The organism is Micromonospora sp. NPDC049275, assembly GCF_043197115.1.
Lineage (GTDB): Bacteria > Actinomycetota > Actinomycetes > Mycobacteriales > Micromonosporaceae > Micromonospora.
On sequence record NZ_JBICSN010000013.1, the window covers coordinates 1 to 56,526 of the forward strand.

Consider the following 56,526-nt stretch of genomic DNA (forward strand, 5'->3'; position numbering starts at 1 on the left):
CAACGACCGCCCCCGTATGACCCTGGGCTGGGCCACCCCAGGTGAGAAGATGACCCAGCTCCTGAGTGTTGCAACCACCAGTTGAGCCCGCCCCGCTAACGGAAACTGTCCAAGATTGCCAGGGTCTGGCCTCCATGGAGGCGGGGTTTGCGCCGTACAGCGGGCGGCGGCCGGGCCGGGGCCGGGGCCGGGGTCGGGGTCGGGGGTCGGGTTGGGGGTCGGGGCCGGAGCCGGGGTTGAGGGTTGAGGGTTGAGGGTTGGGGGTCGGCGGGTCCGGGGGGGGGGGCGGGGGAAGCTGCCTCATTCGCGGGGCAGCTCGACAGGCTGTATGGACCGCTCGACAGGCTGCGCGGCCTGCATGGCAGGGGCAGTGCGTTCAGGTCGGGGGCGGTCCCTCGGCGAGATTGGGCTGGCGCCCCAATCGGGGCACGCGGGCACGGAGGTGCAGCTCAAGGGTGCTCACATGGCGCTTGTCCACTCTGGCAGGCGCACACCGCCGAACGCCTGTGCCGAAATATTTCGGTCGGGGATTTTCCCACGAGCAAGGAATTTATTATCCTGGATACATTCGTGCCTCACCATTGAAGACATCTATCCCCTTCGATGGAGGTCTCCATGAACGTCTCTCGGCTCGGCGGGCCGACCCTGTCCCTGTTCCGCATCGTGACCGGCCTGCTGTTCATGCTCCACGGCCTGTCCTCGGTCTTCGGGTTGTTCGGCGGCAACCCGATGACCGGCGCGGCCATACCCTTCGGCTCCTGGCCGGGCTGGTGGGCCGCGCTGATCCAACTGGTCTGCGGCGCGCTGGTGCTGGCCGGGCTCTTCACCCGGCCCGCCGCGCTCCTTGCCTCCGGCTCGATGGCGTACGCCTATTTCGTGGTCCACCAGCCCGAAGACCTGCTTCCGCTGCACAACGGCGGTGAGCTGTCGGCGCTCTTCTGCTGGTCGTTCCTGCTGGTCGCGGCACTCGGCTCGGGCCCCTGGGCGCTCGACGCGCTGTTCGCCCGGCGTCGCGCCGACGCTCCGCCGGCGGCGGTGGCCGACCCCAGTCCCGCCTCTGCCTGACCGCCCCGTACCGCGCGCCGCCGGAGCCTCGACGAGGCGGCTTCGGCGGCGTGGCGGCGTCAGGCTGGAGGGCGCGGGGTGAGGACGGCGTCCAGGAGGCCCGGATACCGCTTGTCGACCTCGTCGCGGCGGAGTCGGACCAGTCTGCTGGTGCCGGCGGCCCGGGTTCGGGTCAGGCCCGCCTCGCGCAGCACCTTCAGGTGGTGACTGCGGGTCGCCTTGGAGACGCCGAAGTCGAAGCTGCCGCAGGCGGCCTCGCCGCCCTCGGCGAGCGCCCGCACGATCTGCAGCCGCACGTCGTCGGCGAGTGCGGCCAGCACGGCGGTGACTGGTACGGCGGTCAGGTCGGGTTCGTGCGGCTCCATGTGACCAGCCTAACCCTTGTTCGACAACTATCAAACAACACCCTATGGTCGGTGTCGTTGGTTCGAAGATACTCGAACAAGGAGCTGACGATGCGATCTCGCGCCGCCGCCTATCCGCTGCTCGCCGTGCTCGCCTGGGGCGCGATGTTTCCGATCCTGGCCAGCGCGCTGAGCCGGGTCGACCCCCTCAACCTGACCACCGCCCGCTACCTGCTGGCCGCCGTCATCCTGGTCGCCATCCTGCTGCTCCGCGAGGGCTCGGCCGCGCTGCGGCTCGGCGGACGGGGCGTCGAGGTGGTGGTGCTCGGCGTCGTCGGCTTCGCCGGCTTCAACCTGCTCACCAACCTGGCGCTCGAACACGCCGCCCCGCAGCAGATCTCCCTCTTCGTGGCCACCACGCCGGTCATCACCCAGCTCGTCCGCTGGGCCCGGGACGGCGTACGACCGAAGCCGCTCCTGCTGGCCCTCTCGCTGGTGGCGCTCCTCGGAGTCGGCCTGGTGATCACCCGCGGGAGCCTGGCCGGGCTCGGTCAGTTCGGTCTCGGCGGGCTCATGATGATCGGCGCGGTGCTCGGCTGGGGCATCTACACCCACGGCGCCAGCCGGTTCGGCGCCTGGTCGCCGCTGCGCTTCACCACGCTCACCGCGCTCGCCGGCACGGCCGCCATGCTGGCCGCGAGCATCGGCGCCGACGCCGTCGGGTGGCAGCACGCGCCGGCCGCCGCCGACCTCGTGGCGGTCACCCCGCAGTTGGCGTACGCCGTGATCGTCGCCGCCGTCGTCGCGGTGCTGGCCTGGAACACGGGTGTGCAGCGGCTGGGCGCTGCCAACGCCGCCCTGTTCATGAACCTGGTCCCGGTCACCACGTTCGTCGTGCAGATCGCCCGCGGCTACCGGCCGGAGACGATCGAGTTGGTCGGCGCCGCGATCACCATCGCCGCCCTGGTCGCCGCGAACCTCGCCACCAGGGCGCGGACCCGGTCGTCGTCCCTGCCGCAGTCCAGCGCGGTCACCGACCCGGCCGCGGTGGTCGACCCGGTGGCGGTGGCCGCCCGCTGACCCACTCCCTGGGATACCAGGTGGAGGCCACCGGCAACGTTGCCTAGACTCGACGACACAACTGCATACCTCATCCAGAGGGGCTGAGGGATACGGCCCGACGACGCCCCGGCAACCACCCCGCGGCTCACCGCTGAGCGACAGGCGGGGCAGGTGCCAATTCCGTCCCCGCCGCACAGTGCGATGCGGGGAAAGATGAGAGGACTCGACATGACGTCGACGCTCGCCGCCTCCGGTATCGACACCTCCGCCAGCCCCGCCCGCGCCCTGGTCTGCCGCGCCTGTTCGGCCCGCTACCCGCTCGCCGCGCAGCACGCCTGTTACGAGTGTTTCGGCCCCCTCGAGGTGGACTACGACACCGCCGCCCTGGCCACGGTCACCCGGGAGCAGATCGAGGCCGGCCCGAACAACATCTGGCGGTACGCCGCGCTGCTGCCCGCCGGTCAGGACCCGGCCACCCGGGTCACCCTCGACCCAGGGCTGACCCCGCTGGTGGCGGCCCCGCACCTCGCCGCCGAGCTGGGTATCACCGCGCCGCTGTGGGTCAAGGACGACAGCGCCAACCCGACCCACTCGTTCAAGGACCGGGTCGTCTCGGTGGCGCTGACCGCCGCGAAGGCGCTCGGCTTCACCCGGTTCGCCTGTGCGTCCACCGGCAACCTGGCCAACTCGGTGGCCGCGCACGCCGCCCGCGCCGGCGTGCCCTCGGTCGTCTTCATTCCCAGCGACCTGGAGCAGGGCAAGGTCATCACCACCGCCGTCTACGGCGGCGAGCTGGTCGCCATCGACGGCTCGTACGACGACGTCAACCGGCTCTGCGGCGAGCTCGTGGAGACCGACGAATTCGAGGACACCGCGTTCGTCAACGTGAACGTCCGCCCGTACTACGCGGAGGGCTCCAAGACCCTCGGCTACGAGGTGGCCGAGCAACTCGGCTGGCGCATCCCGGCCCAGGTGGTCATCCCGATGGCAAGCGGCGAGCTGCTCACCAAGATTGACAAGGCCTTCTCCGAGCTGGTCGAGATCGGCCTGGTCGAGGCGCCGGCCGGCGGCTGGAAGGTCTTCGGCGCCCAGTCGGCCGGCTGCAACCCGATCGCCACCGCGCTGCACGCCGACACCGACACGATCATCCCGGTCAAGCCCACCGGCATCGCCAAGTCGCTCAACATCGGCGACCCGGCCGCCGGCCTCTACGCCCTGGAGGCGGTCCGTCGCACCGGCGGTTGGATGGAGTACGCCGACGACGACGAGATCCGCGCCGGCATCCGTCAGCTCGCCCGCACCACAGGCGTCTTCGCCGAGACGGCGGGCGGGGTGACCGCGGCGGTGCTGCGCAAGCTCGTCGAGTCGGGTCGGCTCGATCCCACTGCGGAGACGGTCGTCTTCAACACCGGCGAGGGTCTGAAGACCATCGACGCGGTGGCCGGTCAGGTCGGCCCGACCCACCACATCAAGCCCAGCCTGCGCGCCGCGCGGGATGCCGGCCTCCTCGGCTGACCCCCGAGTCGTCCGGTAACTGGGTTTTCGCTGTGAGTGTGGAAAACCCGCCGGTCTGGACTTGACGGCAGGAACCGGACGGCGCAAGATGCTCCGTGCGGGAGGGCATTTCGCCGGAGACTTTTGAAGTTCTTGCGACCCAACGCCGGAGGCGTTGTGCGAGTGTCCCTCCCGACCACGTTCGATCGGGCCAGCGATTTAATCGCTGGCCCGATCGCTTTCCCGGCTGTCAGGCTCCCCGTCATGAGCATCACGATCGCGTCGTTCGACGGCACCGACCGGGTCGCGGTCGACGAGGCGTACCGGGTCGGGGTGGCGGCCACCGAGGTCGATCTTCCGGACTTCCCACCCTTCTGCCGGCGGCGCTTCGACGCGCAGTTCCACACGCCGGCCCCCGGCACCCGAACGCTCTGGGCGCTGGCCCGGCTGGACGGGGTGCCGGCCGGCTACCTCCAGCTCGACCTGCCGCAGCTCGACAACCCCGAGAACGCCACCGCCGAGCTGACGGTGCGTCCCGCCCTGCGGCGGCGGGGCGTCGGCCGGGCACTGCACGAGTACGGGGCGCGCCTGCTGCGTGAGCACGGCCGCAAGCGGGTGATCGGGATGGCCGTCTCCGCGCTGCCCGCTGGGCCGGCCCGATCGGGCGCTGGCGGAGCGTTCGCCGCCTCGATCGGCGCCCAGCCCGCACTCGCCGAGGTGCGACGTCGGCTGGAGATCGCCGACATCGACCGGGTGGCGCTGCGGGCGGCCCTGGCCGAGGCCCAGCCGCGGGCCGAGGGCTACCGGTCGGTCTGCTGGCAGGGGAACACCCCGCAGGAGTACGTGGCGGACGTCGCCTACCTGGACGGCCGGCTGATGATGGACGCGCCCATGGGTGACGTGCAGTGGGAGCCGGAGCAGGTGGACGCCGAACGCATCCGGGGCAACGAGCGCGCGTTGGACGCGAAGGGCCGGCGGCGCTACCACCTCGGGATGCGGCACGAGGCGTCCGGCCGGTTGGTGGCCTGGACGCTGCTCGACGTGGGCGCCTCCGCCGACTGGCACGCCTTCCAGCAGATCACCCTCGTCGACCCGGCCCACCGTGGGCACCGCCTCGGCCTGATCGTCAAGGCGGAGAACCTGCACCACCTGCTCACCCACGAGCCGGCGGTACGCGTCATCGACACCTGGAACGCGGCCAGCAACAGTTACATGGTGGCGATCAACGAGCAGCTCGGATTCCGGCCGGTGGACGCCTGGACCGACTGGCAGCTCACCCTCTGACAGTGGGCGGCCCGGCCTCCGGCTTTTCCAGCCGCCGAGCCAGCTCCCGAACCGCGGCGTGGAAGTCCTCGTCCGGGATGAAGCGGTGTCCCCGGACCGGGGGCGGCACGGTGTCGGTCGGCGGCACCAGCAGGGTCTTCGGGTCGCGTACCCAGCGGTCGACCTGGCTCGCCGGGTCGTCGGGCGCCTCCGTCTCGTCGGGGCGGAAGATCCGCCCGCCGATCGGATCGGTGTACCGCCACAGGTTGACCCACCGCCAGGACAGCCGGTCACCCAACTCCCGCAGCACACGCTCGTTGACGTACGCGGGGAAGTACCTGGTGTACCTGTTGCCGAGCGGCGCGGCGTAGGTGAGCAGCGCGACCCGCCGGCGGGAGTCGTCGGGAAGTTGGAGCACCGTCGCCGCGGCCAGCACGCTGCCGTGGCTCTGGCCGGAGAGCACCACCCCGCCCCCGTCGGCGGTGAGTTGCCCGATCCGGCGGGTCAGCTCGGGAACCGCCCGCTCGGCGTAGCAGGGCGGGGCGAGGGGATGGGCGGCGCGTGGCCAGAAGGTGGCGAGGTCCCAGAGCACCCCGACCAGCCGGATCGGGCCGGACCGGTAGGCGACGAGTCCCGCCCCGGCCAGGAATACGGCGAACAGGCCGATCAGCAGGGCGCCCAGATCGGTCACGAAGACCACCGGGCGGGCCAGCGACAGGCCGCCCAGCCGCAGCGCGAGCGCACCCGGCCCCTGCCCTCGTACCGACAACCCCGCCGCCGTCAGGGTGAGCACCGCCAGCACCGCGTACGCCGTCGGGAGCAGCGGCCAGAGCCGGTCCGTGCGGGCGGCACGGACGACGGCGTCCCGGACGGCCCGCACCCGCTCCGGCGGCACCTGGGGCGCCTCGGGGAAGTCCCGCCGGACGAGCTCCTCGGCTGCCCGGAGCTGCCGCGCCCGGCCGATCCGGCTGCCCAGCACCGCCACCAGGACGACCACCAGGACCGCCAGGGAGAAGCCGAGGGTGGCCCAGCGGTACGCGGTCGGGGGCGAGAGCGGTGGCGCGCCGGGCGGCAGCGGCCGGACCGGTGTGGGGCTGGAGCCCCGGTCCAGGTATTCGGCGAGGGTGTAGGTCAGCCCGGACGAGTACGACACGGCGAGCCCGATCGCTATCGAACTCATCAGCGGGGCACCCAGCCGGCTGATCAGGGGGCGCGGGCGCGGCAGGTGGTGGCGCTGGGCCAGGACCACCAGTCCCAGCACCGCGAGCAGGACGACCTGCGCGGCGAAGAGCAGGGAGACGAGGCGACCGTACCCGGGCAGTGTGCCGGTGGCCGACCACGGCGGCCGGGGCCACAACGCGTAGCCCAGGGTCAGCGCCGTGAGCGCGACAGCCGTCCACCGCAACCCCCGGGCGGTGAGCAGGCGCTGCTCGCCGTGCCCGTCCATGGCCGACCGGCAGAGCGCGACGAGCGCGACGACGAGCAGCAGCCCGTCCGCGACCAGTAGCACGTAGCCGGGCGGGGCACCGTCGTGCGGGGCCAGGACCACCAGTAGCGTGGCGTCGAGCGTGCCCAGCGCCACGGCCACGTGCACCGAGCGCAGCCGGCGCAGCAGCACCCGGTTGTCCCAGAAGGCGGGGGTGTCGAGCCGATCCGCGCCCACCCCGGGCATGTGCACGCCGTCCTCGGGTAGCTGCGAGGTGCGAGCGCCGGCCCGCCAGATGAGGGCGACCGCGATGATCGGCAGCACGGCCAGCAGGGCGAGGCGCTGACCCGGCGGCACGCCGCCCAGCCAGGAGATCTCCCGTCGCCCCTCCAGGCACCGCGGGTACGCCGCGCACTGCCAGGCGATCAGGTCCAGGGTGGCACCGACCGCGGAGAGCACGTACATCGCGGTCATCGACGCGGCCAGCAGACGGCAGAGCGCCCGAGCCACGCCGCCGGGCCGACCGGCCACCGGCAGCATCCAGACAGCGATGTTGCTGAGCATGAACGGCAGGAGCAGGACCAGCGAGAACGTCCGGGTCGCGGTGCCGCCGGTCAACCTGCTCCAGCGGTACGCCTCCAGCGCCGGCCCGCCCGGACCCTCCGGATCGCCGAAGCCCGGCCGGGGTCGGTAGAAGCCGGCCTCGTCGTCCCCCGCGACCCGCGACACCACAGGCCGGTCGAGGATCGTCTCCGGACCCTTGTCGGCGACCCCGTGCACCCGGATCTCCGTGATCCTCACCCGTTGTCCTCTCCTGGCCCGAGGACGGCGGGTACCCGTCGGCGTCACGACCAATCCCGGGCCGGGCCGCGCGCTGCCGCTCGGCCGTGCCTGCCGCGTCGGCATCCGCCCCTACTGCTCGTGGGCCCGGCTGTTGCATGATGGCGGGCATGACGGAGACCCCGCATCCCCTGTACGACAGGCACGCCGACACCCTCAACCGTGCGCTGACCGCGATCACGGAGCGGGGCTACTGGTCCGCGTACCCCGAATCCCCCAGCCCTCGCGTGTACGGCGAGACCGCCGCCGCCGACGGCAAGGCCGCCTTCGAGGCGTACCTGGGTGGTGACTTCCCCCTCGACCAGCCGGGTACCGGCGAGCGGATCGCCACCGAGACGAGCCCGTTCGGGGTCGAGCTGGCGGTGCGTTACCCGCACGCCGGCACCGACGAGCTGATCGCCGCCGCCTCCGCCGCGCTGCCGACCTGGCGCGACGCCGGCCCGCAGGCCCGGGTGGGTGTCTGCCTGGAGATCCTCGACCGGCTGCACAAGCACATCTTCGAGCTGGCCAACGCGGTGCAGTTCACCAGCGGGCAGGCGTTCGTGATGGCCTTCCAGGCCGGCGGCGCGCACGCGCTGGACCGGGCGCTGGAGGCGGTGGCGTACGCCTACGCCGAGATGACCCGGCACCCGGGCACGGCCGGCTGGGAGAAGGCCGCAGGCAAGGGCGACCCGCTGCGGATGACCAAGACGTTCCACGTGGTGCCGCGTGGGGTGGCGCTGGTGATCGGCTGCAACACCTTCCCGACCTGGAACTCGTACCCGGGGCTGTTCGCCTCGCTTGTCACCGGCAACCCGGTGATCGTGAAGCCGCACCCGCGCGCGGTGCTGCCGCTGGCCATCACCGTGAAGTACGCCCGGGAGGTGCTCGCCGAGGCCGGTTTCGACCCGAACCTGATCATGCTGGCGGCCGAGGCGCCCGGCGAGAAGCTCGCCAGCGACCTGGCCCTGCACCGCTCCGTCAAGATCGTCGACTTCACCGGCTCCACCGAGTACGGCGACTGGCTGGAGACGCACGCCCGGCAGGCGTCGGTCTACACCGAGAAGGCCGGGCTGAACACGGTAGTCATCGATTCCACCGACGACTTCGCCGGGCTGTGCCGCAACCTCGGCTTCACGCTGACCCTCTACAGCGGGCAGATGTGCACCACCTCGCAGAACATCCTCATCCCCGCCGGTGGCATCGAGACCGACCAGGGTCACAAGAGCTTCGACGAGGTGGCCGGTGGGATCGCCGCGGCGGTCGGCAAGCTCACCGCCGACCCGGCCCGGGGCGTCGAGCTGACCGGCGCCATCGTCAACGACGGGGTGCTGGAGCGGCTGGCCGAGGTCACCAAGGTGGGTGAGCCGGTGCTGGAGTCCCGGTCCGTGGCGCACCCGTCGTACGCCGACGCGGTGGTGCGTACCCCGACGATCGTGAAGCTGACCGCGGACGACGCGGAGACGTACGGCCGGGAGTGGTTCGGGCCGATCTCGTTCGCCATCGCCACCGACTCCACCGCGCACAGCCTGGAGCTGCTGCGCCGGACGGTGGGGGAGAAGGGCGCGCTCACGGCGGCGGTCTACTCCACCGACGAGGCGGTGCTGGACGCCACCGAGGCGGTGGCGGTCGAGGTCGGGGTGCACCTGTCCTGCAACCTCACCGGCGGTGTTTTCGTCAACCAGTCGGCGGCGTTCTCCGACTTCCACGGCAGCGGGGCGAACGCGGCGGCGAACTCGGCGTTGACGGACGGGGCTTACGTGGCTAACCGGTTCCGGATCGTGCAGTCTCGGCGTCACGTGTAGTGGTTGCGGTTTGGGGTTTCCGGGGCAGCCCGACCCGCTTCGGGCGGTCAGGCTTGATCCCTGCGCGGGTCGGGCTGCCCCGGAAACCCCTCCGTGAGCAGCGTTGTCGCTGACGCATCCAGCTTTTGGGGCATCTCAGTGGTTCTGCCCTGGGAGGGTTCTCTGGTTAGGCGGTTCGGCGCATTTGTAGTTCGTTCAGCTTGGGGATCGTGGGGTGGGGGACTCGTACGCCGGTGTCGGTGAAGCCCAGCCGCTGGTACGCCCGGTAGGCGCGGTCGTTGCCGACCACCACCTCCAGCAGCAGCTCCGGCCGGCCGCAGGCTCGCGACCAGGAGGCCACCCCGTCGATCAGCTCGCCGAGCAGCCCGCTGCCCCGCCAGGCCGGCGTGACGTACACGGCGTAGATGACAGTCACTCCCGGCTCGTTCGGAGCGACAGTGCCGCCGGCGTGGCCGACCAGCCGACCGCCCGGATCCGCGACGAACTGCGCGTTGTTCGGGCCGGCCGAGGTGTACGCGACCCGGGCGGCGTACTCGCGGTGCGGCCGGGCCGCCGCGTCCGCCAGGGTCTCCAGGAAGGCCAACGGCGCGTCGGCGAGCATCTCCAGACGTAGCGCCCGCATCCGGGCGGCGTCCTCGGGTCGAACCCGGTGGATCTCGGCCTGCCGAGCCGCGGCTGAGCCGATATCGGTGGTCATGTCTGCATGCCTACCACAGGGCGGGAGCGGCTTCGGGAGTGCCAGGGGCCACCGTCGCTCGGCCGGATGGGCCGGTGGGCCGGGCTGCCGCCGGCCGCTCGGTCGACGAGCCGGTGCCGCTCCGGACCGGTCGTCCACGACCCTTTCCGGCCCTGCCCTGGCCCTGGTCGGCCACCCAGGAATATGCCCGATTTGGGGTCGTGCGCGGCCGTCACTCCTCGTGTAGCGTGCGATTTCGGTCACCTCTTTCAGCGGCCGTCGTCGATCGCTGGGGCGGTGGTCGAGGGCGTCCGGCCGTGCCGCGCGCCCGGGCAGGCAACGCCGCGCAAGAGTGAGGGAAGTGCACCGTGGCACAGGGCACCGTGAAGTGGTTCAACGCCGAGAAGGGCTACGGCTTCATCGCCGTTGACGGCGGTCAGGACGTGTTCGTCCACTTCTCCGCGATCGAGATGGACGGTTACAAGGCGCTGGACGACGGCCAGCGGGTGGAGTTCGAGATCGCCCAGGGCCAGAAGGGCCCGCAGGCGGAACACGTACGCGTCATCGCCTGAGCGATCTCCTCAATCTCCTCGCTCGCGGATCGCCCCGATCGGCTGGCGGGTCGGTGCTGCGGTGTGGACACCCAACCGGGAAGATCGTGAACCGTTCCAGCCGATGCTGAGGAGGGTTCATGACCGACCAGTCGCCCCCACCCACCACGCCCTCCGGGCCGGGTGAACCGAGCCCGTCCGACCCCACCTCACCCGCCTCCGGCGTCCCGGCGGGTCCGCCGGATCCCACCGTTCAGGGCGGCTGGCAGCCGCCGGCCGGTCCGCCTCCCGGCTGGGACCCCGTGCCGGGTGCCTGGGCGCCACCCGCTGGTCCGCCTCCCGGCTGGGATCCCGGGCAGGGTGGCGGGGGCCCGCCGCCGCAGGGTTGGGCCTATCCGCCCGCCGGCGCCTATCCGCCCGGTACGGGTCCGTACGGTGGGCAGCCGTGGTATCCGGGGGCGCCGGTCGGCTGGTACCCGCCGGGTCACGGGCTCGACCCGCACGACGCCCTGGTCACTCCGCCCGGCGCCGGCATCGGGGCATGGTTCGAGCGGTGTGGGGGCGCGCTGCGCCGGGGCTGGCGGCAGTTGGTGCCGATCATGCTGCTCACGCAGGTGTTGCCGGCGGCGGTGCTCTCGGTCATCTCGCTCGGTCTGGACCCGTCGCCCGGCTGGGAGGCGCAGGCCGAGATGGATCCGGCCGCCGGACTGCCGGACAACTTCGTCGCCACCCTGGCAACCCTCGTCGCCGTGCTGGCCGGCGGCAGCCTGCTGATCGGTCTGGTGCAGGCGCTGGGGTGGGCCGCGGGCAGCTGGGTGATCACCCAGCAGGCGACCGGCCGGCCCGGCGACCTCGGCTCGGCACTGCGGTACGGCCTGCGCCGGGCGCTCGGTCTGTGGGGTTGGACGCTGCTGGTCAGCCTGCTCGTCGGCATCGGTATCTGCTTCTGCGTCCTGCCGGGCATCTATCTGGTGTTCGCGTTGAGCATGGCCGGCCCGATCTACCTCTTCGAACGGCAGAACCCGATCGGCCGGTCGTTCGAAATGTTCCACGCCCGGCTCGGGCTGATGCTCGGTCGGGTGGCACTGGTGGGCGCGGCCGTGGTCGTCGGCACCGCGGTTCCCGGTTTCCTGGAGTCGGCGGGCACCACCGCGATCGGTACGGATCCGTTCGCCTCCCCGGGCTCGGCGGCCGGGGTGGTGGCGGTGATCGGCGTCACGGCGGTGTTGGCGCTGCCTGCCCACCTCGCCCAGTTGATCGGTCTGCTGGTCACGTACGCCGAGCAACGCGCCCATGAGGCGCCGGTGAACGGGGCCGCACTGGCGGCGGAACTCGGCTGAGCGGGCCCATCGTGCTTGCACTCGACAGGTGAGAGTGCTAAACAAGTCATTGGCACTCGCATACCGTGAGTGCCAATGGTCGGGACGGTGGGGCCAGGTTGCCCAGGCGTGGAGACGCCGGGGCGGCACATGGCCGGTCGTCGCGGGCTATCCGGCCCGGCCGAAGGACGTCGTCGTCGCCAGGTGGCGACGTCCCAAGGTGCGTACACCAGGCGGCCCATCCGGGGCACACATCTCGGGTGGCCCGTGAGTGTCCAGGAGGACAACGCCGTATGGCCAAGATGATCGCGTTCGACGAAGAGGCGCGCCGCGGCCTCGAGCGGGGCATGAACCAGCTCGCCGACGCCGTAAAGGTGACCCTCGGCCCCAAGGGCCGCAACGTCGTGCTCGAGAAGAAGTGGGGTGCCCCCACCATCACCAACGATGGTGTGAGCATCGCCAAGGAGATCGAGCTCGAGGACCCGTACGAGAAGATCGGCGCCGAGCTGGTCAAGGAGGTCGCCAAGAAGACCGACGACGTCGCCGGTGACGGCACGACGACGGCGACCGTCCTGGCCCAGGCCCTGGTTCGCGAGGGCCTGCGCAACGTGGCCGCCGGCGCCAACCCGATGGCCCTGAAGCGGGGCATCGAGGCCGCTGTCGCGAGCGTCTCGGAGGAGCTGTCCAAGCTCGCCAAGGACGTCGAGACCAAGGAGCAGATCGCCTCCACCGCCTCCATCTCCGCTGGCGACAGCACCGTCGGCGAGATCATCGCCGAGGCGATGGACAAGGTCGGCAAGGAAGGCGTCATCACCGTCGAGGAGAGCAACACCTTCGGGCTGGAGCTGGAGCTCACCGAGGGTATGCGCTTCGACAAGGGCTACATCTCGGCCTACTTCATGACCGACCCGGAGCGTATGGAGGCCGTCTTCGACGACCCCTACATCCTGATCGTCAACAGCAAGATCTCGTCGGTCAAGGACCTGCTCCCGATCCTCGAGAAGGTCATGCAGGGCGGCAAGCCGCTGCTGATCATCGCCGAGGACATCGAGGGCGAGGCCCTGGCCACCCTGGTCGTCAACAAGGTCCGGGGCACCTTCAAGTCGGTCGCCGTCAAGGCGCCGGGCTTCGGTGACCGCCGCAAGGCCATGCTGGGCGACATCGCCATCCTCACCGGTGGTCAGGTCATCAGCGAGGAGGTCGGCCTCAAGCTGGACGCCGTCAGCGTCGACATGCTGGGCCGTGCCCGCAAGGTCGTGGTGACCAAGGACGAGACCACCATCGTCGACGGTGCCGGTGACGCCGAGCAGATCCAGGGCCGGGTCAACCAGATCCGGGCCGAGATCGACAAGAGCGACTCCGACTACGACCGCGAGAAGCTGCAGGAGCGGCTGGCCAAGCTGGCCGGCGGCGTTGCGGTCATCAAGGTCGGCGCGGCCACCGAGGTCGAGCTCAAGGAGCGCAAGCACCGCATCGAGGACGCCGTTCGCAACGCGAAGGCGGCCGTCGAGGAGGGCATCGTCCCGGGTGGTGGCGTCGCGCTGGTGCAGGCCGGCAAGACCGCGTTCGACAAGCTGGACCTGGTCGGCGACGAGGCGACCGGTGCCAACATCGTCAAGGTCGCGCTGGACGCCCCGCTGCGGCAGATCGCCGTCAACGCCGGCCTCGAGGGCGGCGTCGTGGTGGAGAAGGTCCGTAACCTCGAAGCGGGTCACGGCCTCAACGCCGCCAACGGCGAGTACGTCGACCTGCTGGCCGCGGGCATCATCGACCCGGCCAAGGTGACGCGCTCGGCGCTGCAGAACGCCGCCTCCATCGCGGCGCTCTTCCTCACCACCGAGGCCGTTGTCGCGGACAAGCCGGAGAAGACCCCGGCTGCCCCGGCTGGCCCGGGTGGCGGGGACATGGACTTCTGAGTCCAGTTCCGACACACCGAACGGGGCGGGCCGCTGACGCGGTCCGCCCCGTTCGTCGTCAGGTGGGCAGTGGGCGTTGGTTGCGGCGTTTCTGCGCCCGGTCGTACGGCGGCAGCAGTTGGATCGGCGCGTCCACCATCTCCTGCGGATCCTCGGCCAGCGGCTCGCCGTCGGTGGTCATCTCGGCCAGTTGCTCTGCGTCGCCGTAGTCGAGCCGGTCGAACGGCAGTTGGCCGGGCAGGTCGCCGACCGGTTTCCAGGTGATCGGCGGGCCGTCCTCGGTCTGGTCGTCATCCGTGGTCATGGCTGCCTCCTCTACCGAAACGGTAGGGGGCGTCGATGGGTCATGAGGGCAAATGGCTTCATGTCCCATTTGCCCTCTCACGTCACCGGTAGGGTCCGCCGGTACAGGAAGAAGACCCGCTCGATCCGGGCGCCAGCGCTGCCGGAGTAGAACGGCACCGGCCCCACCCAGCCGATCTGCGCCAGGTCCACCCCCGCCGCCCGCTGGTCGCGCAGGCAGCGTCGCAGCAGCACCCCGCCGATGCCGGAACCCTCGGCGGAGGGCGCGGTGCCCATCGGCCCGAACCAGCTCGGCCGGGACGATCCGTAGGCCGCGAAGCCCAGCACCTCGCCGGCCCGCTCCGCCAGGTGGCAGCCGGCCCCCGCGCGGCCCACCGATCCGGCCAGCTCACCGTCCCAGGTGCCGCCGAAGGTGGACCGGGCGAACGCCTCCAGCGCCGGCAGGTCGGCGGGCTCCGCCCGGCGTACCGTGACGCCCTGCCCGGCCAGTCGCCGCTCCGCGGCCTCCGTGGACCGCAGCGCCGGCGACTCGTCGTACGACAGGTCAGCGGTCATGTTCCACGCGGTCCGGTCCTGGTGGTAGCCGAGCGCCAGGGCGGCGCACACCGCTGGCGTGTAGCGCACGTCGATGCCCGGCCAGGCGTAGTACGGCGGGTTTCCGGCCAGCAGCACCTCGGTGACGCCGCGCTGGCCGAGTGCCTGCTCGGCCCGCGCCAACAACGTGCGGCCCACCCCCCGACGGCGCTGCCCGGGGAGCACCGCGACCAGGTCCACGTGCCCGATGCCCACCTCGGTCGGCGACACCGAGCCGAGCAGCACCCCGACCAGGTCGTTTCCCCGGTACGCGCCCAGTCCGACCACCTGACGATCTGCGGCCGCCCGGGTCCACAACACGTCCACGATGGCGGCCGCCTCGGCGGCGTCCTCGGGCAGGTCGAGCGCCTGCGCGCAGAACCGTGCCACGGCGGGCGCGAGGTCGGGGCTGAGCTCGGTGACGGTGATCTCGGCGTCCATGGTCGCCGACCCTAGATCACCTGCTGGCGGTGGCCGGCTCCGCCCTCGTTCATCCCCGGGCGGCGCGGACTGCGGCGTACGCGTCGACCTGGCCTGCCCCTGTGACGTTCGCCGGGCCGCCGCAGGCGTCGGTGGGTTTGTCGGAGCGGTACGTCGGCTCGGCCGGCGTGGCGGTGTCCCGAAGGATCTGCCGGGTCCGGGTCAGGTCGCCGACCAGCGCCGGGTTCGCCGACCACATGAGCGCGACCACGCCCGCCACCTGCGGGGTCGCCATCGACGTGCCGTCGAGCGCCGCGTACCCGCCGCCGGGCATGGCCGACACCACTCCCACCCCGGGCGCGAGGACGTCCGGTTTGCCCGTGCCGCCCGGCACCGGCCCGCGTGAGGAGAAGTCGGCCACCCGCCGCTGCGCGTCCACCGCGCCCACGGTCAGCACGTTCGGGTACGGAGCGGGCGGGTCGTCGATCGACGCGCACCACGGGCCGGTGTTGCCGGCCGCGGCGACCACGAAGATCCCGGCGGCGTCCAGCGCCGTCGTGGCCGGGAGCAGCGCCCCCGGGTCGCAGCCCTCGATCGCCGGGCACCCCCACGAGTTGGTAAGCACCTGCGGGGCGCGCTCCGGCCGGCCGTCGGTGAACGGGTCACCGCCGGCCGGGAAGGGCGCCAGCATGAACTGGAGGCAGTCCAGGTAGTGCCCCGGGCTGCCCAGGTTGCGGTCCAGGTTGACGCAGCCCACCCACTGCGCGTCCGGCGCCACCCCGATGCCGTTCCGCCCGACCGCGCTGCCCACCGTGTGGGTGCCGTGCCCGCCCTGGTCGTTCGGTGCCCGGGTGCCGTCCCACGGGTCGTACCAGGAGTCGTCCCCGCCACGGAAGCCGGCCCGCAGCGCCGGATGGCCGCCGTCCACGCCGGAGTCGGAGCTGCCGACCACGATGCCCCTGCCGGTCACCCCCAACTGGGACCAGACACGGTCCGCCCCGAGCTGACGGATGTTCCACTCCGGGCCGCTGGGCGCGGGCGCGGTGCCCCGGGACTGCCCCGCCGGGGCCGGCAGGGGCCGCAGTCGCTGGCTGACCAGCACCCGGGCCACCTCGGGTCGCCGCGCGAGCCAGGCCCGTACCACCGGGCCGCCATCCACCTCGACCGCGTTGACCAGGTAGTACGACACCGGGGCCAGCCGTAGCCGTTTCGCCGTGCGGCGCAGGTCGGTCTGGCTGCGCTCGGCGGTGGTCACCAGCCGTCGGTAGACCTCCGCCGCCCGGGCGTCCCGGCCGGCCTGCCCGGGGGCGCCGGCCGGGATGCCGGTCAGGTCGGCCTGCTCGCGCAGCACCACCAGCAGCCGCTCCCCGTACAGGCCGGGTTGGCCGGGCCCGACGTCGACGACACCCACGGTCACCAGCAGGACCGCCGCCGCCAGCGCCGCCGTCCGGCGACTCGGGGTACGCGCCGCCGGCCGGGCCAGCAGCACCGCGTACCCGATGGCGAGCACTACCGCGACGGCGAGACCGGCGCCGGCGGCGGCTGCCACCCAGAACGGGACGTCCCGGGTGCCGATCAGCAGGAGCGTGATCTCCTCCGGGTCGGTGAAGGCCAGCGGTCCCAGCGCGGCCAGGCCCACCAGCCAGCCGGTCGCCGTCCGGCCGGCCCGTGCGGCGTCGGCCGGGTCGGCGGTGGGCCGCCAGGCCGCGGCCCACAGCGCGGCGAGCGCGAAGCCCGTCGGTGGCAGGGTCAGCAGGGCGGGCAACTGCGCGCCCGACTGGCCGGTGCCGGCCGCGAGGAGCAGCAGTGCCACCCCGGCGACCAGGCCTCCGAGCAGGACCAGCCGGGCCGGTCGGGGCGGTCGGCCGACCGCGAACCGGGCCCAGAAGGTGGCGTCCAACAGCGTCGCGGCCAGCACCCCGAGCGCGGCCGCCGCGAGCAGCGCGAGAGTTGTCTCCAGGAGCCCGCCGAGCGCGCCCAGCCAGACCCACGGCAGCAGCAGCGCCAGACCGGCGGCGATCGCGAGCAGCGGCACCGGCCCGGGCCGGCGCGATCCACGCCGGCCCCCGACCGGCCCCGGGCTCCCGGCGGCCGACGACGCGGCGTCGTTGCCCGGCTCCGGACTCTCGGCGGCCTGGGCTACGTCGCGGTTCAGCGCCGCGTCGCCGGCCCGCGACGCGGTGGCGTCGGGGGCGGTGCCGACGTCCGAGCCGGACGACCTTCGCGTCGACCAGGCCACGGCGAGTGCGCTGAGCAACGCGGCGCCGGCCAGCCCGGCGAGGTACGCCTCGTGGTGTACCGGCGGCAGGGCCCGCAGCACTGTGAGCACCCCGAGGACGAGTGCCCCGCTCAGCCAGACCCGCCCGACGGCCCGAACCGTGGTCGACCGGGGCAGTACCGCCAGCAGCAGGGCGGGCGTGCCCACCAACACGACGACGGTCAGGCCGAGCACCGGCCAGAGCCAGCCGACCCGGTCCCGTCCGAAGCCCAGCAGCACCTGGTCGGTGACCCAGCCGCCGGTCTGGGTGGCCGCGGTGACCGCAACGGTCCAGCAGCCGGCCAGCACGGCGGCGACCACCGACCATGGCGAGGTGCGACCGGGTTGCGCAGGTTGACCGTGCATCCGAGCACCTTACGACCACGACGAAGGGTTCCGACCCGCCCGTCGCGGGACGGGACACCGAAGAATCGCGCAGATCTTGGACAGTTTCCGTCAACGGCTGACGGGAACTGTCCAAGATCTGCGTTCGCCGCTGGAGGGGCGGGGCGCGGCGCTGAATGTCGACTCGCTCGCCTGGCGGTTACGGTGGATGGGTGCGTGACCCCAACATCTCCCGATCCGTCGCCGGGCAGCTCTCGCCGGTCCGCCGTACGGCCGACCTGCGCCGACTCCGCGCCGAGCGCTTCGACGTACTGGTCATCGGGGGTGGGGTGACGGGTGCGGGCGCCGCCCTGGACGCGGCGTCGCGGGGCCTGAAGGTGGCCCTGGTCGAGGCGCGCGATCTCGCCTCGGGCACGTCGAGCCGCTCCAGCAAGCTCATCCACGGCGGGTTGCGCTACCTGGAGCAGTTGGAGTTCCACCTGGTCCACGAGGCGTTGACCGAGCGGGGCCTGCTGGCGACCCGGCTCGCGCCGCACCTGGTCCGCCCGGTGCCGTTCCTGGTGCCGTTGCCGGCCGGCCGGGGCCTGCGGGACCTGCCCGCCCGGATCTTCCGCCGCTCGTACTACGGGGCGGGCGTGGCCGCGTACGACGCCTTCGCCGGTCTCTTCGGCGGTGGCCGGGGCATGCCGCTGCACCGGCACCTGACCCGGGAGGGGGCGCGGCGGATCTTCCCAAGCCTGCGGGCCGATGCCCTGGCCGGGGCGATCCGCTACTACGACGGGCAGGTCGACGACGCCCGACTGGTCGTCACCCTGGCCCGCACCGCGGCCAGCCTCGGCGCCACTGTGGTGAGCAGTGCCCGCGCCGTCGGGCTGATCCGGCAGGCGCGGGAGGTGACGGGCGTCCGGGTGCGCGACCTGGAGGCGCCGGCCGGCTCCCCGGACGCCGAGTTCGAGGTGCACGCCCGCACCGTCATCGCGGCCACCGGCGTGTGGAGCGACGACATGTCCCGGATGCTCAACGACGTGGGCCTGCGGCCCGGCGTCCGGGTGCGCGCCTCGAAGGGGGTGCACCTGGTGGTGCCCCGCTCGGCGATCACCGGCGAGACGGGGCTCATCCTGCGGACGGCCAGCTCGGTGCTCTTCGTCATCCCGTGGGGCGGGCACTGGATCATCGGCACCACGGACACCGACTGGCGACTGGACCGGTCCCACCCGGCGGCCTCGGCCCGCGACATCGACTACCTGTTGCAGCAGGTGAACACCGTGCTGGACCGGCCGCTGACCATCGCCGACATCGAGGGTGTCTACGCCGGGTTGCGCCCGCTGCTGGCCGGCGAGGCCGACTCCACCTCGAAGCTCTCCCGTGAGCACGCGGTGTTCGAGCCGATGCTGGGGCTGCTGCTGGTCGCCGGCGGCAAGTACACGACGTACCGGGTGATGGCGTCCGACGTGGTCGACCGGGCCGTACGCCGGTTGGGTGGCGGCCGTGCGTCGCGTACCGCCGATCTGCCGCTGCTCGGCGCCGACGGCTACCCGGCGATGTGGCGGGACCGGGCCGACCTGGCCCGCCGACACGGGGTGCCGGTGGGTGTGGTGGAGCACCTGCTGGAGCGGTACGGCACCCTCGCGCTCGACCTGCTGGCGCTCATCGATGCCGATCCGTTGCTGGCGTCGCCGCTGGCCGGCGCTCCGGAGTACCTGGCGGCGGAGGTCACCTACGCCGCGCGGGCCGAGGGCGCGCTGCACCTGGAGGACGTGCTGACCCGTCGGACCCGGATCTCCTTCGAGACCAGCCACCGTGGCCTGGAGTCGGCCGAGCACACCGCCGAGCTGATGGGTGCGGTGCTCGGGTGGGACGCGGCGAGGAGCGCCCGCGAGGTCGAGCACTACCGCGCACGGGTGGAGGCGGAGCGGCAGTCCCAGCTGATGCCGGACGACGCCGGAGCGGACGCGGCCCGACTCGGCGCGCCGGACGTACGGGGTTACGCGGCGGACCGCGGCGACGACGACCAGGCTGAACTGCGTCCGACGGCGAGATGACCGGAAAGCGACGTTACCGAGTGGTAACTATCGATACCGGCCCGGATGGTGGTTTCTAACGCTACCTACGGTGGGGTAGGTTTCCGCGCGTGCTGTACCGCGCGCGCCCCCGTCTGGTCACACCCCTTCTTGCCGTGGTGCTCGCCGCCGCCCTGGCCGGGTGCTCGCTGTTCGGCCGCGATGACGCAGACACGCCTGTCGCCCCACCGCCGGCCGGCTCGGCAGCCGGCGGATCGACACCCGAGATCCCGACGACTGTCGCCAAGGGCCAGGTCAGCCTGATCCAACGGCTCGGCGCCGACGCCCCGCTGCGGACGTTGAGCGTCGAGCGCGACGGCTCCTGGCAGTGCCTCGACTGCGCCGGCGACGGAGTCACCTCCCGGGGCCGGCTGGCTCCCGAGCAGACCGAACGCCTCCAGGTGCTGCTCGCCGACCCCCGGCTCACCGAGGAGACCGACCAGGTCCGGCACTACCGGACCACCTGCATCGACGCGCTGACGTCCAGCCTGCTCACGTCGTCCGGGCTGATCACCTCGCAGGACTGCCCGGGTGAGGAACGCCCGACGGTGGCGGGGGAGATCCTTCTGCTGCTCACCCAGGCCACCCCGGCCGAGGTCAAGGGCTGACCCCGGTCAGAGCACCTTGCCGGGGTTGAGCAGGCCGGCCGGGTCCAGCGCCGCCTTGATGGCCTGGTGCACGCGTACGCCGACCGGGCCGATCTCCTGCGCCAGCCAGTCCCGCTTGAGCAGCCCCACCCCGTGCTCGCCGGTGCAGGTGCCGCCCAGGTCCAGGCCGAGACGCATGATCTCGTCGAACGCCCGCCGGCCCCGCTCCACGCTGGCCGGGTCGGCCCGGTCGACGACGATGTTCGGGTGCATGTTGCCGTCCCCGGCGTGGCCCACCACGCCGATCGGCACGTCGCAGTCCGCCGCGATCCGGGCCACCCCGTCCAGCAGCGCGGCGAGCGCGCCCCGCGGCACCGCCACGTCGTCGATCACCAGGCCGCCGCTGCCGTCCGGGTGGGTGTCGGCGGCGAACTTCTCCATCGCCGGATGGGCGAGCCGGCGTGCCTGCAACAACGCCGCCGCCTCCACCGCGTCGGTGGCCGCGTAGACCTCCTCGGCGCCCGCCGTCTCGCACACCTCGGCCAGGGCGGCCAGGTCGTCGCCGGCCCGGCTGCCGGTGTCCGCGGCGGCCAGCAACAGGGCCTGCGCGTCGGTCCGCAGCCCCATCGGCTGGTACGCCTCGATCGCCCGCAGGTGGGTCTGGTCCAGCAGTTCCAGCAGGCTGGGCGTGAGGCCCCGCGCGGCGATCTGGGCCACCGCCGCGCCGGCCGCCGCAGTGGAGCCGAAGACCGCCACCAGGGTCAGCGAGTCGGCCGGGGCGGGCCGCAGCGCCACCGTCACCTCGGTGATCACGCCGAGGGTGCCCTCCGAGCCGACGAAGAGTCGCGTCAGGTCGTAACCGGCCACCCCCTTGGCCGTCCGCCGCCCGGTGCGCAGCACCTCGCCGGAGGCGAGCACCACCTCCAGGCCGAGCACGTACTCGGTGGTCACGCCGTACTTCACGCAGCACATTCCGCCGGCGTTGGTGGCCACGTTGCCGCCGATCGTGGACGACTCCCAGGAGCCGGGGTCCGGCGGGTACCAGAGACCCTGTCTGGCGACCGCCGCGGCGAGCGCGGCGTTGACCACGCCGGGCTGGACCACCGCGATCCGGCTCACCGGGTCGATCTCCCGGATCTCGTCCATCGCGACGGTGCTGAGCACCACCGCGCCGTCCACCGCGTTCGCCGCGCCGGCCAGCCCGGTCCGCGCGCCCTGCGGCACCAGCGGTACGCCGTGCCGCGCCGCCGCCCGCACCACCGCCACCACCTCTTCCGTGGTGCGCGGGCGGGTCACCACGAGGGGTACGCCGGCGGCGCAGAGGTCGGCCTCGTCGCGCTGGTGCACGCGCAGCAGGTCCGGGTCGGTGAGCACGGCGTTCTCGCCCAGGGCGGCGCGCAGGTCGTCGAGGAGTCCGGTGGGGGCCATGCCGCCGAGGCTAGGTCGCCGACCACCGATCATCAACGCGGGCTAACTTGGGCACCATGCTCTACCTGGACCGGCCGGCCTGGCCGTGGCGCGGTCGACTCTGGTCGCACCTGATCAGCGACGTCTCCTACGCCGAGTTGCACGCCTTCGCCGAGGCGCTGGGCGCACCCCGGCGCGGCTTCGACCGGGACCACTACGACATCCCGGCCGACCGGTTCGCGGCGGCGGTGTGGCTCGGAGCCCGGGTGGTGCCGAGCCGGGAACTGGTCCGGTTGCTCCGGGACGCCGGACTGCGTCGACCGAAGCATCTGGTCAACCAGGGATCGTCGGCGGCCCGGTGAGTGCGGTCAGCTCACGGCGCAGGTTGTCCCGGGCCGGCTGCTCCCACCGGTCGGCCAGCGGCGGCAGCCGGAACAGCGCGGGCAACGCCAGCAGGCCGGTGAGCACGGCGGCCCGTCCGGTCCGGAAGGCCGGCTCGGGCACGTGCGCGTACTCCCGCCTGATGGCCGCCGCGTAGCGGTCGTAGGCGGCCGGCGGCCCGGCCAGCACGGCGAGGTCCGCGTCGCAGAGCAGGGCGCCGTCGGCGTCACCGGGCGCCACCGCGTGCCCGGCGGTGAGCAGGACGAGCCGGCGTACCTCGGCCACCGCGGTCGCCGGCACCTCGAGCCCGGTGAGCAGGCGTCCGGCCAGCGCGGCGCTGTCCCGTTCGTTGGTGTCGCCCGGGGCGCGGGGGTCGTAGATCGCGTCGTGGCACCAGGCGGCCAACCGGACCAGGTCCGGCCGGTCGGCCAGTGCGGCATGCCGGTCCACCACATCGAGGACGACGCTCAGGTGCGCCACCGTGTGGTATTGCCGGTGCGGCTCCCGCCACCGGGCGAGCAGTTCCTCCCCGGCCCGGGTGCAGCGCTCGTCGGGTTTCGCTCCGGCACCGCGGGCCGTCGCCCGCCACCGGTCCAGCAGATCGGCCACCGCCCGAGTCTGCCGCATGCCGGGCGCCACGCGGGCGGGAGGATTCAGCGCGCCCGCCACGGGTAGTCGCGCCCATGGCGGTGGCCCGGGACAGAAGACCTCCGGTGGTGCGTCGTGCCCCGTTGCGCGAAGGTTTGGTGGACGTCGACGGGGCGCGCATCGCGGAGGCCACCGAACAGCTGCGGCACCGTGGCCGTGCCACCCTGCACGACCGGCTGCACCGGGTACGGATGGCGGGTGGGCTGGCAGTCCAGGCCGGGTTGGCGGCCGGGCTGGCGTACCTCATCTCGCACAAGGTGCTGGGCAACCCGCAGCCGGTCTTCGCGCCGATCTCCGCGGTGGGCACGTTGGCCGCGTCGGTCGGGCAGCGGTTCCGCCGCACCATGGAGCTGATCATCGGCGTGGGCGTCGGGGTGGCCGTCGGCGACTTCCTGATCTACCTGCTCGGCACCGGCGCGTGGCAGCTCGGGCTGGTGGTCACGGTGGCGATCCTGCTCACCATCTTCGCCGGGGCGAGCGTCGCCATCGTCATCCAGGCGGCGGCCACGGCGGTGCTGATCGTGACGTTGAGCCCGTCCACCCAGAACCTGGAGATTCCCCGCTTCGTCGACGCCTTCCTCGGCGGTGGCGTCGCGTTGCTGGTGACGGCGGTGCTGCTGCCACTCAATCCGCTCCGGGTGATCAACCGGGCCGCCCGACCGGCGCTGGATCTGCTCGCCGCCCAGCTCGACGCCACCGCCGACGGGCTGCGCGGCCGGGACCGGGCCGCCATCCAACGGGCGCTGGAGCGGTTGCGCAACAACAAGGACGAGCTGGCCACCCTGGCCGAGGCGATCGAGGGCGCGAAGGAGACGGCCACCCTGTCGCCGGCCCGCTGGCACCGCCGGGGCGAGCTGATCCACTACGCGGAGGCGGCCGACCCGATCGACCGCGCGATGCGCAACAGCGGCACGCTGATCCGCCGGTCCGTCACCCTGATCGAGGACGACGAGCCGGTACCGGACACGATGCCCGACTCGATAGGTCACCTCGCCGAGTCGGTCCGCCTGCTCAAGCACGAGTTCGCGGCCGGCGAGGAGCCGCAGAAGGCGCGGGAACGGTCACTGCGGGCCGTCAGTGAGGCCGGCCGGGCGTACGGGGCCGGGGTCGGCTTCTCCGGGAGCGTGGTGATCGCCCAGATCCGGACCACGGCGAGTGACCTGCTGGTGGCCTCCGGCGTCGAGCAGGAGGAGGCGAACCGGTGTATCCGGACGTCCTTCGGGGAGCAGGAGCGGCCGGTCGGCGAACCGGCCGAGCCGGGCGAGGCGCCGAAGCCACCCACCGCCCCGCCCGTCGGCTGAGCGCGGACGGCCGACACGGCCGCCAGCCCAGCGCAGCTCAGCCCAGCTCGGCGAGCGCGGCGAGCAGCCTGTCGACCTGGGCGGCGGTGCTGCCCAGACCGATGCTGGCGCGCAACGCGGTCGGCGGAAGATCCCGCCGGCCGGTACGCCCGGCAGCCTCACCGAGCAGCCGCCGGGCCAGCGGGTGGGCGCAGAACAGCCCATCCCGTACGCCGATCCGGTGCTCCGTGGCCAGCCGGGCGGCCACCGCGGCGGAGTCCCGGCCGGCCACCACGAACGAGACGATGCCGACCCGGGGCGCGTCCGGGCCGAAGGTACGCAGCTCCACCACGTGCGGCAGCGCGGCGAGGCCGGCGCGCAGCCGGGCCAGCAACGCCTGCTCGCGGGCGGCCAGCGCGGCCCGGTCGGCGTCGGCCAGCGCCGCGCACACCGCCGCCAGCGCCACCGCGCCCAGCAGGTTCGGGGTGCCGCCCTCGTGTCGGGCCGGGCCGCTCGCCCAGGTCACGTCGTGGGTGGCCGGCCCGACGTGGCTGGTGGCGCCGCCACCGGCCAGGTACGGCGTGGCGGCGTCCAGCCAGTCCGCGCGGCCGATGAGCACACCCGCGCCGAACGGGGCGTACAGCTTGTGGCCGGAGACGGCCAGGTAGTCCACGTCGAGCGTGTGCATGTCGACGGGCGCGTGCGGGGCGAGTTGCGCGGCGTCGAGGGCGATCCGCGCGCCGTGCCGGTGGGCCACCCGGGCCAGCTCGGCGACCGGCCACAGCTCGCCTGTCACGTTGCTGGCCCCGGTCACCGCGACGAGCACCGGCAACGCGGGGTTGCTGTCGCGGCGCAGCTCGGTGAGGGCGGCGGCGAGAGCGCGTACCGCCCCGGCGGGGTCGGCGGGCACCGGCAGGCGCACCGAGCCGCGTGGCCAGGGCAGCAGGTTGGCGTGGTGCTCGCCGGCGAAGGTGACGACTGCCGTGCCGGCCGGCAGTGACCGGGCCAGCAGGTTGAGGGCGTCGGTGGTGTTCCGCGTGAAGATCACGTGGTCGTCGGCGCGGGCGCCGAAGAAGTCGCCGACCGTCTGCCGGGCCCGCTCGTAGGCGAGCGTGCAGCGCCGCGACAGCGCTCCCGCGCCACGGTGCACGCTGGCGTACCAGGGGAGCAGTTCGGTCACCGCGTCGGCCGCGGCCCGCGCGCACGGCGCGGTGGCCGCGTAGTCGAGGTTGATCTCGCCGGGTACGCCGAGCACGTCGAGCGCCCCCGACGGTGCGGGCGCGACGGTGGGCAGGGCGGGCAGCGAGGGTACGAGGGTGACGGACACGCCGGAACCTCCGGGGTCAGGGACCCCGGGTGTGGTGTCGGGACGGGGTCCGCGCTTGCCCAGCACGCCTATCGGGCTGGGCCCGGTCATCACCCGGGGCACCCCACCGCGAACTCGACGAGGGTTGCCGGCCAGCAAGCCGGGGCTGAACGCTGGCACTCGTGACCTGCTCGCAGCATAGCGGCTGTGGATGCGACCGGACCAGCCGGCGGGGGATGGCTACGCTGACCGCATGGCCGACACCCCGCCCGGTGCACCCCTGCCGTCGTCGCCGCCCGCGCCCGCCGATCCGGCTGTCGTCGCGGCGCCCCGGATGCCGCCGCGCCGACCGAACTGGCTGCGGTTCCTGGTGCTGGCCGGGGTGGTGCTGTTCATCGCCGCGTGCGCGGTCTTCATGGTCTACAAGCTCGGCGAGTCGCTCGGCGTGCAGGCCCTGCTGGTCGGGGTGGGCGCCGCGATCCTGCCGGTGCCGGTGCTGATCGCCTGCTTCCTGTGGCTCGACCGCTACGAGCCGGAACCGCTGAAGTACCTGATCTTCTGCTTCGCCTGGGGCGCGTTCGTCGCCACCGCCGCCTCCCTCAACGTGAACGAGTTCGCCGCCGGGCGGTTCGCCGACTGGGGGCTGCCGTCCGCGCTCACCGGGGTGCTGGTGGCGCCGTTCATCGAGGAGCTGACCAAGGCCCTCGGGCCGATCCTGCTGCTGGTGTTCAGGCGTCGGGAGTGGTCCGGGATCACCGACGGTCTGGTCTACTGCGGGCTCTCCGCGGTCGGCTTCGCCATGGTGGAGAACATCCTCTACCTCGGCGGGTACGGCTACGCGGCAGGCGCCGACAGGTACGGCCCGGCGACCGGCGCCCAGCAGGTGATCGCCATCTTCATCGTGCGGATCCTCCTGTTCGGGTTCGCCCATCCGCTCTTCACCTCGATGACAGGTGTGGGGCTCGGTGTCGCCTCACGTTCTGCCGACCGGCGGGTCCGGGTGCTCGCCCCCATCGCCGGCCTGCTGCTGGCGATGATGCTGCACGGCACGTGGAACCTGCTGCCGACGCTGACCCAGGCCACCGGCGAAGCGGTGATCATGCTGTACGGCTTCCTCGGCCTGATGGTGCCCGTGTTCTTCGGCATGGTCGGGCTGGCGCTGTGGCTGCGCGCCTGGGAGGGGCGGCTCACCGAACGGACCCTGCCCGACTACGTGCGTGCCGGCTGGTTGAGCCCGCCCGAGGTGGCCGCGCTGAGCAGTCTCGGCCGCCGGCACGCGGCGCGCAGCTGGGCACGCCGGGTCGCCGGCGACGCAGGGGTACGGGCGATGCGCGGATATCAGCTCGCCGCGACGCGGCTGGCCCTGCTGCGCGACGGGACGCTGCGTGGTCTGGACCGTAAGCCGGCCGATCGGGAGCGGGCGGTCGCCGAGGAACGGCAACTGCTGGAGGCGATCACCGCGCACCGGTCGTTCTTCGTGGGTCGTGACCCGCAGGCGCCGGTAGGCGTCTGGGACGGCAGTCAGTACCACCTGCGCTTCCCGGACGGTACGTCTCGGCCGGTGGCCGCGCCCGACGAGCCGGTGGTTCCGATTCCTGTGGTGCTGGGCGCGCCTCCGCCTCCAGTGGGCTACGCGCCGCCCGGCTGGCCCGGCCTGCGCCCCGCGGCGCCCTGGCCGCCCGGTCACTCCTGACGGCGGTCGGCGGTGCTCAGGTCATCAGGGTGGTGAGGAAGTCGCCGAGGCCCTGGAACATCGCCATCAGCGCCGCTCCGATCGCCTTGAACATCTGCGCGGCGCCGTCCGGCCGGAACGCCACGAAGTAGATCAGGAACGCGACGCTTCCCCAGGTGAGCAGCTTCTTCACGAATACCGGCATCGTCCCTCCCCAGGGCCACGGTCGCCGGCTGGCTTCCCGCGCCACGGGCTGGCAAACGGCGCGATGGTGCCCGCCGGGTTTGTCGGAGCCGGGGGAGGTGCGTCAGAGATAGAGGCCTGTGGAGTCGTTGTCGACCCGTTCGGCGGCCACGGCGTGCACGTCGCGCTCCCGCAGCAGCACGTACCCGCGGCCGTGCAGCTCGACCTCGGAACGGTCGTCCGGGTCGAAGAGCACCCGGTCGCCGGAGACGATGGCCCGGACGTTCGGCCCCACGCCGACGGCGGTGGCCCACGCGAGGCGTCTGCCGACCTGGGCCGTCGCCGGGATGACGATGCCCGCGGTGGAGCGGCGCTCGCCCTCGCTGCCGTCCATCCGTACCAGCACGCGGTCGTGCAGCAGGCGGATCGGCAGGCCGGAGTCGAAATCCTGGTCGGCGGTCACGGGGCAGACGCTACCGTGTCGCCGGCGACCGTCCGCCGGTGGTTACGCCCGAGGTGGTCTGGGCATTGTGTGGCGGAACTGCCCTACGGTGTCGGGAACGGACGTATGCTGTCCGACCTGTCGCCGTGGGCCGACGACTCTTCTGCCAGGAGGTGCGCTTGAGCCGCTTCGAGCGGGTACGCGGGCGGCTGCGCCGCGCCTACCGGTCAGGACAGGAGTCGGTTCACGCCGCCGAGGAGACGCCGAGCGACGCGCCGGAGCCGCTGGGCCTGGCCTCGCCCGCCGTTCCGGGGCCGAGCGCCCCACCGAGCGCCACTGTCGTCGGTGCCGGACCTCAGGCGGACCTGCACACCTCGACATCCAGCCGGGACGACGCGGACGTGCCGCACGGGCTGCGGATCGCCGCCGCGTGGTGCTGGCGGCTGATCGTGATCGGCGTGGTGGCCTGGGCGCTGCTCCGGATCGTCGGCACGATCAGCATCGTGATCATCCCGCTGGCCATCGCGCTGCTGCTCTCGGCGCTGCTCGCGCCGGCCGTGGGCTGGCTGCTGCGGGCCCGACTGCCCCGGTCGCTGGCGACGGCAGTGGTGCTGGTCGGCGGCCTGGTGGGTGTCATCGGCACGCTGACCCTCGTCGTCAACGAGTTCATCCAGGGCGTGCCCGAGCTGAGCGAGAAGTCGTCGCAGGGTGTCCGGCAGATCCAGGACTGGCTCAAGACCGGCCCGCTGCACCTCTCCGACACCCAGCTCGACCGCTACATCGACGAGGCTCAGGCCTGGATCAACGACAACACCTCGCGGTTCACCAGCGGCGCGCTGAGCACCGCCGCGACGCTGGCGGAGGTGCTGACCGGCACCCTGCTGGTGCTCTTCGCGACGTTCTTCTTCCTGCGCGACGGTGCCCGGATCTGGCGCTTCCTGGTCCGGCTGCTGCCGGTGGCGGCCCGGTGGAAGGTCGACGACGCCGGCCGCGCCTCCTGGCACACGCTCGGCGCCTACGTCCGGGCGACGGTGCTTGTCGCCTTCATCGACGCGGTAGGCATCGGCATCGCCCTGGTCGTCTTCAAGATCCCGTTCGCGTTCCCGCTGGCCGCGCTCGTGTTCCTCGGCGCGTTCATCCCGATCGTCGGCGCGGCGCTCTCCGGCGGCGTGGCGGTGCTGGTGGCGCTCGTCGACAGCGGCCCGGTCACCGCGTTGATCATCCTGGGCGCGGTGATCGTCGTACAGCAGGTCGAGGGGCACATCCTCCAGCCCCTCATCATGGGCCGGGCGGTGGCCATCCACCCGCTCGGGGTGATCATCGGGATCGCGGCCGGCGTGGTGCTCGCGGGCATCACCGGCGCGCTGGTCTCGGTGCCGCTGATCGCGGTGCTGAACACCGCCGTACGCCGACTGGCCGCCCGTGCGGTCCCGGACACTCCGCCCGACGCCGTGGTCGTCGCCTCGCAGGCCCCCTGACCCGCGCGGTCAGGTGGTGGCGAGGCGCTGCAGGGCGCCCCGGGCGACCTCGGGGCGTGTCGTGTACCAGAAAGGCGGCAGCGAGCGGCGCAGGAACGGCCCGTAGCCGCGGGCCGTCTCCAGCCGTGAGTCGAGGACCGCGACGACTCCCTTGTCGCCGGTGGCCCGGATCAGCCGCCCCACGCCCTGCGCCAGCCGGACCGCCGCGATGGGCACGCTGACCGCGGCGAAACCGGAGCCGCCGCCCGAGTCCACGGCCGCGGCGCGCGCCGCCGCGAGGGGTTCGTCCGGCCGGGGGAAGGGCAGCCGGTCGATGACCACGAGCTGACAGGCGTCGCCCGGCACGTCCACCCCCTGCCAGAGCGACATCACCCCGAACAGGCAGCTCGACCGCTCCTCGCGGAAACGGCGGACCAGCAGCGGCAGCGCCTCCTCGCCCTGGAGCAACACCGGCAGGTCGGTCCGCGCGCGCAGCAGCTCCGCCGCCTGCTGCGCGGCCCGTCGGGAGGAGAAGAGCCCCAGAGTACGACCGCCGAGCGCCTCGACGAGCCCGAGCAGCTCCTCCCCGGCGGCGTCGGGCAGCCCGGAGACGCTGGGCCGGGGCAGGTGCGCGGCGACGTACAGGATGCCCTGCCGGGCGTAGTCGAACGGGGAGCCCACGTCCAGCGAGCGCCAGCCCGGGCCCTCGGTCGCCGGCACGACGGACCCCGGGTTGGTGTCGCCGGCGAGCCGGCGGCCGGGCGCCTCGGCGACCGGGCGGCCCGGGGCGGTGCGGGCGGCCTGCGCGGCGGCGGCCGGGGACGGCGGCGCGGGCGGCGGCGCGTCCAGGCCGAGGGCGCGGGCCACCGTGTCGAACCGGCCGCCGAGCGCCAGGGTGGCCGAGGTGGCGACCACTGTGCGTTCGTCGTACAGGTGGGTGGCGAGGGTGCCGGCCACCGACAGGGGCGCGACCACGAGGGCCCGCCGGCTGCCGCCGTCGTTCTTCTCCACCCAGGCCACGTCGTGGTCGGCCTCTTCGAGGAGCCGCTGGGCGGTCGTGGAGAGGTCGTCCAGCGCGGCCTTGGCCTGCTGCTTGCGGACCGGGTCGGGATCGTCGGACTTGACCTCGCCGATCGCGTCCAGAGCGGTGCGGGTCGCGGCGTCGAGCAGCGTGCACGCCTCTCGCAGCGGTGACGGCAGGCCGGCGGTGAGTCGACCGGCCGGGGCCTCGGCCAGCCCGACGGCGAGGGCGTCACCGGCGGCGGTGAGCGCGTCGGCGGTCTCCGGCCGCAGCAGCGTACGGGCCCGCCGGGTGGTCCGGTCGATCAGCTCCGGCACCAGCTCGGCCTGGGCGGCCGAGGAGACCCGGTCGGCCAGTTCGTGCGCCTCGTCGACGATGAGCAGCTTGTGCGGCGGGACGATGTGCCTGTCGGCCAGCATGTCGACCGCCAGGAGGCTGTGGTTGGTCACCACGATGTCGGCCTCGCGGGCGCGGGCCCGAGACGCCTCGGCGAAGCACTCCGCGCCGAACGGGCAGCGGGCCGCGCCGACGCACTCCCGCGACGGCATGGAGACCAGTCTCCAGGCCTGGTCGTCGACGCCCGGGTCCAGTTCGTCGCGGTCGCCGGTGTCGGTCTTCTCGGCCCAGTCGCGCAGCCGCTCGATCTGCTTGCCCAGCCGGCCCGCCTCGCCGAGCCACTTCGTCCCGCCGCCGGGGCGGGCGGCCGGGGCGTCGAAGAGGGTGTCCTCCGGCTCGTCAGCTGTGGAGTTGTCCAGCCGGGCCAGGCAGAGATAGTGGTGCCGGCCCTTCAGTACCGCGAACGTGGGCCGGCGGCCGAGCAGCGGCTCGACAGCGTCGGCCAGCCGGGGCAGGTCGTGGTCGACGAGCTGGGACTGCAACGCCAGCGTGGCCGTGGAGACGACCACCGGGCCGTCCACGGTCAGGGCCGGCGCGAGGTACGCAAGTGACTTGCCGGTGCCGGTGCCCGCCTGGACGAGCAGGTGTTCGCCGCTTGTCACGCACTCCTCGATGGCTGTCGTCATCTGCTGCTGGCCGGGCCGCGCCGTGCCGCCGGGGACCGCGCCGACCGCCGCCGCGAGCAGGTCCGTGCCGCTGGGCCGGGCACCCCGCCGCCGGCTTCCACCACGGGCCGACGGGGTGGCGGAACCGGTGGCGGTGCGGGGCGGAGTCACCGTGCGACGGTACCCGCCGCCGCCGACAGCGACCGCGCCCATCCGCCCGCGTGGCGCGGACCACCCATCGACCCCGCTGGTCCACCCCGTCCGGTTACGGCTGTGCTACGACGCGTGGGCAGTATCGGTTAGGGTGCGAATCATGCCGAGCGACGTGGTCCGAGTGATCTACCGCAAGTACGACGGCAGCGCGCACCGTGACTACCCGGCCCGTCGCCTCGCGGAGGACGACCTCGGCGTCTGGCTCGGCGTCCCGTTCGGCACCGAGTCGGTCTACCACGGCCGACCGTCGGTGGAGAAGATCCCCTTCGTCCTTCTGGTGCCGCACCACGCCTGGTGGACGGGGATGTTCAACCCGCCGCCGCGCACCAGCGAGGTCTACTGCGACATCGCCACCCCGGCCCGCTGGGAGTCCGACGACACCGTCCACCTGATCGACCTCGACCTGGACGTGGTCCGGCGACGGGCGACCGGTCTCGTGGAGCTGCTCGACGAGGACGAGTTCGCCGAGCACCGGGTTCGTTTCGGCTACCCGGAGGACGTGGTGGTCGAGGCCGAGGCGGCGGCCCGGTGGCTGTACGACGCGCTCGGCGACGGCACCGAGCCGTTCGCCACGTCGTACCGCAAGTGGTTGGCCCTGGTGGTCTGAGCCGGCGCGGGCTCACCAGCGCGGCGGCCACCGGTCGTCGTCGCCCAGCGGCGGCAGGTCGGCCAGCTTCTCCGGGTTGAGCTGGTTGAAGATGCCGGTGATCAGGCCGCCGTCGACCGCGAACGCGGTGACCAGCCGGATCGGCCGCCCGTCGCTGTGTGTCATCTCCAGGTGCAGGCCGAGGACGCCGTCGACAAGCACCGGGCGGGCCCGCATCCGTTGCGCGTACCGCCCGGTCCGGCCGAAGAGGCCGAGCGTGAAGCGACCCACCGTGTCCGTGCCCACGACCGGCCGGCGTGCCGTCGGGAAGTGCCCGCCCGAGTCGCCGACGAGGACCACGTCCGGGGCGAGCACCCGCAGCAGCGGATCCAGCTCGCCGGACTCGGTGGCGGCCACGAACGCCGCGAGGACGCGCCGCTGCTCGGCCGGGTCGGCGGTGTGCCGGGGCGCGTCCGGTGCGGTGACGGCCCGCCGGGCCCGGGAGGCGAGCTGGCGGGCGGCCACCTCGCTGGTTCCCAGGACGTCCGCCACCCGGGCGAACGGCACCGCGAAGACGTCGTGCAGCACGAGTGCGAGCCGCTGCTCGGGCGCGAGCCGTTCCAGCAGCACCCGCAGCGCCGTGCCGACCTGGTCGGTGCGGACCGCGCGTTCGGCGGGGTCGGGGGCGTACCCGCCGCTGGGCGGCCCGCCGTCCAGCGGGCCCACGACCGGCTCCGGGAGCCACTGCCCGGGGTACGCCTCGCGGCGGACCCGCGCCGAGCGCAGGACGTCCAGGCAGATCCGGGCGCAGGTGGTGGTCAACCACGCGGAGAGATCGCGGATCTCGGCGCGGGCGTCCGGGTCGGTGAGCGCCCCGGCGTAGCGCAGCCAGGTCTCCTGCACCGCGTCCTCGGCCTCGCTGCGGCTGCCCAGCATCCGGTGGGCCACCGCGAGCAGCCGGCCCCGCTCGGCCTCGAACTCCGTCGCCAGGTCCTGCACGACCTCACCACCCTCCCCCGTGCCGCCACCGCGCCCTGGCGTACATCCTCCAACCAACCGGACGAGTCGGCGGCCCCGGACGTGACGGCGGGCCGGGCGGCCTCGCCGGGCTGGGCGGCCTCGCCGGGCTGGGCGGGCTCGGCGGTTTCGGCGGGCTCAGCGCCCTGGACGGGCCTCGCCGGGCTGGGCGGGCCTTGGTGGGCCTCGGCGGGCGGATGGCCGGCGAGTGGGCGATGATCCGAGGATGAGCGAAACCCGGCAGGGGCAGAGCGAGCGGGTCGTGGCGCCGGAGGGCGGGTCCGTGCGGGACCTGTTGCGGGTCGCCGCGCCGGTGGATCTCTCCGCGATCGATCCCCGGTCCACGCCCGGCCTGCCCGCGAAGGAAATGGGCGGGGAGCGCCGCAAGGCCTGGGCCCGTGCGCAGGTGGAGCTGGTCGGCGAGGAGCTGGGCCGGCAGCAGGAGATGCTCTTCGCGATGGCCAAGGCGGGCTCGGCGCGGCCGCCGCACCGGGTGCTGCTGGTGCTCCAGGCGATGGACTGCGGCGGCAAGGACGGCACGATCAAGCGGGTGGCCGGCGCGATGAACCCGCTGGGTCTGCACATCCGCTCGTTCGGTCCGCCGACCCCGCAGGAGCTGCGGCACGACTTCCTGTGGCGGATCCGCCGGGCGCTGCCGCCGCCCGGGTACGTGGGGATGTTCAATCGCTCGCACTACGAGGACGTGTTGATCGCCCGGGTCGGGTCGTTGGTGCCGAAGGCGACCTGGCGGGCCCGCTACGACCAGATCAACTCCTTCGAGCGGGAGCTGGTCGACGACGGCGTGACAGTGGTGAAGGTGATGCTGCACATCTCCTACGCCGAGCAGGGCGAGCGGCTGCTGGACCGGCTCACCGACCCGCGGAAGCACTGGAAGTACAACCCGTCGGACATCGACTCCCGCTCGCACTGGGACGACTACCAGGCCGCGTACGCCGAGGCGCTGAGCCGGTGCACGACGGACGCTGCGCCGTGGTTCGTGGTGCCGGCGGACCGCAAATGGTATCGGGACTGGGCGGTGTCCCACCTGCTGCGAGAGACGTTCGACACGCTCGATCTGGGGTATCCGCCTGCCGATTTCGACGTGGCGCGCGAGCGCGAGCGGTTGGCCGCTGGGGGAGCGGGGACGGTTGGGACGCCCGAGATGAACAGCAGGTGAACGAGCGGTGAATGTCGCCTGGCCAGGGGTGGGCCGGCGAATTCACGGTTCTGGCGTTTCCTAGCATTCACCGAGCGGACGCCCACGGACGCCGCCACCCTTCCACCGACGCGACGAGGTCTGTGCTGTGAAGTTTTCCTTCCGCCCCACCGAGGGCGCCTTCTACGAGCTCTTCACCAGGGCCGCGCAGAACCTGGTCCGGGGCACCGCGCTGTTGAACGAGCTCGCCCTGCCCGGTGTCGACGTGCAGTCGGTGAGCGAGCGGCTGACCGAGGTCGAGCACGACAGCGACCAGATCACGCACGATCTCTACAAGAAGATCAACTCGACCTTCATCACGCCGTTCGACCGGGAGGACATCTACCGGCTCGGCTCGCTGCTCGACGACGTGATGGACCACCTGGAGGCGGTCGGCGACCTGCTCTACCTGTACGGGCTGACCGAGCTGCCGGCGCTGCCCCGGGAGCTGCACGAGATGGTCAACGTGCTGGACCAGCAGGCCAAGCTGACGGCCGAGGCGATGCCCCGGCTGCAGTCGATGAAGGACCTCGAGGACTACTGGATCGAGTGCAACCGGCTGGAGAACGAGGGCGACCGGATCAACCGGCAGCTGCTCGTCCGCCTCTTCTCGGGTGAGTACGACGCGTTGACGGTGCTGAAGATGAAGGAGGTCGCGGACGAGCTGGAAGCCGCCTGCGACGCCTTCGAGCACGTGGCCAACACGGTCGAGACCATCGCGGTCAAGGAGTCCTGAGCCGGTGACACCCGAACTCATCGCCGTGCTGGCGGTGATCGTCGCCGCCATGGCGTTCGACTACACGAACGGCTTCCATGACGCGGCGAACGCGATCGCCACGAGCGTCTCCACCCGGGCGCTGACACCCCGGCTCGCCCTGCTGCTGGCCGCGGTCGGCAACTTCATCGGCGCGCACTTCGGCGCCGGGGTGGCAAAGACCGTCGGTGACGGGCTGGTCACGCTCCCGACCGGCGTGAGCAGCCTCGGCGTGGTCTTCGCCGGTGTGCTGGGCGCCATCGCCTGGAACCTGATCACCTGGTACTTCGGCCTGCCGTCGTCCTCCTCGCACGCCCTCTTCGGTGGCCTGGTCGGCGCGACCCTGCTGTCCGCGGGCGGCGTGGTGCAGTGGGCCACCATCGGCGAGAAGGTCATCCTGCCGATGGTGCTCTCCCCGATCGTCGGCCTCACCCTCGGCTACCTGCTGATGCTTGCCATCCTCTGGCTGTTCCGGAAGGGGCAGCCGGGCAAGCTCAACAGGGGTTTCCGCTGGGCGCAGACCCTGTCGGCGGCGGCCATGTCCGTCGGCCACGGCATGCAGGACGCGGCGAAGACCATGGGCATCATCGTGTTGGCGCTCTACACCGGCCACTTCCAGGACGACAAGACACACATCCCGGGCTGGGTGTTCTGGACCTCGGCGACGATGCTGGCGCTCGGCACCTACTCGGGCGGCTGGCGGATCATCCGTACCCTCGGCCGCAAGATCATCGACCTCGGTCCTCCGGAGGGCTTCGCCGCCGAGACGGTGGCCAGCGCGGTGCTCTACTTCAACGCCCTGGTGCTGAAGGCGCCGATCTCCACGACCCACACGATCACCTCGGCGATCATGGGTGTCGGCGCGACCAAGCGCCTCTCCGCGGTTCGCTGGAACGTCGCCGGCAACATCGTGATCGCCTGGATCATCACCTTCCCGGCGGCCGCGCTTATCGCCTGCGTCGCCTACCTGCTGGTCCGGCCGCTCTTCGGCTGACAGGTCCCCGCAGGCAGGAAGGCCCCCGGTCCGGGGGCCTTCCTGCGTTCACTCGTACCGCACGCCGATCTGCTCGCGGACCGTGTCCAGCAGGGTCATCACCTCAAGCGTCGTGGTGTGCGGCACCAGCGGGCTCTCGGTCAGCCCGGCGTCCAGGCAGCGCTGCACCTCGATCGCCTCGTACTGGTAGCCGTTGCCGGCCTCCTCGGCGGAGATCGTCTCGGGCGCGAAGCCGTCCCGGTGCAGGGTCACCGAACCCGGCCGGAAGAACGGCTCCGGCAGGTCGATGCGGCCCGCGCTGCCGGTGATCGAGGCGGACAGCTCGCTCGCCCCGACCATGCCGCAGCTCAGCGTGGCCACCGCCCCGCTGTCGTACCCGAACAGGATGCCTGTGTTCTCGTCGGTTCCCTCCGGGCCCAGGTGCGCCCAGGAACGGATGTGCTGCGGCACGCCCAGCAGCAGGTGGGCCAGGCTGATCGGGTAGATCCCGAGGTCGAGCAGCGCGCCCCCGCCCAGCGCGGGGTTGCGCATCCGGTGCTCCGGCGGGAACGGCCCGGCCACCCCGAAATCGGCCCGGACGTTGCGGAGCGTGCCGATCGCCCCCTGCTCGACCAGCTCGACCACCCGCCGGATGATCGGGTTCAGTCGCATCCACATGGCCTCCATGAGGAAGACCCCGGCGGCGCGGGCAGTGTCCACCAGTTCGGTGCTGCTGGCCAGGTCGAGGGTGAACGGCTTCTCCAGCAGCACCGCCCGGCCGGCGGTCAGGCAGGTCATCGCCGCCTCGTGGTGTGCGGCGTGCGGCGTGGCCACGTAGATCACGTCGATCTCCGGATCGGCGGCCAGCTCCACCCACGAGCCGTACGCGCGCTTCGCGCCGTACGTCTCGGCGAAGCGCTGGGCGCTGTCGGCGGCGCGGGAGCCGACCGCGACCAGTTCGGCGTCCGGCACCAGCCGGAGGTCTTCGGCGAAACGACTGGCGATGTGGCCGGTGGCCAGGATGCCCCAACGAGTCATGCTCGGCACGCTAGCCGAGCCGGGTGAACCACCGGCCCGCCGGCCCTTACTTGATCAACACGAGGTCGGCGATGTCGCGCCATCTCCCGCGTCGGGTGCCCCCACAGCGCCGATCTCGAGTCGATCAAGCCACGAAGAAGAGCGCCACCGTCGGGAACTAGGCTCGCGTCATGACGATCGACAGTGACGGCTTCGCCGCCCCGGCCGCCCTGGTCGAGCACGCCCGCCGCTTCCGGGCCGAGGGCGGCACCCCGGCCACACCGCGGGTCGCCGCCACCGTGCTGCTGCTGCGTCCGACCGACACCGACTTCGAGGTGTACGTCATCCGCCGCGTCGCCGCGATGACCTTCGGCGGGATGTACGCCTTCCCCGGCGGCGGGGTGGACCGCTCCGACTCGGCGGCGCACCCCGACTGGGCCGGTCCCGCGCCGACCGAGTGGGCGGGCCGGCTCGGGGTGGCCCCGGACGCCGCCCAGGCGGTGGTCTGCGCCGCCGCCCGGGAGGTCTTCGAGGAGGCCGGTGTCCTGCTCGCGGGGCCGGACCGGGCGACAGTGGTGGGTGACGTCAGCGGCGACGACTGGGAGGCCGCCCGGCAGGACCTGGAGGGACGCCGGCTGGGCTTCGCGGCGCTGCTCGCCGACCGGCACCTCACGCTGCGATCGGACCTGCTGCTGCCGTGGAGCCGGTGGGTCACCCCGGAGTTCGAGCCGCGCCGCTTCGACACGTACTTCTTCGTTGCCCTGCTGCCGGCGGGGCAGCGGACCCGGGACGTCTCCGGGGAGGCCGACCACACCCTGTGGATCCGCCCGGCGGACGCGCTGGCCCGCGCCGAGGCGGGCGAGCTGACCATGCTGCCGCCCACCCTGGTCACCCTGGCCCAGGTGGCGGCTGCCGGGGACCTGGCAGGCGTGGCCCGCGCGGCGGCCGAGCGGGATGCCGCCACCCCGATCACCCCGCGCCTGGACCTGCCGGCCGACGGCGAGCCGCCCCGCTTCGTGCTCGGCTGACCGGCGGTCCGCCGCATCCGGGGGTACGGCGGACCGGCGGTTCGTCCGTCAGTAGTGCCCGACGTACCGGTAGTTGGCGTTGAGGCTGCCCGGTGCGGCGTGCGCCGGCGCCAGCGCGTCGAACGGCGACACCGTGAGGAAGCGAACGAACTGCTGGTCCGGCTCCTCGTTGGGCGCGTAGGTGAGGACGTCGATGTCGCCCGGAGCCACGTCGCGTTCGACCCAGTCCATCAGCGGCTGGAGGAACTCCGGGATACCGACCTCCGACGGGTGCTCGGTCGGCTCCGGCCCGAACAGGCAGTGGTAGCCGGCCGGCACCATGTACAGCCGCGTGAACGCCTCGCTGCCGCCGCGGCGCTGCACTGCCGCGTAGTAGTCGACAGTCGAGAACGGGGGGACGGACGGGTCCGCCCAGCCGTGGTAGAGGATCAGCCTGCCGCCCCGTGCGCGGAACTCGGACAGGTCCGAGTCGGTGGCGTTGTAGATGGCGTCACCCACCACGTTGAGCCGGTCGAACGTGGCCCGGGTGAACCGCACGTCGGTCAGCTGGAAGTCGGCGGGCGGGTTCTGCGGGTACGCGAGGTACCGCAGGTAGTTGTGCGCGATCCTCCCGGTGTTGCCGTCCGCCGGGGAGCCGGAGCGCACCACGAACTCGTCGATCCAGCCCAGCTCCGACCCGTACGGCATGCCTCCGGGGTAGAGGCCGTTCGGGCCCCGGTAGAACGCCACCACGGCCGCCACCTGGGCCGGCGTGAGGCAGTCCGGCCGGTCCGTGCCCCGCGGGCAGCGCAGCGACGACGGCTGGAACCCGCACCGCCGTGGGTCGTCGATGACCTCACCGCACTTCTCGACGACAGCCTCGTGCAGCGCGGGGATCTTCTCCGGGCCGAGGATCTGCCGGCCCGACGCGTCGGTGTTGCGGAGCACCACCCAGGCGTTGAGCAGCGCCAGCGGCGCCAGGTTGTGCACCGGCGCGCCGGCCAGGATGCCGTCGAAGTCGGCCGGGAAGCGCTGCGCCAGCATCAACCCCTGCCGGCCGCCTGTCGAGCAGCCGTCGAAGTACCGGTACGTCGGGCCGTGCCCGTAGTACGCGACCATCACCGCGTCCGCCACCGACCGTAGCCGGTGCTCGGATAGCAGCCCGAACTCCAGCCGGGCCCGCGGGTCGGCGCCCCAGGTCGCCGGCTCGCTTGTCATCGGGTCGCCGGTGTGCCCGGTGTCGTCGGAGGCCAGCACCAGTTTGCCGTCCCGGGCGGCCGCGCACTGGAACCCGAAGAGCGGCAGGGTCAGGTCGGGCACCTCCCCGCACAGCCCGCTACAGCCCTGCTGTACGTACTGCCCCGTCCATCCGGAGACGGGCAGCTTGACGGTGAACCGTGTCTGCGGCCGGATCACCCCCTGCACCACGCAGAATTCCTGGCCCTCGTCGTTCGTTTCGCGCTCCGCCGAGGCCACCGACACCTGCGGGATGCGCGCCCCGGCCAACCCCGCGCAGCGGTCGGCGGGCGGGTCGGTGGCGGCTCCGGGCGTGACGACCAGGGGTACGGCGGTCAGCAGTGCCAGCAATGAACGGATCATGCTTCCCTCCTCTTTGGAGGGAGGTTAGGCGGGTCGGCGGGTCTGCCGGATCGGTCCCGGGACGGGACTTCCGGTCATCCCCGAGGCGGAGCGGTGCCCGGCCGGACCAGGCCGCACTCGTAGGCGAGCACGGCCGCCTGCACCCGGTCGCGCAGGCCGAGCTTGAGCAGGATCGCCGACAGGTGTGTCTTCACGGTGGCTCGGCTGAGGACCAGGCGCTCCGCGATCTCGTCGTTGGAGAGCGCCCGGGCGACGAGCGTGAGCACTTCGATCTCCCGGGCGCTGAGCGCGTCGAGCGCCGGCGGGGACGTGCCGCCGGGCAGCTCGCTGGCGAACCGGTCGAGCAGCCGCCGGGTGACAGTCGGCGCGAGCAGTGCCTCGCCGCGCGCCACCACCCGTACCGCCGCGGCCAGCTCGTCGGGGCGGATGTCCTTGAGCAGGAAGCCGCTGGCGCCGGCCCGCAGCGCCGCGAACACCGGTTCGTCCAGGTCGAACGTGGTCAGCATGATGATCCGCGCCGGCTGGCCGGAGGCGACCAGCCGGCGGGTCGCCTCGATCCCGTCCAGCCGGGGCATCCGCACGTCCATCAGGATCACGTCCGGTCGCAGGCGCTCCGCGAGCGCGATGGCCTCCAGACCGTCGCCCGCCTCGCCGACCACCTCGAGATCCGCGCGGCTCCCGATGATCATCGCGAAGCCGGCTCGGACGAGGGCCTGGTCGTCGGCGATCAACACCCGGATGGCAGTCGTCGTCATGCCGAGGTGAGCGGCAGGTCCGCCCGTACCCGAAAGCCCCCGCCCGGCGCCGGCCCGGCGTCAAGCGTCCCGCCCAGTAACCGGGCCCGTTCCCGCATCCCCACGATCCCCCGGTGGGAGGAACGGTCGACCCGGCCGCTCGGACGGGCCGGCCCGTCGTCGCGGATCTCCAACCGCACCGAACGCGGCGAGCACCGCACCGTCACCCGGGCCAGGGTGGCCTGACTGTGCCGCAGCGTGTTGGTGAGCGACTCCTGCACGATCCGGTACGACGACAGGTCGACCGCCGCCGGCAACGGCGACACGGCCGGTTCCCGATCCAGCTCGACGATCAGCCCGGTGGCCCGCAGCGACGCCGCGAGGGTGTCCAGTTGCGCCAGACCGGGCTGCGGGGTTGCCGGGTCGGGCCCGGCGTCGGCGCTCATCGTCTGCAGCAGCACCCGCAGTTCGGACAGGGTGGACCGGGCGGCCAGATCGATCGAGGTGAGCGCGGCGCGGGCCAGGTCGGGCCGGCGGTCGAAGACGTCCTGCGCCGCCCCGGCCTGCACGATGATCACCGACACCGTGTGGGCCAGCACGTCGTGCAGCTCGCGGGCGATCCGTTCGCGTTCCTGGGTGACGATGCGACGCTCGGAGTCCTGCCGCCGCAGCGCGCGGGTCCGGCCCAGCTCACCGAGGGTCCAACCGAGCGCCGGGCCGGCGATCGCGAGCAGCACGTTGCGCCAGTCGCCATGGGCCAGCTTCCACGGCGTACCGGCCAGCAGCAGGGCGAGCACCCACAGCGACCGCGACGGCGACCGCAGCCGCGCGTACCCGGCAAGCACCGCGGCGACCTGACCGAGCCAGCCGATGGCCGGGCTGAGGAACTCGATGCCGATCCCGGCGAGGACGGCCGCCGTCATCGCGCCCTCCGGGTGGTGCCGCAGCATCGCGATGGTGCTTGCCTGCACCGCCGCCAGGGCGAGCGCGGCCGCGTACCCGATGGGCTGGTGTGGGCCGTTCGGCGTGACCACGATCAGGGTCGCGAGCACGACGAACAGGCCGACGGCGACCCGCAGGTCGGGCCGGCATCCGCGCAGGAGTCCGCCGGGCGTACGCACCAGGTGATCGTAGGCAGCGCACGGGGCGACGGTCATCGGCCGCGGGAACGACGAAGCGGTCCGTCCGGAGACGGACCGCCTGCGTCGCGGAGAGCGGAGGAGACCAGCGGCTCAGCCGAAGCGGCCGGTGATGTAGTCCTCGGTCTTCTTCACGCTCGGGTTGCTGAAGATCTTCTGGGTGTTGTCGTACTCGATCAGCCGGCCCGGGTCGCCGGTCTTCTCGATCGAGAAGAAGGCGGTCCGGTCCGACACGCGTGCGGCCTGCTGCATGTTGTGCGTCACGATGATGATCGTGAACTTGTCCTTGAGCTGGAACATCAGATCCTCGATCGCCAGCGTGGAGATCGGGTCCAGCGCCGAGCACGGCTCGTCCATCAGGACTACCTGCGGCTCGACCGCGATGGTCCGGGCGATGCAGAGCCGCTGCTGCTGACCGCCGGAGAGGCCCGCGCCGGGCTTGCCCAGCCGGTCCTTCACCTCGTCCCACAGGTTCGCCGAGCGCAGCGCCTTCTCGGCCGCCTCGTCGAGGATCGACTTCTTCCGGACGCCGTTGAGCTTCAGCCCGGCCACCACGTTCTCGAAGATGCTCATGGTGGGGAACGGGTTCGGCCGCTGGAAGACCATGCCGATGGTGCGCCGGACCGCCGTGACGTCCACGTCCCGGTGGTAGATGTCCTGGTCGTCGATGGTCAGGCTGCCCTCGACCCGGGCACCCGGCAGCACCTCGTGCATCCGGTTGATCGACCGCAGGAAGGTGGACTTGCCGCAGCCGGACGGCCCGATGAGAGCGGTGACAGTCTTCGGCTCGACAGTCAGGTTGATGTTCTCGATCGCCTTGAAAGCGCCGTAGTAGGCGGTGACGTTCGAGGCGGAGACGCGCTTGGCCATGGTGGTACCTCCGGGGTTCATCGGCTGAGCCTGTTGCGACGGGCCAGCAACTTCGCCGCGATCGTCAGGATGAGCACGAGGGCGACCAGGGTGAGTGCCGCGGTCCACGCCCGTGCCGGCGAGTACTTCGAGGCCTCGCCGGCCTGCTGGTAGACGTAGAGGGCCAACGACGACTGGTTGTTCTCGAACGGGTTGAAGTTGATCGCGGCGCCGCCCCCGGCGACCAGGAGCACCGGGGCCGTCTCACCGGCCGCGCGGGCGACGGAGAGCATGACGCCTGTGACGATGCCGGGCAGCGCCGTCGGCACCACCACCCGCAGGATGGTCTTCCACTTCGGCACGCCGAGCGCGTACGCCCCCTCGCGTAGCGGCGGCGGAACGAGGCGGAGCATCTCCTCGGTGGACCGGACGATTGTCGGCAGCATGAGCACACTGAGCGCGAGCGCGGCGGCGAAGCCGGAGAAGCCCGGCCGGCCGTCGTTGAACCACGGCGACACGATCAGCACCCAGAACGCCAGCACGAACAGGCCGGTGACGATCGACGGGATGCCTGTCATCACGTCGACGAAGAACCGGATCGCGAAGGCGAACCGGCCCCGGCCGTACTCGACGATGTAGATGGCGCAGAGGATGCCCAGCGGCACGGTGATCAGGGCGGCGATGCCTACCTGCTCCAGCGTGCCGACGATCGCGTGGTACGCGCCGCCGTTGGGGTCGCGGGCGCCGATGTTGTTCATCGAGGTGTTGAAGAAGTTGGCGTCGAGCCGTTCGGTGCCCTTGCTGACAAGCGTCCAGACCACCGAGGCGAGCGGCACGACGGCCAGCACGAACGCGGAGTGGATCAGGGCACTCCAGGTGCGGTTACGGGCCGAGCGCCGCCCCTCGACGGCGTTGGACGCCGCGAAGAGCCCGACCAGGTAGAGCACCGCGCCGAGGACGATCACGAGGACCGGCCCGCCGATGCTCGCGCCGTAGACGATCGCGGCGGCGAGCGCCAGCGCGGCCACGGCGATGACAGGTGCGGCGTACGCGGGCAGCCGCCGAGCCCGCAGCGTCTCCGGCTGTGCCGGCGGCCGGGGGCGGTGTGAGGTGACCGTGGCGCTCATGCGGCGGACTCCGTGAACTCCCGGCGGCGGTAGATGATCGCCCGCGCGATGATGTTGACGACGAGGGTGATCGCGAAGAGCACCAGACCGGACGCGATCAGTGCGCCCCGGCCGGTGTCGTTCGCCTCGGCGAAGCGGTTGGCGATGTTGGCGGCGATGGTGTTGCCGCCGCTCTCCAGCACGTTGAACGAGATGGCGTACGTGGATCCGAGGGTCAGCGCGAGCGCGATGGTCTCACCCAGCGCCCGGCCCAGGCCGAGCATCACCGCGGCGATGATGCCGGGGCGGCCGTACGGCAGCACCGCGGTGCGCAGCATCTCCCACCGGGTGGCGCCCAGGGCGATGGCCGCCTCCTCGTTGGCGGTAGGCGTCTGCAGGAACACCTCGCGGGTGAGCGAGGTGACGATCGGCAGCACCATGATCGCCAGGACCAGCGATCCCAGCAGGATGGAATTGCCGTACGGGCCGTCGCCGCCGAAGATCGGGATCCAGCTGAAGTACTTGTTCAGCCAGCCCGAGAGGTCGGTGACCGGGCCGATGAGGTACTCGCGACCCCACAGACCGAACACCACGCTGGGCACGGCGGCCAGCAGGTCGATCAGGAAGCCGAGCGCGTTGCCGAGCCGCCGGGGCGCGTAGTGGGACAGGTACAGCGCGATGCCCATGGCCACCGGCACGGCCATCAGCAGCGCCAGGGCGGCGCTGAGGACGGTGCCGAAGGCGAGCGCGCCGATGCCGAACGTGGGCGGGTTGTCGTTCGGGAACCAGCCCTCGAAGGTCCAGAAGTTCGCCGTGTTGGCGCGTAGGGCCGGGATCGCCTTCGCGATAAGGAAGGCCGCGATGGCCACGATGATGACCAGCACCATCGTGCCGGCTGCCATGGTGAGGCCGTGGAAGGCCCGCTCGGCGCCGAACTTCCGGTTTCTCGGCAGCGCGCCGCCGCCTCCCAGCCCGTTGCCGTCGGGGGAAGGCGCGCTGACTGGTGCCTCGGCCACACGCGCCGAGGCACCGGCGGGCCACGCGTGACTCTGGGTCACGCGCGTCCCGCCGGTGCCGGCGTCGGCCGAGCGGTGAGGGGTTTCACCCATCTGCTCGCTCGATTCCGTTGCTGAGGTGGTGGGGTCGGATCAGGAGAGGTTCTTGACCGCGGCTTCGACCTTGGTGCGGACCGTCTCCGGCAGCGGGGCGTAGCCGAGGTCGGTGAGCGAGTTCTGGCCCTCGGCGCTGGCGGCGTAGCCCAGCAGACCCTTGACCAGCTTGAGCTTGTCGGCCGCGAGGCCCTTGCTGCAGACGATCTCGTACGTCGCCAGGACGATCGGGTAGGCCCCGGCCTGCGTGGTGTTGTAGTCGATCGACAGCTTGAGGTCGTCGCCCTGGCCCTCGATCTTCGCCCCGGCGATGGTCTTGCCGGCCGACTCGGCGGTCAGCGCGGCCCACTCGCCGGCACCGTTCTGCACCTTGGCCATGTTCAGGCCGGAGTTCTCGGCGTACGACCACTCGACGTAGCTGATCGTGCCGACCGTGCTCTTGACCTTGCTGGCCACGCCGTCGGACTTGGCGGCGCCGACGCCACCCGGGGCCTTCCACGCCTTGGCGTTGCCGAGGGTCCAGTCCGACTCGGCGGTCTTCGACAGGTACTTGGTGAAGTTGTCGGTCGTGCCCGACTCGTCCGAGCGGTGCACGGCCTGGATCGGGGCCGACGGGAGCTTGGCGTCCGGGTTGTCCGCCTTGATCGCCGCGTCGTCCCACTTGGTGACCTTGCCGGCGAAGATCTTCGCCAGGGTGGCCGGCTTGAACTGGAGGTTGTCCACGCCGCTGCCGGCGTTGTAGACGACCGCGACGGGGCCGATCACCATCGGGAGGTTGAGGGCCTTGCCACCGGCGCACTTGGCGTCGGCCTGCGGCTGCTCCTCCGGCTTGAGCGCGGAGTCGGAACCGGCGAAGTCGGCGGTGCCGGCGATGAACGCCTGGATGCCGGCGCCCGAACCGGTGCCCTCGTAGTTGATCGTGGTGCCAGCGCACTTCTGCTGGTACGCCTTGATCCATTCGGCCATGGCGTTCTTCTGGGCCGAGGAGCCCTGGGCGTTGACCGTGCCGGTACCGCAGTCGACCGCGGCGGCGGAGCCCGAGGCGCTGGCGCCGGAAGTGGGCTCGTTGTTGTCCGAGCCGCATGCACTGAGGCCGAGCGTCGCGGCAAGAGCGAGGCAGGCAATAGTGCCGTACCGCTGGAGCTTCACCTGAGGGGTTTCCCTTCGCGTCTGACTTGGTGCCCCGATACCGGGGCCCGAGGACCGGCACTGACCGGCTGACACGAAAGTTAGGAGGGCCAGGTAGCCGGTTCGCCGGTCGCAAGTGAACGCAAGGTGAACACGTACGGCCCCCTGGGTGACCGCTTGCTGAGGGTGAGTTGTCCGTTAAGTGAACCGGGGTACACCTGTCGGAAGTATGGGTATATTTCCGGTTCGCCGTTATGCCGCCGTGGCTCGGCCGTTACCCGCCGGTGACCCGGCCGTCGCGGTGCCCGCGCGTCAGCCCAGGTGGTAGTTGATGTGCGCGGACCAGCGGGCGAAGCCCAACCGCTCGTAGAGCGCGACCGCCCCGCTGTTCGAGTCGTCCACGTAGAGCATCACCCGGTCGAGACCGCGCTTGTCCCGCAGGTACGCGAGCCCCGCGGTGGTAAGCGCCCGACCGAGCCCACCACCGTGCGCGGTCGGCTCCACGCCGAGCACGTACACCTCGCCGATGCGGGCCGACCCGGGCTGCTCGTGCACCTTCGTCCAGTGGAAGCCGAGCAGCCGGCCGGTCGAGGTCTCCTCGGCGAGCAGGAAACCGGCCGGGTCGAACCACGGCTCGGCGAGGCGGACCCGCAGGTCGTCCGACGTCCACCGCCCCTGCTCGGGATGCTCGGCGAAGGCCCGCGCGTTAAGGGTCAGCCAGGCCGCGTCGTCGGCACCGGGCCGGAACGCGCGCAGCGCCACACCGTCGGGCAGGCGTGGCTCGCCCAGCGGGGCGGCCAACGGCCGGCGGAGCTGCCAGAGCACGCGTGCCCGGGTGAACCCGAGATCCACGGCGAGCGCTGCCGCCGACGGGTGGTCGCCGTGCGCCCACGCCCGCAGCGGCCCGGTGGCCGAGGCGAGCACGCCCCGGGCCAGCGCCCGACCGGTGCCCCTCCGCCGGTACGCGGGGTGCACCACCAACTCCACCCCGATGCCGTCCACCGGGTCGCTGGTGTCCAGGTGGGCGTACCCGGTGAGGGTGTCGTCGTCGGCGCGGGCCAGCAGGTGCACGGCGGGCGCCTCCGGATCGCGCATGCGCAGCAGGACGTGCTCGTCGAGCGGGTCCGCGCCGTCGGTGTCGCCCGCCGTGCGGGCCAGGGCCAGCACACCGGCGATCTCCGCCGGGGCCAGTCGGTCGGTCCGGGTCACCTGGTCGCTGGTCGGCTCCGCGCTGCTCATTCCGTCACCGTAGCGGCTGCGCCTCGTACGCCCCGGAGGGTCGCCGAGTAACGGGCCGTGGGTCACGTCGGGTTGGTCGGCAGGGCCTCCAGCTCGAACCGCGCGCTGAGCTCGGGCAGGATCCGGCTCAGCGCGTCGACAGTGCCCTGCCGGTTCCCGCCGGCGTCGTGCATGAGGACCACCCCACCGGGTCGCGCCTGCGTGAGGACCGTCGTGGCGATCTTGCTGGCGCCGGGCGCCTGCCAGTCCGACGGGTCCACCGACCAGTGCAGCGGCGTCATGCCGAGCCCCGTGCACACCGACACCACCGGAGCGGTCCAGGCCCCACCGGGTTGGCGGTACCAGACGATCGGCGCGTCCGGCACTGCCGCCCGGATCGCCTCGTTGGTGCGTACCAGGTCGGCGCGGATCTGATCGGTGGACCGGTTGCCGAGAGAGACGTCGTGGTGCCAGGAGTGGTTGCAGAGGGTGTGGCCGTCGGCCACGATCGCCTGGATCAGGTCGGGATGGTCCTGGGCGTTCTCGCCCACCACACAGAACGTGGCCTTGACGTCGTACTCGCGCAGCGCCGCGAGGACCTGCGGGGTGTAGCGCGGGTCCGGCCCGTCGTCGAAGGTCAGCGCGACCCGGCCGCTGCCGGTGCTGGTGTGGGCGCCGAACAGCCCGCCCTCATTGGTGTCCTGCCCCGAGCCGTCCTGGCCGGCCTCGCTGGGACCGGCGCTCTGGCTCGTGGTCGGAATGCCGGTCGCGGTGCCGGTCGAGGAGCCGGTCGAGGGCTTTTCGGCAGGCTGATCGGCGTAGTGCGGCCCGTCGCCCTCGGTGGTGACACCCGTGGCGTGCTGCCGGGTCTGGTCGGGGACGAGGCTGCGGCCCAGCACGTACGCCGAGCCGAGCAGCGCGGCCACCACCACCGTCACGATCCCCGCCGCCCGCGCGGTCGAGCTGACCCGCGTCACGGCTTCCGCCCGGCTGGCCGGTCGTGCCGGCCCCTCGCCCCCGTGCTACCTGCGCGCACCGCCGCCCCCTTTTACAACAAACCCGGCAGTCAGAATAGAACTGACGAGCTGCGCAAAAGGGGCATATGGGAAATCGCCCGGCTGAAGCTAGACGGGCAGCGGCGCGTGCTCCGCCTCGGGCAGGGACCGCGACGGCGGCACGACGAACTTGTAACCCACCTGGCGGACCGTGCCGATCATCGACTCGTACTCCGAGCCGAGCTTGGCGCGCAGCCGGCGGACGTGCACGTCCACCGTCCGAGTGCCGCCGAAGTAGTCGTAGCCCCAGACCTCGCGCAGCAGCTGATCGCGGGTGAACACCCGGCCCGGGTGCTGGGCCAGGAACTTCAGCAGCTCGAACTCCTTGTAGGTGAGGTCGAGCGGGCGACCCTTCAGCTTGGCGGCGTACGTGTCGGGGTCGATGTTCAGCTCGCCGGCCCGGATCGAGCCGCCGGCGCCGGCGGTCGCGTTGCTCAGGCGGCCGACCGCGAGCCGCAGTCGGGCCTCGACCTCGGCGGGGCCGGCCGACGCGAGGATGACGTCGTCGACGCCCCAGTCCGCGTTGAGCGCGATCAGGCCGGCCTCGGTCACCACCGCGACCAACGGCACCCCGAGCCCGGTGGCGTGCAGCATCCGGCAGGTCGCTCGGGCCTCACTCAGCTCCGAGCGGGCGTCGACGAGCACCGCGTCGGGACTGGGCCCCGCAACCAGGGTGCGGACGTCGCGCGGCGCGGTGCGAACCGAGTGTGGCAACAGGTCGAGCGCCGGCAGCACAGCCGACGGTTCCCCTGCGCGTGCGGTCACCAGCAGCAGGATCTCCACGATCACCTCCGTCCCGGCGGCGCGAGGCCGCACGCGACCAGACACACTCGTGGCAGAGTGCGCTGAGAAATTGCGTGGTCCCGGCGTCGCTGACGGGCGGGTAACGCGTTGAGCGTAACCGATCGCCTCGGCTGCGCCGTCAGGCCATTTCCCGTTTGTCTAGCTTGCCCCTGATCGTGGCGCAGGTTTTAACGTTGCGGAAACCCGTGACCGCCGCGTCGGGCAGCCGATCTGGCACGATCGGGGCGTGTTTCCCTCCACCTCGCCCGACGCCGGCCGCGAATCGTGGTCCGACGGTCCCCGCCCGGGTCCGGCCGCTCCGACCCGTGGCCATCCCCCCGCGCCGCGCACCGGGCCGGCCGTCGCCGACGGCGAACGCCGTGAACGGGGTAAGCCGCGCCGGGCCCGCCGTGCCGGGGAACCGGCCCGGCGTGCCGAGGACGAGGTCGACGAGCCGGAGGAAGAGGCAGTCGTCCCGGTGGAGGTGCAGCGTCCGCTGGCGTTGACGATCGCCGGCTTCGCCGCGCTGCTCGGTGTGGGCCTGGTGCTCGGCGCGCAGACGTCCGGGCCGGGCCACCGCCTGCCGTTCGCCTTCATCGTCTTCGGCGTCCAACTGCTGTTCGTGCTCGCCTGGACGATGGCCATGCGCCCGCCCGCGCTGCTGCTGGTCGGCGGGATCAGCGCCGCGGTCGCCGCCGCCGCCGACATCGCCGCCGTCCAGAGCGACGTCGCCGGTCTGGCGCCGCTGGGCTACCTGGCCGTCGGCGGCCTCCTCGCCGCCGTACTCGGCCAGTTGGTCCGCCGGGTCGACCGGGTCCGGGTGACCGACTCACTCGGCGCCACACTGCTCATCGTGGTCGGGGTCGTGGCCTTCGGCACCCTGATCGTGCTCAGCCGCATTCCGGCCGGCACCCAGGCGATCACCGTCTGCCTGACCGCGAGTGGGGTCGCGCTTACCGTCGCCCGGCTCACCGACTCGGTGCTGCCGTGGCCCCGGCTGGCCCCGCAGGTGCCCCGGGGCGCCGCCGGCGTCGTCGCCGGCGCGATGGTGGGCACGCTGGGTAGCGCGATCCTCGGCAGCTACCTGGTGGCCCCCTTCACGCCGACCCGGGCCGCGGTGCTCGGCCTGGTCGCCGCCGTCACCGCCGTCCTCTCCGATCTCGCCGTGGGGTACGCGGAGGCGGGTCGTCTGATGGCCGGCGAACCGCCCACCATGTGGGTCGCCCGGCACATGCAGGGTCCGCTCGGCGGCTTCGCCCTGGCCGCGCCGGCCGCGTACGCCATGTGCATGCTCTTGCTCTGAGCCCACGGTTGAGGCCGGTGTCGGTCGGGTACCTACGGGTGCGCCGCGCTGCGGCACCGGTTCGGACGTCCCGCCGCATCGCGGCGGGCGAAGACAGGAGGCAGCGTGGCCCAGGAGTATCCGGCTGGCGAGACCCGGCCCCGACGGCGCGGCCGCAAGCTGCTGATCGGCCTGGTCGTCCTGCTCCTCGTGGTGGCGGGTCTGCTGGTGGTCGCCGACCGGGTGGCGGTCGGCGTGGCCGAGCGGCTCATCGCCGAACGGGTCAGCCAGGAGATCAGCAAGCAGGGTGCGCAGTCCTCCAAGCCCGAGGTGGAGGTCGGTGGGATGCCGTTCCTCACCCAGGTGCTGGACGGGCGGTACGAGCGGATCTCCATCACGCTGCGCGACGTGCAGGCGTCGGTCGAGGGTGACGCCGTACGGCTGCCGGTGCTCGATGTGGACGCCCGCAACGTGCGTGCCTCGCTGGACACGCTGCGGTCCGGGCAGGGCGACGTCGTCGCCGACACGGTGAACGGCACCGGCACGATCAGCTACGAGAGCCTCGCCGCGCTGCTGAAACGACCCGGGCTCACCCTCGGCGAGCAGGGCGGCAAGCTCGCCGTCACCGCCCCGGTCGACATCCTCGGCACGAAGTTCACGGTGGCCGGCACCGCCGACGTCACAGTCGCCAAGAACGGCAAAGTCGCCCTGCGCTTCAACGACCTGGACGCTGCGGGCCTGCCGAACCTGCCGTTGGCCCGCACCCTCTTGAGCAACTACGCCAAGAGCATCTCCATCGACGTGCCGCTGCCCGACCTGCCGTTCCAGCTCGCGGTCCGGGAAGTCCGCCCGTTGCCCGAGGGGTTGGCGGTCACCGCCGACGCGAAGAACGTACCGATCAACTCCGCCGGCTGAGCCACGCGTCAATCGTCCGGGCTGCCGGGACACCGCAACGGTCCCGCAGCCCGGGCGATCCCGGATGGTGGTCGGTCCAGTGGCAGCCCGGTCACTGGCTGGTAGGCTCCGTGCTCATGGGGACCCACCTCACCAAACGGCGCGCGGTCGACCTGTGCCGCGTGGCCACCTGCCTGTGTCGCCCTGTCATCTGACGGCGGGGCTGTTTTCGGCCGCCTGACGGCGGCCACCGGCACGCAGGGTCCTCGACCCTTTCCGGTGATCCCACCGAACGCCCGGCAGCGGCGCCGTCGCACGAACCCGTGATCCCGTCCTTCCGCTGGGTCCCGCGCGCGGTGCGACAGTTCAACCCATCGATACTCGCGCGTTGGCTCACCATCCATCCTCACCAGGGAGTGATTCGATGAGTCGCGACACCGCACTCGTCTCGGTCGAGTGGGCCGAGAAGAACCTCGACGCCCCGGGCGTCGTCTTCGTCGAGGTCGACGAGGACACCTCGGCCTACGAGACCGGCCACATCGCCGGCGCCATCAAGATCGACTGGAAGACCGACCTCCAGGACCAGGTCCGCCGGGACTTCGTCAACAAGACCCAGTTCGAGGCGCTGCTCTCCGAGCGGGGCATCAGCAACGACGACACCGTCATCCTGTACGGCGGCAACAACAACTGGTTCGCGGCGTACGCCTACTGGTACTTCAAGCTCTACGGCCACCGCGACGTCAAGCTGCTCGACGGCGGTCGCAAGAAGTGGGAGCTGGACGCCCGTCCGCTGGTCACCGAGACGGCGACCCGCCCGGCGACCCAGTACGTCGCGCAGGAGCCGGACACCTCCATCCGGGCCTTCCGCGACGAGGTCGTCGCCGCGATCGGCACCAAGAACCTGGTCGACGTGCGTAGCCCCGACGAGTTCGCCGGTCGGCTGCTCGCCCCGGCGCACCTGCCGCAGGAGCAGGCGCAGCGGGCCGGTCACATCCCGACCGCGATCAGCGTCCCGTGGTCCAAGGCGGCCAACGAGGACGGCACCTTCCGGTCCGACGACGAGCTGCGCAAGATCTACGGCGACGCCGGGCTGGACGACGGCAAGGAGACCATCGCGTACTGCCGGATCGGCGAGCGTTCCTCGCACACCTGGTTCGTGCTGCAGGAGCTGCTCGGCCACCGCAACGTGAAGAACTACGACGGTTCCTGGACCGAGTACGGCTCGCTCGTCGGCGTGCCGGTCGCGCTCGGCGACGAGCCCGGGGAGGCCTGATCCGCCATGACTGCTCCCACCGCTGCGGGTTGCGCCGCACCCGACCAGGCCGCGCCGCTGCCGGCCAGCCTGGACCTGGAGAAGGAAACCGTCATCACCGGCATCGTCCGCTCGGAGGCGGAAGAGGCCGTGCCCGGCGCGTACGTCCGGCTGCTCGACTCGACAGGTGAGTTCACGGCCGAGGTGGTCACCTCGGCGGCCGGTCAGTTCCGGTTCTTCGCCGCGCCGGGTTCCTGGACGCTGCGGGCGCTGTCCCGGCACGGCAACGGCGACGCGGCCGTCACCGCCGGCCGGGGCATCAACGAGGTCTCCGTCACCGTCGCCTGACCCACCGCTCTGATCGATCGGGGCCGGTCACCCTCCCGGGTGGCCGGCCCCGATCGTCGCGAGGCGATCAATAGGCGCGCATCCTGCCCTGGTTGTCGGCCGGTACGGAGTCGGGCGGCACGACCTTGTAGTCCAGCTCATTCAGTGCTCGCGCCGCGAGGCTTGGCGCGTCGCGCACCGCCGCGAGTAGTTGGAGCTGCCGCCACTTCTCGCGGCCTTCGTCCACCGCGTTCCGCCATCCGTCGACGGTGTCGACGCAGATCTCCTCCACGACGGCCTGGAGGACGTCCTCGACGCAGGGCCGGAAGCGGTGCCCGCCGAGCGGAAAGTGAAACTTGGCCAACCTTGGCACTTCGTGTCGGCGCTTGCGGGCCTTGGGACGCCCCCGTGCCCCGTCCTGCATGACGAAGGCGAACTCGTCGCGGTGGCCGTGGACGTGCAAATGAGCGCAGGGGGCGGTGTCTATTGTCGATGTACAAGGGAAAGGTGCCGAAATCGTCTCCCTCGACGACGCCCACCATGACCCGGCCGCCGTTCTTGCCGGGCATCAGCAGCGCCGACAGGCTCTTCTCCGTCTTGACCACCCGATGTAGTCGGGCAGTGATGTCGTCGGCGAAGGCGCTGGCTCTGGCAACGAGATCGGGAGAGACGGCGGGACCGTCAGTCGTCATCGCCGAGCAGGTAGTCGATGGAGCGGACCATCTCGTAGACGCTGCGTTCGTCGGCGCGAAGCTCGAAGTTACGCCCCAGGTCGTACAGCGTCTCCTTGTTCATGTGGACGCGCTCCAGGAGACGCGCTCGCCATTCGCGGAGCTCTTGCGGGGTCTTGACGATGGCGGTGCCCATTGCTGGTCCTCTCGCCGTCGACGACGTCGCTGTTGGCGTCACCCTACTGCCTCCCTCCGACGACGCGAATCACTTCGTGGATCCTCGCGTCACTAGTCCACTACCCACCGTTCATCGATGGCACTGGCTTTCCGGGTGTGCCGGTGCCGGGTAAGCGACAGTGCGCGGAGCCGACGTCACGGGTGGCCGGCGACCAACACGTCGCCGGCCACCAGCGGTCAGATGCCCGTGGCTCTCGTGCAGGACGAGGCCGTATCGAGTGTGAAGTCGCGCGTGTCGACGATGCCCGCCTCGATCCGCGTGCGCTGCGTCTGCGGCACCCAGCCGTCCTTGGCGACGATCACCTCGTAGCGGCCCTTCGGCAGCCACCAGACGTACCGGCCCTGCGCGTCCGCGGTCAGGGTGTAGCCGGTCGTCGTGCCCAGCAGGTTCACCCGGACCGTCGCCGCGACCCCGACGGCGACCCCTGCGCAGGTGACACCGGTGACGGTGCCCTGGATCCTGCCCCAACTGGCCGGCGGTGACACGTTCATCCGTACCGGCACCGCCGCCACCGGGTACGGCGTGTCGGAGGCGACGGCCACCTCCCCGGAGTAGGTGCCCGGCTGGGCCACGCCGGCCGTCACCGTGGCGGTCAGCTTGACCGTCACCGTCCGGGACGCGCCCGGGGCCAGGGTGAAGGTGCCGGGCGTGGTGGTGAGCCACGGCAGGTCCGCCTCCCCGCCGCACAGTTCCAGGCCGCTCAGTCGCTCACTCTCGGCAGAGCCCACGAAGGACGACGGCGATCCACCGATCTTGTACGCGCCGCAGGCGGCGGCGCCTCGGTACCTGCCGAACTGGACGTTGGGCAGGTCCCTCCAGCTCCCGGCCACCGGGTCGTACGCGATGGTCCGGTTGGTGACGGTGGTCGACGCCGCCGTGACCCCTCCGGCCAGGACCAGGAGGTCACCGGCCGCCGTGTACTGGGAACCCCAGAGGTCCACCGGCAGGTTCGGCAGCGGGCGCCACGTGTCCGCCGCCGGGTCGTAGCGGTAGGCGTCGGTGTACTCGGCGCCGCCGGTGCCGCCGGCACAGTAGAGCGCGCTGCCGATCCCGCCGCAGGAGAGCCAGGAGACCGGATGCGGGTAGGTCGCGCCGGTGTGGAACGCGCCGGTCGCCGGGTCGAAGACGACGAGCCGGTCCGAGTCGGTGCAGTCGTCGTCCAGGCAGCCTCCGACCAGGTAGACCTTTCCACCGTTCACCGCGCCGCCGGCCGCCGCCGCCGGGAACGGGTTGGTCGCCCCGGCCACCGTGCTCCAACCTCCGGTGGCCGGGTCGAACACGTCCACCGAGGCGACCGTCTCGTCGTCGACGCCCCAGCCGCCGAGGACGTACAGCTTGCCGCCGACGGCCGCCGCGACCGGCTTGGCCCGGGCGGTCGGCAGGTCGGGCAGCGCGGTCCAGGTGTCCGTGTCGGGGTCGTAGCGCCAGGCCTTGCCCTCCTGGCCGCTGCCGCCGCCACCGCCGACGGAGTAGACCTTGCCGTCTAGGGTGGCCGCCGCGTTGTCGTAGACAGCCGCCGGCAGGTCGGCGATCCCGGTCCAGGCGTCCTGCGCCCGGGGCGCGGCAGTGGTCCCCGCGCCGCCGTACGCGGTGCCCGCGCGGGTCTTGCTGATCCCCTTCACCTTCTGCTCCCGCAGCGGCGCACCGGCCCTGGACAGCCTTTCGAACCGGCCTCCGCGCTCCACCAGGTTGACGGCGGCCGGCGCGGTGCCGGTGTTGCGGACCGTCACCTTCGTGGTCCGGCTGCTGGCGTACGGCTGGTACGACTGGACGCTCGACGGGGTGACGGTGAGTCGACCGGCGGCCAGGGCGACGTCCAGCCGTCGGGCGCCGTCGCCAACCACCGTCGCCGTCTTCGTGCTCGCCTGGTACGGGGTACGGCCGACGGCGAACGGGTGGGCCCCGGTCAGCCCGGAGAAGAGCCAGTAGAAGCCGTCCGGCAGGGTCGGGTCGTCAGGTGTCGACGCCGACCTGCCACGGTCCGCCTGTCGGTCGGCGCTGACCACCGCGACCCCGTTGAGGGGGTTGCCGGTGTTGCGGTCGGTGGTCACGCCCAGCAGCAGGCCACCGGCGGCCGGCACGCAGTCGCGGTTGACCACCTGCACGTCGTCCACCTGCCACCACCAGGCGAAGGTGCCGTGGAAGCGGAAGCGGACCCGCACGGCGGAGGCCCCGGCCGCCGGGTCCAGGGGCACCTCCTCGAGCAGCGGTCCACGCCGACTGCTGGTCTGGTGCCAGACCGTGGCCCAGGTGGCGCCGCCGTCGGTGGAGACGTCCACGTCGGCGGCGTCGGTCACGCCGACCGCCCGCCAGTCGCTGCGGAAACGCAGCAGCGGCGCCGGTGTGTCGCGCAGGTCGACGGTCGGGGTCACCAGGTCGGTGTCCTGGGTTCTGTCCGAGCCGAGGCGGTCGCTGTCGGCGATGGCGAAGGCGCCGCTGCCTCCGGTGAGGTTGCCCCGCTCACCGGGGTCGGTGAAGGCCCAGCCACCGTCGCCGGTGCGGTCGCGTACCGACCAGCCGTCCGGCGCGGTGCCGCCGTCGAAGCTCTCGTCCAGCACCGGCGTGCCGAAGCTGCCCGTGTAGCCGGCAGCCGTGCAGACGGCCTCGACGGGTACGGCGACGTCGGCAGTCGCCGGCCCGGCGCCGGTGGCCACGTCCCGGGTGACCGTGCGGTAGCCGGGGTAGCGGGCGGTGACGGTCAGCCGGTACGTGGTGTGGCCCGGCACGGTGAACGAGTATCGCCCGGTGGCCGGGTCGGTGAACACCGGTCCACCGGGTCGCCCGGTGACCTCGATCCGGGCGTACAGCGGCCAGCCGTGGCCCGAGCCGTCGGTGACCCGGCCGCGCACGCTGACCGTCGGGTTCGCCGCCATTGCGAAGTCCTCGGTGGTTGTGCCGTCCTCGGTGACGGTGACGGTGGCCGTCTGCCCGGCGTATCCGTAGGCGCCGACGGTGACAGTGGCCTCGCCGGCCGGCAGGGTGAGCGCGTACCGGCCGTCGGCGCCTGTGGTGACGCTGCGGGTGCCGTCGCCGACTGTCGCGCCGGCGATCGGGTCGCCGTTCCCGGTGGCGGTGACCGTGCCGATGATGCGCCCGAGTGCGCCGCGCGGTGCGGCCCGCACCGCCGCGTACGCGTCCAGCCGACCCTCGCCGAAGACGTTGTTGTCGGCTGTGGTGCCTCCGCAGGCGGTGGCGTCGACATCGCGGGCGGTCCGGTCCAGCAGTTCCTCGGTGGCCGTGACGTCGCCCTTGAGGCCGGGTGCCCCCGACCAGATCAGCGCGACCGTGCCGGAGACG

The 56,526-nt window shown here is 72.4% G+C and carries 51 protein-coding genes and 2 riboswitches (1 of these 53 only partly in view); of the genes, 24 read left to right on the top strand and 27 right to left on the bottom strand.

The genetic code is table 11. The features are described 5' to 3' along the window. Window positions 1–615: 615 nt before the first annotated feature. Complete coding sequence (locus tag ACGFIE_RS27385) at window positions 616–1,065, top strand: DoxX family protein (RefSeq protein WP_393299826.1); 450 nt, start codon at window positions 616–618, stop codon at window positions 1,063–1,065. Between the two features lie 59 nt (window positions 1,066–1,124). Here ACGFIE_RS27385 and ACGFIE_RS27390 read toward each other — a convergent pair whose 3' ends face one another. Beyond that, on the bottom strand, window positions 1,125–1,430 hold the full coding sequence (locus ACGFIE_RS27390) for a metalloregulator ArsR/SmtB family transcription factor (protein ID WP_358103261.1): 306 nt from the start codon (window positions 1,428–1,430) through the stop codon (window positions 1,125–1,127). A 90-nt stretch (window positions 1,431–1,520) separates the two neighbouring features. On the opposite strand from ACGFIE_RS27390, the gene ACGFIE_RS27395 reads away from it, so the two are divergent. The 3 genes from ACGFIE_RS27395 to ACGFIE_RS27405 all read left to right on the top strand — a co-directional run bounded on the left by ACGFIE_RS27395 (window position 1,521) and on the right by ACGFIE_RS27405 (window position 5,249). Continuing rightward, the gene (locus tag ACGFIE_RS27395; RefSeq protein ID WP_393299829.1) at window positions 1,521–2,489 is read left to right on the top strand and encodes a DMT family transporter; all 969 of its coding nucleotides are present in this window, start codon (window positions 1,521–1,523) and stop codon (window positions 2,487–2,489) included. A gap of 67 nt (window positions 2,490–2,556) precedes the next feature. Beyond that, window positions 2,557–2,691: riboswitch (SAM riboswitch) on the top strand. A gap of 8 nt (window positions 2,692–2,699) precedes the next feature. Continuing rightward, the gene (thrC, locus tag ACGFIE_RS27400) at window positions 2,700–3,986 is read left to right on the top strand and encodes a threonine synthase (RefSeq protein WP_363684653.1); all 1,287 of its coding nucleotides are present in this window, start codon (window positions 2,700–2,702) and stop codon (window positions 3,984–3,986) included. A gap of 243 nt (window positions 3,987–4,229) precedes the next feature. After that, window positions 4,230–5,249 (top strand): GNAT family N-acetyltransferase, encoded by a 1,020-nt coding sequence (locus tag ACGFIE_RS27405; RefSeq protein ID WP_393299832.1) that lies wholly within the window; start codon window positions 4,230–4,232, stop codon window positions 5,247–5,249. Here ACGFIE_RS27405 and ACGFIE_RS27410 read toward each other — a convergent pair. Beyond that, window positions 5,239–7,455 carry a hypothetical protein gene (locus tag ACGFIE_RS27410; protein WP_393299835.1) on the bottom strand — a complete coding sequence of 739 codons (2,217 nt, stop codon included), beginning with the start codon at window positions 7,453–7,455 and terminating at the stop codon, window positions 5,239–5,241. The two genes, ACGFIE_RS27405 and ACGFIE_RS27410, sit on opposite strands and share 11 nt — an antisense overlap. A gap of 149 nt (window positions 7,456–7,604) precedes the next feature. On the opposite strand from ACGFIE_RS27410, the gene paaN reads away from it, so the two are divergent. Next, on the top strand, window positions 7,605–9,278 hold the full coding sequence (gene paaN, locus ACGFIE_RS27415) for a phenylacetic acid degradation protein PaaN (protein WP_393299838.1): 1,674 nt from the start codon (window positions 7,605–7,607) through the stop codon (window positions 9,276–9,278). Between the two features lie 166 nt (window positions 9,279–9,444). Here the strand turns inward: paaN and ACGFIE_RS27420 are convergent, their stop codons facing one another. Next, window positions 9,445–9,975 carry a GNAT family N-acetyltransferase gene (locus ACGFIE_RS27420; RefSeq protein ID WP_393299841.1) on the bottom strand — a complete coding sequence of 177 codons (531 nt, stop codon included), beginning with the start codon at window positions 9,973–9,975 and terminating at the stop codon, window positions 9,445–9,447. Between the two features lie 347 nt (window positions 9,976–10,322). Between ACGFIE_RS27420 and ACGFIE_RS27425 the strand changes: the two genes are divergently transcribed. The 3 genes from ACGFIE_RS27425 (at window position 10,323) to groL (ending at window position 13,740) form a co-directional block, all read left to right on the top strand. Continuing rightward, window positions 10,323–10,526, top strand: a complete 204-nt coding sequence (locus ACGFIE_RS27425; RefSeq protein ID WP_039909088.1) for a cold-shock protein — start codon at window positions 10,323–10,325, stop codon at window positions 10,524–10,526. Between the two features lie 119 nt (window positions 10,527–10,645). Beyond that, complete coding sequence (locus ACGFIE_RS27430) at window positions 10,646–11,845, top strand: hypothetical protein (protein ID WP_393299844.1); 1,200 nt, start codon at window positions 10,646–10,648, stop codon at window positions 11,843–11,845. Window positions 11,846–12,117: 272 nt separating this feature from the next. Beyond that, window positions 12,118–13,740, top strand: a complete 1,623-nt coding sequence (groL, locus tag ACGFIE_RS27435) for a chaperonin GroEL (RefSeq protein ID WP_363684641.1) — start codon at window positions 12,118–12,120, stop codon at window positions 13,738–13,740. A gap of 58 nt (window positions 13,741–13,798) precedes the next feature. Here groL and ACGFIE_RS27440 read toward each other — a convergent pair whose 3' ends face one another. From ACGFIE_RS27440 to ACGFIE_RS27450, 3 genes are all read right to left on the bottom strand, one after another. After that, a complete protein-coding gene (locus ACGFIE_RS27440) occupies window positions 13,799–14,044 on the bottom strand; it encodes a hypothetical protein (RefSeq protein WP_393299847.1) in 246 nt (81 codons plus the stop codon). 77 nt (window positions 14,045–14,121) lie between these two features. Beyond that, entirely contained in the window at window positions 14,122–15,057 is a 936-nt protein-coding gene (locus tag ACGFIE_RS27445) for a GNAT family N-acetyltransferase (RefSeq protein ID WP_393299850.1), read from the bottom strand. Between the two features lie 49 nt (window positions 15,058–15,106). Then, on the bottom strand, window positions 15,107–17,659 hold the full coding sequence (locus ACGFIE_RS27450; protein ID WP_393299853.1) for a S8 family serine peptidase: 2,553 nt from the start codon (window positions 17,657–17,659) through the stop codon (window positions 15,107–15,109). A 206-nt stretch (window positions 17,660–17,865) separates the two neighbouring features. Between ACGFIE_RS27450 and ACGFIE_RS27455 the strand changes: the two genes are divergently transcribed. Beyond that, the gene (locus tag ACGFIE_RS27455) at window positions 17,866–19,680 is read left to right on the top strand and encodes a glycerol-3-phosphate dehydrogenase/oxidase (RefSeq protein ID WP_393300155.1); all 1,815 of its coding nucleotides are present in this window, start codon (window positions 17,866–17,868) and stop codon (window positions 19,678–19,680) included. An 89-nt stretch (window positions 19,681–19,769) separates the two neighbouring features. Then, window positions 19,770–20,306, top strand: a complete 537-nt coding sequence (locus ACGFIE_RS27460; RefSeq protein ID WP_363684633.1) for a hypothetical protein — start codon at window positions 19,770–19,772, stop codon at window positions 20,304–20,306. A gap of 6 nt (window positions 20,307–20,312) precedes the next feature. Here the strand turns inward: ACGFIE_RS27460 and ACGFIE_RS27465 are convergent, their stop codons facing one another. After that, the gene (locus ACGFIE_RS27465; RefSeq protein ID WP_393299856.1) at window positions 20,313–21,713 is read right to left on the bottom strand and encodes an FAD-binding oxidoreductase; all 1,401 of its coding nucleotides are present in this window, start codon (window positions 21,711–21,713) and stop codon (window positions 20,313–20,315) included. A 56-nt stretch (window positions 21,714–21,769) separates the two neighbouring features. On the opposite strand from ACGFIE_RS27465, the gene ACGFIE_RS27470 reads away from it, so the two are divergent. Beyond that, complete coding sequence (locus ACGFIE_RS27470; protein WP_393299858.1) at window positions 21,770–22,054, top strand: DUF4031 domain-containing protein; 285 nt, start codon at window positions 21,770–21,772, stop codon at window positions 22,052–22,054. Here the strand turns inward: ACGFIE_RS27470 and ACGFIE_RS27475 are convergent. After that, window positions 22,026–22,682, bottom strand: coding sequence for a metal-dependent phosphohydrolase (locus ACGFIE_RS27475; protein ID WP_393299861.1), 657 nt, complete (start codon window positions 22,680–22,682; stop codon window positions 22,026–22,028). The two genes, ACGFIE_RS27470 and ACGFIE_RS27475, sit on opposite strands and share 29 nt — an antisense overlap. Before the next feature lie 137 nt (window positions 22,683–22,819). Here ACGFIE_RS27475 and ACGFIE_RS27480 point away from each other — a divergent pair, with 137 nt between their 5' ends. Then, entirely contained in the window at window positions 22,820–24,022 is a 1,203-nt protein-coding gene (locus ACGFIE_RS27480; protein WP_393299864.1) for an aromatic acid exporter family protein, read from the top strand. Window positions 24,023–24,059: 37 nt separating this feature from the next. Here the strand turns inward: ACGFIE_RS27480 and ACGFIE_RS27485 are convergent, their stop codons facing one another. Beyond that, window positions 24,060–25,328 carry an aminotransferase class V-fold PLP-dependent enzyme gene (locus ACGFIE_RS27485; protein WP_393299867.1) on the bottom strand — a complete coding sequence of 423 codons (1,269 nt, stop codon included), beginning with the start codon at window positions 25,326–25,328 and terminating at the stop codon, window positions 24,060–24,062. A 46-nt stretch (window positions 25,329–25,374) separates the two neighbouring features. After that, window positions 25,375–25,495: riboswitch (SAM riboswitch) on the bottom strand. Between the two features lie 23 nt (window positions 25,496–25,518). On the opposite strand from ACGFIE_RS27485, the gene ACGFIE_RS27490 reads away from it, so the two are divergent. Continuing rightward, a complete protein-coding gene (locus ACGFIE_RS27490) occupies window positions 25,519–27,000 on the top strand; it encodes a PrsW family intramembrane metalloprotease (protein ID WP_393299870.1) in 1,482 nt (493 codons plus the stop codon). A gap of 16 nt (window positions 27,001–27,016) precedes the next feature. On the opposite strand, the gene ACGFIE_RS27495 is transcribed toward ACGFIE_RS27490, so the two are convergent. Further along, entirely contained in the window at window positions 27,017–27,184 is a 168-nt protein-coding gene (locus ACGFIE_RS27495; RefSeq protein WP_007465801.1) for a hypothetical protein, read from the bottom strand. A 102-nt stretch (window positions 27,185–27,286) separates the two neighbouring features. Continuing rightward, window positions 27,287–27,625 (bottom strand): GroES family chaperonin, encoded by a 339-nt coding sequence (locus ACGFIE_RS27500; RefSeq protein WP_393299873.1) that lies wholly within the window; start codon window positions 27,623–27,625, stop codon window positions 27,287–27,289. Between the two features lie 158 nt (window positions 27,626–27,783). Between ACGFIE_RS27500 and ACGFIE_RS27505 the strand changes: the two genes are divergently transcribed. Further along, window positions 27,784–29,082, top strand: coding sequence for an AI-2E family transporter (locus tag ACGFIE_RS27505; RefSeq protein WP_393299876.1), 1,299 nt, complete (start codon window positions 27,784–27,786; stop codon window positions 29,080–29,082). A 9-nt stretch (window positions 29,083–29,091) separates the two neighbouring features. Here ACGFIE_RS27505 and ACGFIE_RS27510 read toward each other — a convergent pair whose 3' ends face one another. Continuing rightward, the gene (locus ACGFIE_RS27510; protein ID WP_393299879.1) at window positions 29,092–31,296 is read right to left on the bottom strand and encodes an ATP-dependent DNA helicase; all 2,205 of its coding nucleotides are present in this window, start codon (window positions 31,294–31,296) and stop codon (window positions 29,092–29,094) included. Window positions 31,297–31,396: 100 nt separating this feature from the next. Between ACGFIE_RS27510 and ACGFIE_RS27515 the strand changes: the two genes are divergently transcribed. Beyond that, entirely contained in the window at window positions 31,397–31,903 is a 507-nt protein-coding gene (locus ACGFIE_RS27515) for a DUF402 domain-containing protein (protein ID WP_393299882.1), read from the top strand. Between the two features lie 12 nt (window positions 31,904–31,915). Here the strand turns inward: ACGFIE_RS27515 and sigJ are convergent, their stop codons facing one another. Then, window positions 31,916–32,881, bottom strand: coding sequence for an RNA polymerase sigma factor SigJ (sigJ, locus tag ACGFIE_RS27520; protein WP_393299885.1), 966 nt, complete (start codon window positions 32,879–32,881; stop codon window positions 31,916–31,918). Window positions 32,882–33,125: 244 nt separating this feature from the next. On the opposite strand from sigJ, the gene ACGFIE_RS27525 reads away from it, so the two are divergent. The 3 genes from ACGFIE_RS27525 to ACGFIE_RS27535 all read left to right on the top strand — a co-directional run bounded on the left by ACGFIE_RS27525 (window position 33,126) and on the right by ACGFIE_RS27535 (window position 35,842). Continuing rightward, window positions 33,126–34,076 (top strand): PPK2 family polyphosphate kinase, encoded by a 951-nt coding sequence (locus tag ACGFIE_RS27525; RefSeq protein ID WP_393299888.1) that lies wholly within the window; start codon window positions 33,126–33,128, stop codon window positions 34,074–34,076. A 127-nt stretch (window positions 34,077–34,203) separates the two neighbouring features. Then, the gene (locus ACGFIE_RS27530; protein ID WP_007465788.1) at window positions 34,204–34,830 is read left to right on the top strand and encodes a DUF47 domain-containing protein; all 627 of its coding nucleotides are present in this window, start codon (window positions 34,204–34,206) and stop codon (window positions 34,828–34,830) included. A 4-nt stretch (window positions 34,831–34,834) separates the two neighbouring features. Then, entirely contained in the window at window positions 34,835–35,842 is a 1,008-nt protein-coding gene (locus ACGFIE_RS27535) for an anion permease (RefSeq protein WP_393299891.1), read from the top strand. A gap of 48 nt (window positions 35,843–35,890) precedes the next feature. On the opposite strand, the gene ACGFIE_RS27540 is transcribed toward ACGFIE_RS27535, so the two are convergent. Next, complete coding sequence (locus ACGFIE_RS27540) at window positions 35,891–36,859, bottom strand: Gfo/Idh/MocA family protein (RefSeq protein WP_393299894.1); 969 nt, start codon at window positions 36,857–36,859, stop codon at window positions 35,891–35,893. A gap of 170 nt (window positions 36,860–37,029) precedes the next feature. On the opposite strand from ACGFIE_RS27540, the gene ACGFIE_RS27545 reads away from it, so the two are divergent. After that, window positions 37,030–37,866: an NUDIX hydrolase gene (locus ACGFIE_RS27545; protein WP_393299896.1), complete on the top strand. Its 837-nt coding sequence runs from the start codon at window positions 37,030–37,032 to the stop codon at window positions 37,864–37,866. A 48-nt stretch (window positions 37,867–37,914) separates the two neighbouring features. Here ACGFIE_RS27545 and ACGFIE_RS27550 read toward each other — a convergent pair whose 3' ends face one another. From ACGFIE_RS27550 to ACGFIE_RS27595, 10 genes are all read right to left on the bottom strand, one after another. After that, the gene (locus ACGFIE_RS27550) at window positions 37,915–39,444 is read right to left on the bottom strand and encodes a tannase/feruloyl esterase family alpha/beta hydrolase (protein WP_393299899.1); all 1,530 of its coding nucleotides are present in this window, start codon (window positions 39,442–39,444) and stop codon (window positions 37,915–37,917) included. Between the two features lie 74 nt (window positions 39,445–39,518). Then, the gene (locus ACGFIE_RS27555; RefSeq protein ID WP_393299902.1) at window positions 39,519–40,199 is read right to left on the bottom strand and encodes a response regulator; all 681 of its coding nucleotides are present in this window, start codon (window positions 40,197–40,199) and stop codon (window positions 39,519–39,521) included. Then, entirely contained in the window at window positions 40,196–41,299 is a 1,104-nt protein-coding gene (locus ACGFIE_RS27560; RefSeq protein ID WP_393299905.1) for a sensor histidine kinase, read from the bottom strand. The genes ACGFIE_RS27555 and ACGFIE_RS27560 overlap by 4 nt, the downstream gene beginning before the upstream one ends. A gap of 111 nt (window positions 41,300–41,410) precedes the next feature. Further along, window positions 41,411–42,187, bottom strand: a complete 777-nt coding sequence (gene pstB / locus ACGFIE_RS27565; RefSeq protein ID WP_039907006.1) for a phosphate ABC transporter ATP-binding protein PstB — start codon at window positions 42,185–42,187, stop codon at window positions 41,411–41,413. Between the two features lie 17 nt (window positions 42,188–42,204). Continuing rightward, the gene (pstA, locus tag ACGFIE_RS27570; protein WP_393299908.1) at window positions 42,205–43,293 is read right to left on the bottom strand and encodes a phosphate ABC transporter permease PstA; all 1,089 of its coding nucleotides are present in this window, start codon (window positions 43,291–43,293) and stop codon (window positions 42,205–42,207) included. Beyond that, entirely contained in the window at window positions 43,290–44,381 is a 1,092-nt protein-coding gene (gene pstC / locus ACGFIE_RS27575; RefSeq protein ID WP_393299911.1) for a phosphate ABC transporter permease subunit PstC, read from the bottom strand. The genes pstA and pstC overlap by 4 nt, the downstream gene beginning before the upstream one ends. A gap of 39 nt (window positions 44,382–44,420) precedes the next feature. Continuing rightward, the gene (gene pstS / locus ACGFIE_RS27580; protein ID WP_393299914.1) at window positions 44,421–45,530 is read right to left on the bottom strand and encodes a phosphate ABC transporter substrate-binding protein PstS; all 1,110 of its coding nucleotides are present in this window, start codon (window positions 45,528–45,530) and stop codon (window positions 44,421–44,423) included. 291 nt (window positions 45,531–45,821) lie between these two features. Further along, window positions 45,822–46,748, bottom strand: coding sequence for a mycothiol synthase (gene mshD, locus ACGFIE_RS27585; RefSeq protein WP_393299917.1), 927 nt, complete (start codon window positions 46,746–46,748; stop codon window positions 45,822–45,824). Window positions 46,749–46,810: 62 nt separating this feature from the next. Beyond that, on the bottom strand, window positions 46,811–47,704 hold the full coding sequence (locus ACGFIE_RS27590; RefSeq protein ID WP_393299920.1) for a polysaccharide deacetylase family protein: 894 nt from the start codon (window positions 47,702–47,704) through the stop codon (window positions 46,811–46,813). 147 nt (window positions 47,705–47,851) lie between these two features. Further along, a complete protein-coding gene (locus ACGFIE_RS27595) occupies window positions 47,852–48,571 on the bottom strand; it encodes a response regulator transcription factor (RefSeq protein WP_192580148.1) in 720 nt (239 codons plus the stop codon). A 241-nt stretch (window positions 48,572–48,812) separates the two neighbouring features. Between ACGFIE_RS27595 and ACGFIE_RS27600 the strand changes: the two genes are divergently transcribed. From ACGFIE_RS27600 to ACGFIE_RS27620, 5 genes are all read left to right on the top strand, one after another. Next, a complete protein-coding gene (locus ACGFIE_RS27600; RefSeq protein ID WP_393299923.1) occupies window positions 48,813–49,868 on the top strand; it encodes a hypothetical protein in 1,056 nt (351 codons plus the stop codon). Between the two features lie 105 nt (window positions 49,869–49,973). Continuing rightward, the gene (locus ACGFIE_RS27605; RefSeq protein WP_393299926.1) at window positions 49,974–50,762 is read left to right on the top strand and encodes a DUF2993 domain-containing protein; all 789 of its coding nucleotides are present in this window, start codon (window positions 49,974–49,976) and stop codon (window positions 50,760–50,762) included. Between the two features lie 116 nt (window positions 50,763–50,878). Next, window positions 50,879–50,956, top strand: a complete 78-nt coding sequence (locus ACGFIE_RS27610; RefSeq protein WP_310503780.1) for an Ms5788A family Cys-rich leader peptide — start codon at window positions 50,879–50,881, stop codon at window positions 50,954–50,956. A 209-nt stretch (window positions 50,957–51,165) separates the two neighbouring features. Then, window positions 51,166–52,014, top strand: a complete 849-nt coding sequence (locus ACGFIE_RS27615; protein WP_007465753.1) for a sulfurtransferase — start codon at window positions 51,166–51,168, stop codon at window positions 52,012–52,014. Between the two features lie 6 nt (window positions 52,015–52,020). Further along, a complete protein-coding gene (locus ACGFIE_RS27620) occupies window positions 52,021–52,341 on the top strand; it encodes a DUF1416 domain-containing protein (protein WP_393299929.1) in 321 nt (106 codons plus the stop codon). Window positions 52,342–52,408: 67 nt separating this feature from the next. On the opposite strand, the gene ACGFIE_RS27625 is transcribed toward ACGFIE_RS27620, so the two are convergent. From ACGFIE_RS27625 to ACGFIE_RS27635, 3 genes are all read right to left on the bottom strand, one after another. Next, entirely contained in the window at window positions 52,409–52,684 is a 276-nt protein-coding gene (locus ACGFIE_RS27625; RefSeq protein WP_393299932.1) for a hypothetical protein, read from the bottom strand. A 317-nt stretch (window positions 52,685–53,001) separates the two neighbouring features. Continuing rightward, entirely contained in the window at window positions 53,002–53,187 is a 186-nt protein-coding gene (locus ACGFIE_RS27630; RefSeq protein WP_266304331.1) for a hypothetical protein, read from the bottom strand. Between the two features lie 218 nt (window positions 53,188–53,405). Then, a protein-coding gene (locus ACGFIE_RS27635; RefSeq protein WP_393299935.1) for a S8 family serine peptidase crosses the window boundary here: on the bottom strand, window positions 53,406–56,526 show its 3' portion. 1,253 nt of this gene lie beyond the right edge of the window; 3,121 of the gene's 4,374 nt are visible here — the last part of the coding sequence; its start codon lies beyond the right edge, outside the window; it ends in the stop codon at window positions 53,406–53,408.

Excerpts from the sequence above, each read along its gene's own strand:
- ACGFIE_RS27385 (WP_393299826.1), top strand. The coding sequence starts at position 616 with ATGAACGTCTCTCGGCTCGGCGGGCCGACCCTGTCCCTGTTCCGCATC.
- ACGFIE_RS27390 (WP_358103261.1), bottom strand. The coding sequence starts at position 1,430 with ATGGAGCCGCACGAACCCGACCTGACCGCCGTACCAGTCACCGCCGTG.
- ACGFIE_RS27395 (WP_393299829.1), top strand. The coding sequence starts at position 1,521 with ATGCGATCTCGCGCCGCCGCCTATCCGCTGCTCGCCGTGCTCGCCTGG.
- thrC (WP_363684653.1), top strand. The coding sequence starts at position 2,700 with ATGACGTCGACGCTCGCCGCCTCCGGTATCGACACCTCCGCCAGCCCC.
- ACGFIE_RS27405 (WP_393299832.1), top strand. The coding sequence starts at position 4,230 with ATGAGCATCACGATCGCGTCGTTCGACGGCACCGACCGGGTCGCGGTC.
- paaN (WP_393299838.1), top strand. The coding sequence starts at position 7,605 with ATGACGGAGACCCCGCATCCCCTGTACGACAGGCACGCCGACACCCTC.
- ACGFIE_RS27420 (WP_393299841.1), bottom strand. The coding sequence starts at position 9,975 with ATGACCACCGATATCGGCTCAGCCGCGGCTCGGCAGGCCGAGATCCAC.
- ACGFIE_RS27430 (WP_393299844.1), top strand. The coding sequence starts at position 10,646 with ATGACCGACCAGTCGCCCCCACCCACCACGCCCTCCGGGCCGGGTGAA.
- groL (WP_363684641.1), top strand. The coding sequence starts at position 12,118 with ATGGCCAAGATGATCGCGTTCGACGAAGAGGCGCGCCGCGGCCTCGAG.
- ACGFIE_RS27440 (WP_393299847.1), bottom strand. The coding sequence starts at position 14,044 with ATGACCACGGATGACGACCAGACCGAGGACGGCCCGCCGATCACCTGG.
- ACGFIE_RS27445 (WP_393299850.1), bottom strand. The coding sequence starts at position 15,057 with ATGGACGCCGAGATCACCGTCACCGAGCTCAGCCCCGACCTCGCGCCC.
- ACGFIE_RS27450 (WP_393299853.1), bottom strand. The coding sequence starts at position 17,659 with ATGCACGGTCAACCTGCGCAACCCGGTCGCACCTCGCCATGGTCGGTG.
- ACGFIE_RS27465 (WP_393299856.1), bottom strand. The coding sequence starts at position 21,713 with ATGGCCCCCACCGGACTCCTCGACGACCTGCGCGCCGCCCTGGGCGAG.
- ACGFIE_RS27470 (WP_393299858.1), top strand. The coding sequence starts at position 21,770 with ATGCTCTACCTGGACCGGCCGGCCTGGCCGTGGCGCGGTCGACTCTGG.
- ACGFIE_RS27490 (WP_393299870.1), top strand. The coding sequence starts at position 25,519 with ATGCGACCGGACCAGCCGGCGGGGGATGGCTACGCTGACCGCATGGCC.
- ACGFIE_RS27495 (WP_007465801.1), bottom strand. The coding sequence starts at position 27,184 with ATGCCGGTATTCGTGAAGAAGCTGCTCACCTGGGGAAGCGTCGCGTTC.
- ACGFIE_RS27510 (WP_393299879.1), bottom strand. The coding sequence starts at position 31,296 with ATGGGCGCGGTCGCTGTCGGCGGCGGCGGGTACCGTCGCACGGTGACT.
- ACGFIE_RS27515 (WP_393299882.1), top strand. The coding sequence starts at position 31,397 with ATGCCGAGCGACGTGGTCCGAGTGATCTACCGCAAGTACGACGGCAGC.
- ACGFIE_RS27525 (WP_393299888.1), top strand. The coding sequence starts at position 33,126 with ATGAGCGAAACCCGGCAGGGGCAGAGCGAGCGGGTCGTGGCGCCGGAG.
- ACGFIE_RS27540 (WP_393299894.1), bottom strand. The coding sequence starts at position 36,859 with ATGACTCGTTGGGGCATCCTGGCCACCGGCCACATCGCCAGTCGTTTC.
- ACGFIE_RS27545 (WP_393299896.1), top strand. The coding sequence starts at position 37,030 with ATGACGATCGACAGTGACGGCTTCGCCGCCCCGGCCGCCCTGGTCGAG.
- ACGFIE_RS27550 (WP_393299899.1), bottom strand. The coding sequence starts at position 39,444 with ATGATCCGTTCATTGCTGGCACTGCTGACCGCCGTACCCCTGGTCGTC.
- ACGFIE_RS27555 (WP_393299902.1), bottom strand. The coding sequence starts at position 40,199 with ATGACGACGACTGCCATCCGGGTGTTGATCGCCGACGACCAGGCCCTC.
- pstB (WP_039907006.1), bottom strand. The coding sequence starts at position 42,187 with ATGGCCAAGCGCGTCTCCGCCTCGAACGTCACCGCCTACTACGGCGCT.
- pstA (WP_393299908.1), bottom strand. The coding sequence starts at position 43,293 with ATGAGCGCCACGGTCACCTCACACCGCCCCCGGCCGCCGGCACAGCCG.
- pstC (WP_393299911.1), bottom strand. The coding sequence starts at position 44,381 with ATGGGTGAAACCCCTCACCGCTCGGCCGACGCCGGCACCGGCGGGACG.
- mshD (WP_393299917.1), bottom strand. The coding sequence starts at position 46,748 with ATGAGCAGCGCGGAGCCGACCAGCGACCAGGTGACCCGGACCGACCGA.
- ACGFIE_RS27610 (WP_310503780.1), top strand. The coding sequence starts at position 50,879 with ATGGGGACCCACCTCACCAAACGGCGCGCGGTCGACCTGTGCCGCGTG.
- ACGFIE_RS27615 (WP_007465753.1), top strand. The coding sequence starts at position 51,166 with ATGAGTCGCGACACCGCACTCGTCTCGGTCGAGTGGGCCGAGAAGAAC.
- ACGFIE_RS27620 (WP_393299929.1), top strand. The coding sequence starts at position 52,021 with ATGACTGCTCCCACCGCTGCGGGTTGCGCCGCACCCGACCAGGCCGCG.
- ACGFIE_RS27630 (WP_266304331.1), bottom strand. The coding sequence starts at position 53,187 with ATGGGCACCGCCATCGTCAAGACCCCGCAAGAGCTCCGCGAATGGCGA.